This window comes from Devosia sp. (assembly GCF_014860165.1).
Lineage (GTDB): Bacteria > Pseudomonadota > Alphaproteobacteria > Rhizobiales > Devosiaceae > Devosia.
Genome location: NZ_JACZKG010000015.1, coordinates 112,775 through 170,445, shown reverse-complemented (window position 1 = coordinate 170,445; position 57,671 = coordinate 112,775). Strand labels below are relative to the sequence as shown.

Annotated in this window: 49 protein-coding genes (2 of these 49 running past the window's edge); 13 read left to right on the top strand and 36 right to left on the bottom strand. The window is 63.7% G+C overall.

Annotated features, from left to right (window positions below):
- From IH615_RS04280 to IH615_RS04270, 3 genes are all read left to right on the top strand, one after another.
- Positions 1–326, top strand: partial view of a carbohydrate ABC transporter permease gene (locus tag IH615_RS04280; protein WP_291360086.1) — the 3' end only. The gene continues 496 nt to the left of window position 1, outside the view; 326 of the gene's 822 nt are visible here — the last part of the coding sequence; its start codon lies beyond the left edge, outside the window; the stop codon is at positions 324–326.
- Positions 327–475: 149 nt separating this feature from the next.
- The gene (locus IH615_RS04275) at positions 476–1,516 is read left to right on the top strand and encodes an ABC transporter ATP-binding protein (RefSeq protein ID WP_291360085.1); all 1,041 of its coding nucleotides are present in this window, start codon (positions 476–478) and stop codon (positions 1,514–1,516) included.
- Between the two features lie 105 nt (positions 1,517–1,621).
- Positions 1,622–2,455, top strand: coding sequence for a glycerophosphodiester phosphodiesterase family protein (locus IH615_RS04270; protein ID WP_291360084.1), 834 nt, complete (start codon positions 1,622–1,624; stop codon positions 2,453–2,455).
- A gap of 100 nt (positions 2,456–2,555) precedes the next feature.
- On the opposite strand, the gene IH615_RS04265 is transcribed toward IH615_RS04270, so the two are convergent.
- From IH615_RS04265 to IH615_RS04240, 6 genes are all read right to left on the bottom strand, one after another.
- On the bottom strand, positions 2,556–3,392 hold the full coding sequence (locus IH615_RS04265) for an inositol monophosphatase (RefSeq protein ID WP_291360083.1): 837 nt from the start codon (positions 3,390–3,392) through the stop codon (positions 2,556–2,558).
- A gap of 14 nt (positions 3,393–3,406) precedes the next feature.
- A complete protein-coding gene (locus tag IH615_RS04260; protein ID WP_291360082.1) occupies positions 3,407–5,080 on the bottom strand; it encodes a Na/Pi cotransporter family protein in 1,674 nt (557 codons plus the stop codon).
- A 64-nt stretch (positions 5,081–5,144) separates the two neighbouring features.
- Positions 5,145–7,232, bottom strand: a complete 2,088-nt coding sequence (locus IH615_RS04255; protein ID WP_291360081.1) for an ABC transporter ATP-binding protein — start codon at positions 7,230–7,232, stop codon at positions 5,145–5,147.
- Between the two features lie 11 nt (positions 7,233–7,243).
- Complete coding sequence (locus tag IH615_RS04250) at positions 7,244–8,392, bottom strand: ABC transporter permease (protein WP_291360080.1); 1,149 nt, start codon at positions 8,390–8,392, stop codon at positions 7,244–7,246.
- A 171-nt stretch (positions 8,393–8,563) separates the two neighbouring features.
- On the bottom strand, positions 8,564–9,556 hold the full coding sequence (locus IH615_RS04245) for an ABC transporter permease (RefSeq protein ID WP_291360079.1): 993 nt from the start codon (positions 9,554–9,556) through the stop codon (positions 8,564–8,566).
- A 237-nt stretch (positions 9,557–9,793) separates the two neighbouring features.
- Complete coding sequence (locus tag IH615_RS04240; RefSeq protein ID WP_291360078.1) at positions 9,794–11,788, bottom strand: ABC transporter substrate-binding protein; 1,995 nt, start codon at positions 11,786–11,788, stop codon at positions 9,794–9,796.
- A gap of 266 nt (positions 11,789–12,054) precedes the next feature.
- Here IH615_RS04240 and IH615_RS04235 point away from each other — a divergent pair, with 266 nt between their 5' ends.
- From IH615_RS04235 to IH615_RS04220, 4 genes are all read left to right on the top strand, one after another.
- A complete protein-coding gene (locus IH615_RS04235) occupies positions 12,055–13,083 on the top strand; it encodes a LacI family DNA-binding transcriptional regulator (protein ID WP_291360076.1) in 1,029 nt (342 codons plus the stop codon).
- Between the two features lie 223 nt (positions 13,084–13,306).
- Positions 13,307–14,551, top strand: a complete 1,245-nt coding sequence (locus tag IH615_RS04230; RefSeq protein ID WP_291360074.1) for an HAD family hydrolase — start codon at positions 13,307–13,309, stop codon at positions 14,549–14,551.
- An 87-nt stretch (positions 14,552–14,638) separates the two neighbouring features.
- Positions 14,639–15,883, top strand: a complete 1,245-nt coding sequence (dinB, locus tag IH615_RS04225; RefSeq protein ID WP_291360072.1) for a DNA polymerase IV — start codon at positions 14,639–14,641, stop codon at positions 15,881–15,883.
- A 256-nt stretch (positions 15,884–16,139) separates the two neighbouring features.
- Complete coding sequence (locus tag IH615_RS04220) at positions 16,140–16,409, top strand: hypothetical protein (RefSeq protein WP_291360071.1); 270 nt, start codon at positions 16,140–16,142, stop codon at positions 16,407–16,409.
- Here the strand turns inward: IH615_RS04220 and IH615_RS04215 are convergent, their stop codons facing one another.
- On the bottom strand, positions 16,410–18,272 hold the full coding sequence (locus IH615_RS04215) for a heavy metal translocating P-type ATPase (protein WP_291360070.1): 1,863 nt from the start codon (positions 18,270–18,272) through the stop codon (positions 16,410–16,412).
- A gap of 194 nt (positions 18,273–18,466) precedes the next feature.
- Here IH615_RS04215 and IH615_RS04210 point away from each other — a divergent pair, with 194 nt between their 5' ends.
- Positions 18,467–19,000, top strand: a complete 534-nt coding sequence (locus tag IH615_RS04210; RefSeq protein WP_291360069.1) for a hypothetical protein — start codon at positions 18,467–18,469, stop codon at positions 18,998–19,000.
- Positions 19,001–19,030: 30 nt separating this feature from the next.
- Here the strand turns inward: IH615_RS04210 and IH615_RS04205 are convergent, their stop codons facing one another.
- From IH615_RS04205 to IH615_RS04120, 18 genes are all read right to left on the bottom strand, one after another.
- On the bottom strand, positions 19,031–19,282 hold the full coding sequence (locus IH615_RS04205; protein ID WP_291360068.1) for a PilZ domain-containing protein: 252 nt from the start codon (positions 19,280–19,282) through the stop codon (positions 19,031–19,033).
- Positions 19,283–19,393: 111 nt separating this feature from the next.
- The gene (locus IH615_RS04200) at positions 19,394–20,983 is read right to left on the bottom strand and encodes a GMC family oxidoreductase N-terminal domain-containing protein (protein ID WP_291360066.1); all 1,590 of its coding nucleotides are present in this window, start codon (positions 20,981–20,983) and stop codon (positions 19,394–19,396) included.
- Positions 20,984–21,026: 43 nt separating this feature from the next.
- A complete protein-coding gene (locus IH615_RS04195) occupies positions 21,027–23,096 on the bottom strand; it encodes an FAD-binding protein (protein WP_291360064.1) in 2,070 nt (689 codons plus the stop codon).
- A gap of 75 nt (positions 23,097–23,171) precedes the next feature.
- Positions 23,172–24,347: a Gfo/Idh/MocA family oxidoreductase gene (locus IH615_RS04190; RefSeq protein WP_291360062.1), complete on the bottom strand. Its 1,176-nt coding sequence runs from the start codon at positions 24,345–24,347 to the stop codon at positions 23,172–23,174.
- 66 nt (positions 24,348–24,413) lie between these two features.
- A complete protein-coding gene (locus tag IH615_RS04185) occupies positions 24,414–25,433 on the bottom strand; it encodes a LacI family DNA-binding transcriptional regulator (RefSeq protein ID WP_291360060.1) in 1,020 nt (339 codons plus the stop codon).
- Positions 25,434–25,572: 139 nt separating this feature from the next.
- Positions 25,573–27,069: a GMC family oxidoreductase gene (locus IH615_RS04180; protein WP_291360059.1), complete on the bottom strand. Its 1,497-nt coding sequence runs from the start codon at positions 27,067–27,069 to the stop codon at positions 25,573–25,575.
- Positions 27,066–28,178: a sn-glycerol-3-phosphate ABC transporter ATP-binding protein UgpC gene (ugpC, locus tag IH615_RS04175; RefSeq protein WP_291360058.1), complete on the bottom strand. Its 1,113-nt coding sequence runs from the start codon at positions 28,176–28,178 to the stop codon at positions 27,066–27,068. The genes IH615_RS04180 and ugpC overlap by 4 nt, the downstream gene beginning before the upstream one ends.
- 4 nt (positions 28,179–28,182) lie before the next feature.
- Positions 28,183–29,064, bottom strand: coding sequence for a carbohydrate ABC transporter permease (locus tag IH615_RS04170; RefSeq protein ID WP_291360056.1), 882 nt, complete (start codon positions 29,062–29,064; stop codon positions 28,183–28,185).
- Positions 29,061–29,960: a sugar ABC transporter permease gene (locus tag IH615_RS04165; RefSeq protein WP_291360055.1), complete on the bottom strand. Its 900-nt coding sequence runs from the start codon at positions 29,958–29,960 to the stop codon at positions 29,061–29,063. The genes IH615_RS04170 and IH615_RS04165 overlap by 4 nt, the downstream gene beginning before the upstream one ends.
- Positions 29,961–30,074: 114 nt before the next feature.
- Positions 30,075–31,325, bottom strand: a complete 1,251-nt coding sequence (locus tag IH615_RS04160; protein WP_291360054.1) for an ABC transporter substrate-binding protein — start codon at positions 31,323–31,325, stop codon at positions 30,075–30,077.
- 46 nt (positions 31,326–31,371) lie between these two features.
- Positions 31,372–32,898, bottom strand: a complete 1,527-nt coding sequence (locus tag IH615_RS04155; RefSeq protein WP_291360052.1) for an aldehyde dehydrogenase family protein — start codon at positions 32,896–32,898, stop codon at positions 31,372–31,374.
- Between the two features lie 2 nt (positions 32,899–32,900).
- Positions 32,901–33,668: an enoyl-CoA hydratase/isomerase family protein gene (locus IH615_RS04150; RefSeq protein WP_291360051.1), complete on the bottom strand. Its 768-nt coding sequence runs from the start codon at positions 33,666–33,668 to the stop codon at positions 32,901–32,903.
- Positions 33,665–35,236, bottom strand: a complete 1,572-nt coding sequence (locus tag IH615_RS04145; RefSeq protein ID WP_291360049.1) for a CoA-transferase — start codon at positions 35,234–35,236, stop codon at positions 33,665–33,667. Before IH615_RS04145 ends, IH615_RS04150 begins: the two co-directional genes overlap by 4 nt.
- A gap of 437 nt (positions 35,237–35,673) precedes the next feature.
- Positions 35,674–36,117 carry a type II 3-dehydroquinate dehydratase gene (locus tag IH615_RS04140; RefSeq protein WP_291360047.1) on the bottom strand — a complete coding sequence of 148 codons (444 nt, stop codon included), beginning with the start codon at positions 36,115–36,117 and terminating at the stop codon, positions 35,674–35,676.
- Entirely contained in the window at positions 36,114–37,421 is a 1,308-nt protein-coding gene (locus tag IH615_RS04135; protein WP_291360045.1) for a TRAP transporter large permease, read from the bottom strand. Before IH615_RS04135 ends, IH615_RS04140 begins: the two co-directional genes overlap by 4 nt.
- Positions 37,418–37,936, bottom strand: coding sequence for a TRAP transporter small permease subunit (locus IH615_RS04130; RefSeq protein ID WP_291360043.1), 519 nt, complete (start codon positions 37,934–37,936; stop codon positions 37,418–37,420). The genes IH615_RS04135 and IH615_RS04130 overlap by 4 nt, the downstream gene beginning before the upstream one ends.
- 72 nt (positions 37,937–38,008) lie before the next feature.
- Entirely contained in the window at positions 38,009–38,989 is a 981-nt protein-coding gene (gene dctP / locus IH615_RS04125; RefSeq protein WP_291360041.1) for a TRAP transporter substrate-binding protein DctP, read from the bottom strand.
- Between the two features lie 136 nt (positions 38,990–39,125).
- Positions 39,126–40,040, bottom strand: a complete 915-nt coding sequence (locus tag IH615_RS04120; protein ID WP_366484747.1) for a shikimate dehydrogenase — start codon at positions 40,038–40,040, stop codon at positions 39,126–39,128.
- Positions 40,041–40,188: 148 nt separating this feature from the next.
- Here IH615_RS04120 and IH615_RS04115 point away from each other — a divergent pair, with 148 nt between their 5' ends.
- A complete protein-coding gene (locus IH615_RS04115; RefSeq protein WP_291360039.1) occupies positions 40,189–40,863 on the top strand; it encodes a TetR/AcrR family transcriptional regulator in 675 nt (224 codons plus the stop codon).
- 122 nt (positions 40,864–40,985) lie between these two features.
- A complete protein-coding gene (locus IH615_RS04110) occupies positions 40,986–42,878 on the top strand; it encodes a sugar phosphate isomerase/epimerase and 4-hydroxyphenylpyruvate domain-containing protein (protein ID WP_291360038.1) in 1,893 nt (630 codons plus the stop codon).
- Between the two features lie 910 nt (positions 42,879–43,788).
- Here IH615_RS04110 and IH615_RS04105 read toward each other — a convergent pair.
- From IH615_RS04105 to IH615_RS04055, 11 genes are all read right to left on the bottom strand, one after another.
- The gene (locus IH615_RS04105; RefSeq protein WP_291360037.1) at positions 43,789–45,021 is read right to left on the bottom strand and encodes a DUF2254 domain-containing protein; all 1,233 of its coding nucleotides are present in this window, start codon (positions 45,019–45,021) and stop codon (positions 43,789–43,791) included.
- Between the two features lie 481 nt (positions 45,022–45,502).
- Positions 45,503–46,573: a saccharopine dehydrogenase NADP-binding domain-containing protein gene (locus tag IH615_RS04100; RefSeq protein WP_291360035.1), complete on the bottom strand. Its 1,071-nt coding sequence runs from the start codon at positions 46,571–46,573 to the stop codon at positions 45,503–45,505.
- A 12-nt stretch (positions 46,574–46,585) separates the two neighbouring features.
- On the bottom strand, positions 46,586–47,353 hold the full coding sequence (locus IH615_RS04095) for an amino acid ABC transporter ATP-binding protein (RefSeq protein ID WP_291360034.1): 768 nt from the start codon (positions 47,351–47,353) through the stop codon (positions 46,586–46,588).
- Positions 47,354–47,385: 32 nt separating this feature from the next.
- Positions 47,386–48,051, bottom strand: coding sequence for an amino acid ABC transporter permease (locus IH615_RS04090; protein ID WP_291360032.1), 666 nt, complete (start codon positions 48,049–48,051; stop codon positions 47,386–47,388).
- A 54-nt stretch (positions 48,052–48,105) separates the two neighbouring features.
- Positions 48,106–48,936, bottom strand: coding sequence for a transporter substrate-binding domain-containing protein (locus IH615_RS04085; protein ID WP_291360031.1), 831 nt, complete (start codon positions 48,934–48,936; stop codon positions 48,106–48,108).
- A gap of 148 nt (positions 48,937–49,084) precedes the next feature.
- Complete coding sequence (gene dapA / locus IH615_RS04080) at positions 49,085–49,984, bottom strand: 4-hydroxy-tetrahydrodipicolinate synthase (RefSeq protein ID WP_291360029.1); 900 nt, start codon at positions 49,982–49,984, stop codon at positions 49,085–49,087.
- 22 nt (positions 49,985–50,006) lie between these two features.
- Positions 50,007–50,741, bottom strand: coding sequence for a dihydrodipicolinate reductase C-terminal domain-containing protein (locus IH615_RS04075; RefSeq protein ID WP_291360027.1), 735 nt, complete (start codon positions 50,739–50,741; stop codon positions 50,007–50,009).
- 14 nt (positions 50,742–50,755) lie between these two features.
- The gene (locus IH615_RS04070; RefSeq protein ID WP_291360026.1) at positions 50,756–52,153 is read right to left on the bottom strand and encodes an aldehyde dehydrogenase family protein; all 1,398 of its coding nucleotides are present in this window, start codon (positions 52,151–52,153) and stop codon (positions 50,756–50,758) included.
- Between the two features lie 5 nt (positions 52,154–52,158).
- Entirely contained in the window at positions 52,159–53,478 is a 1,320-nt protein-coding gene (locus IH615_RS04065; RefSeq protein ID WP_291360024.1) for an FAD-dependent oxidoreductase, read from the bottom strand.
- Complete coding sequence (locus IH615_RS04060; protein WP_291360022.1) at positions 53,475–53,732, bottom strand: 2Fe-2S iron-sulfur cluster-binding protein; 258 nt, start codon at positions 53,730–53,732, stop codon at positions 53,475–53,477. Before IH615_RS04060 ends, IH615_RS04065 begins: the two co-directional genes overlap by 4 nt.
- Entirely contained in the window at positions 53,729–54,877 is a 1,149-nt protein-coding gene (locus IH615_RS04055) for an FAD-binding oxidoreductase (protein ID WP_291360020.1), read from the bottom strand. The genes IH615_RS04060 and IH615_RS04055 overlap by 4 nt, the downstream gene beginning before the upstream one ends.
- 212 nt (positions 54,878–55,089) lie before the next feature.
- Between IH615_RS04055 and IH615_RS04050 the strand changes: the two genes are divergently transcribed.
- The 3 genes from IH615_RS04050 to IH615_RS04040 form a co-directional block, all read left to right on the top strand.
- Positions 55,090–55,989: a LysR family transcriptional regulator gene (locus tag IH615_RS04050; protein WP_291360018.1), complete on the top strand. Its 900-nt coding sequence runs from the start codon at positions 55,090–55,092 to the stop codon at positions 55,987–55,989.
- A 474-nt stretch (positions 55,990–56,463) separates the two neighbouring features.
- The gene (locus IH615_RS04045) at positions 56,464–57,519 is read left to right on the top strand and encodes a substrate-binding domain-containing protein (RefSeq protein ID WP_291360017.1); all 1,056 of its coding nucleotides are present in this window, start codon (positions 56,464–56,466) and stop codon (positions 57,517–57,519) included.
- A gap of 18 nt (positions 57,520–57,537) precedes the next feature.
- Positions 57,538–57,671, top strand: the start of a protein-coding gene (locus IH615_RS04040) for an ABC transporter substrate-binding protein (RefSeq protein WP_291360016.1). 1,132 nt of this gene lie beyond the right edge of the window; 134 of the gene's 1,266 nt are visible here — the first part of the coding sequence; the start codon lies at positions 57,538–57,540; its stop codon lies off the right edge, out of view.

Here is a 57,671-nt window from a genome sequence, read left to right as displayed (position 1 = left end):
GCATGGAAGAGGCCGCGCGGGACGTGGGCGCCAGCCCGATGCGTGTATTCTGGTCGATCACCCTGCCCCAGGCCGGGCCGACCATTGCCGCGGCGATCCTGCTCAGCTTCGTGGGCACATTCTACGAGACCGAAGGCGCCTGGCTGATCGGCGCGCCGCAGGTGCGCACGCTGCCGGTGCTGATGATCTCGTTCATCAACAACCAGCCGGTCATCCAATATGGCGCGGTGCTGTCGGTGCTGCTCTGGGTGCCCAGCTTCATCGCCCTGCTGTTTGCACGGCGGGTGGTCAATTCGGGATCGTTTGCGCGGGGGTTTGGCGGGTGATGGTCAACTCCGATCTGCCCTATTCGTCGTCACCACCCGGCGTGTCCGGGTGGTCCAAACCGGCTACGGGTTGGATTGCCCGGACAAGCCGGGCAATGACGGTGCCAATTGGATTGCGCGCCCCTCGCTGGCGCAGCAAGGAAGTTTGAATGTCCGTTCTCAAGATCAAAGACGTTTCCAAGATATTCCCCAACGGCAATGTCCGTGCGGTGGACAGTTTCTCGCTCGAAGTGGCCGATGGGGAGCTGGTGTGCCTGCTCGGGCCATCGGGCTCGGGCAAGTCGACGCTGCTGCGGATGGTGGGCGGCTTCGAGCGCCCGACATCGGGCGAGATGACCATTGATGGCGAGGACATCACGCATGTGCCGCCAGAGAAGCGTCCGACGGGCATGGTGTTCCAGAGCCATGCGCTGTGGACGCATATGAATGTGTTCAAGAACCTGGCTTTCGGGCTCAAGCTACGCAAGGTGGCGCCCGACGAGATCAAGCGGCGGGTAGAGGCCGTGCTGGATCTGGTGGGCCTTGCCGGCTATGGCACGCGCCATGTCGCCCAGCTTTCGGGCGGGCAGCAGCAGCGCGTGGCGCTGGCGCGCTCGCTGGTGCTGGAGCCCAAAATCCTGCTGCTCGACGAGCCTTTTGCGAGTCTGGACCAGCACTTGCGCGAAAGACTTCGCGAGGAGGTTCGCGACATCCAGCAGCGGCTCAAGATCACCACGCTGTTCGTGACGCATGGGCAGGACGAGGCGCTGTCGATGGCTGACCGGATCGTGGTGATGCGCGACGGCAAGACCGAACAGATCGACCGGCCGGACGTGGTCTATCGCGAGCCGCAGACGCCCTTCGTCGCCGGCTTCATCGGCACGATGAACCTGATCGAGGGCAATGTGGCCAACGGCATCTTCAGCAAGGCCGGGTATTCGACGCCCCTGCCCGTGAGCGATGGCCCGGCCATCCTGGCGGTGCGGCCGGAGGCGCTGGACCTGGCGGTGGCCAGCGAGGGCAGCCAGGGCAAGGTGCATCGGGTCACCGACTATGGCACCCATGGCCTGGTGGACCTCGAACTCAACGACGCCACCCGCGTCAAGGCGATGGTGAGCCATCCTGACCTGTTCAGGGCGGGCCAGGGCGTGACGCTGGCGCCCCGGGCCATCGCGGCCTATCGGGACGGCGTGGTGATCCACCGGGCCTAGCACTTCAGCAGACCTCGTCCTGAGCCTGTCGAAGGACGAGGTCGTGGCACGATCGGCGAGCACGCCCTCGTGGTTCGACAGGCTCACCATGAGGGCTATTCAGGCATGACCGATCCCATATTCATTGAGCGCAACGGCCATCGCACCTGGCTCAAGTGGCATCGCGGACGGCGCCGGCTGAGCGATCCGGTGTTTACCGGCGCGCGCATCCTGGAAGCAATGCGGCTGGGTGCCAGTGTCGAGGTCGACCTGGTGGTCACCGGCGACAAGGGCATGGCAGTGCTACATGACCTGACGCTTGACCGAGAGACGACGGGCCAGGGGCCGGTTGCGGCGGCCAGCGACGCGATGATCCGGGAGCTGCAGCTGCGTGGCAATGACGGCGCGCCTATTGCCGACAAGGTGATGCTGCTCGACGACCTTTGCGCGCTGATGGCGGCGGGGAACGTGCATCCCGATGCGCTGCTACAGCTCGATTACAAGGAAGACGAGACGGTGCTCGACGCGGCGGCGATCGCGAAGTTCGCGCGGGCGACCGGGCCGGTGGCGCGCAACATGATCGTGTCGTCGGGATCGGCTGCGGCCGTGAAGCTGCTGACCGGCGCAGTGCCCGGAATGCGCAGCGGGTTCGATCCCAGCGACGAGGCGCGGTTCAGGGCCGCGATAGCCGGGGGCACCCTGCAGGGCTTTGTCGACGATGCCGTGGCCGCGCTTGATGGGACGGACCTGATCTACCTCTATTGGGAGATCGTGACCAAATCCGCCGATGCCGGCTTCGACATGGTCGCGGCGTTTCACCAGCATGGCAAGCGCATCGACGCCTGGACCATCCGGGAGGCGAGTGCGGCCACGAAGCCGGTGGTGGAGCGGTTGCTGGCGTTGAAGGTGGATCAGATCACCACGGATGACCCCGAGGGATTGCTGGCGCTGGTGGGGTGATTTCTTCACCTCTCCCTTTGGGGGAGAGGTCGACCGTCTTCGGTCGGGTGAGGGGGCCTTGCACCCACACGTCACCCAGTAAAGGCCCCCTCACCCGGCGCTACGCGCCGACCTCTCCCCCAGAGGGAGAGGTGAGGAGCGGATCCTTCTTCGGCACGTCTTTCAGCTTGTCGATCAGATAAGCATGCGTCGCCTTGTTGGCGACGATGAGCGTGCCGGTGCGTTCGTAGAATTCCGGGCCACGGCCCCACCAGTCGGTGACGACGCCGCCGGCTTCCTCAACGAGCAGGATGCCCGCGGCCGTGTCGACGAAGCCGGTCTCCTCGTAATAGCCGGTCAGCCGGCCCATCGCGACATAGGCGCAGCTATTGGCGGCACTGCCGACAATGCGGACGGCGCCGACCGGGGCGCGGATAGCGTCGAGGCGTTCGTATGAACCGGGATAGAGCTGCAGGCCGGGCGTGGGCAGACCGGTGCCGATGTTGAACAGACCCACATCAGCCTGTTCACTGACCTTCAGGCGCTCGCCGTTGAGGAAGGCGCCCTGCCCCGCTATCGCGGTGAACATCTCGTCGGCCGGTGGATTATAGAGCACGCCGCAGACCGTCTCGTTGCCGCGGCGCAGCGCGAGGGAGATGGTGTAATGCATGCCGTTGATGAAGTTGGTGGTGCCGTCGATGGGGTCGACCAGCCAGCGATGCTCGCTGTCGGTATTGACGGGGTCGAACTCCTCGCCGGTAAAGCTCCATCCGGGGTAGCGCGCGAACAGGAATTTGCGAATGAGCAGCTCGCTTTCCTTGTCGGCGTCGGAGACGAAGTCGGCGGGGCCCTTGATGCCGATTTCAATGTCGCGGAAGCGCTTGAAATAGGCCTGCGTCAGGGCTCCGGCTTCGCGGGCGACGGCAACCATGTCCGCGAGGACGGCATCGTAGTTCATCAGAGGCTCCGGAATTACTTGGAGGCCGTCTTCGGCTCGAGGACGGCATTGGGGCGCAGGCGGCTCTCGTCGAGCTCGCCCTTGGTTTCGAGGATGGGATAGGCGACCGAGGCCAGGTGGGCATTGATGCGCTTGAGATCGCGCAGCGTATCGAGGTGCAGCGAGCTGGTCTCGACCGAGGCCGGGACACGCTCACGAACGCGCTGGATATGGGCCTTGGCCGAGCTGGCTTCGAGCTGGCGCACCTCGACCTTGGCCGCCACCAATTGGCGGGCCAGTTGCGGATCACCAGTCATGAACACGGTCTGGCTCAGCTGCATGTTGTGAATGGTCTTTTCGTAGAGCGCGACGATTTCGGCCAGGCCATCGGCGGAGAATTTGAGCTGGCGCTTGGCGATCTTGCCGGCGACCTCGCACAGGCCGCCTTCGACGATATCGCCGACATGTTCCAGATTTATGGCAAAGCTCATGATCTCGCCGGAACGCCTGGCATCGTCGGCATCGAGCTCGGTCTGATCGAGCCGCGTCAGGTAGAGCTTGATGGCCTGGTTCAGGGCGTCGACATCGTCATCGAGCAGCGACACGGTGCTGCGCGTGCCGGGGCCGGGCTTGCGCATGGCTTCGAGGCTGCCCTGCAGCATGCGCAAGACGATGTCGCTGACGCGCAGGGTTTCGCGCGCGGCGGCGGCCAGGGCGATGGTCGGCGTATCGAGCACGCCGTCGTCGAGATAGTTGGTGCCCTTTTCCGGCGTGTCCGGCTTGGGAACGGCCAGCGCCGCCAGCTTGCCGATGGGGCCGAGCACCGGCAGGAACAGCACCAGCAGCACCAGGCTGAAGCCGATATGGGCGGCGATGGTCAGACTGCTGGCATTGGGAAGCACAGCCTGCAGCAGGTTGGCGGCCGGCACGGCGAAAATTGTGAGGGCAATGGCGCCGATGCCGCGGACCACGAGATTGGCCAGGGTGAGCCGCCGGGCCTCGACGCCTTCATGCAGCACCGCCAGGAAGGGTGGAATGGCGCCACCCAGATTGGCGCCGGCCACCAGTGTCACCGCCAATGGGGGCGTGACAATGCCTGCAGAGGCCAGCAGGGCCACGAACAGCACGACCGCCAGGCTCGATGAGGCGACGAGGGCCAGGACAGCGGCCAGGATCAGCGCGAATGCCGGGGCATCGCTGAGGCCAGACAGCACCGCGATCATCACCTCCGATTCGCGCAGGGGTCCGGTGACACCGCCGACCAGTTGCAGGGCGAGCAGCATGAGGCCAAGGCCCAGCAGGGCGCGGCCGATGCCCTTGCCACGGGCATATTTGCTGAGCTGGAACACGGTGACGCCGACCAGGATCATGGCCGAGGCGAACCAGTGCACATCCAGCGACAGAATCACCGCGGCAATGGCGGTGCCGACATTGGCGCCCAGCATCACCGCCTGCGCCATGCGCGGGTTGATGGCGCCATTGCTGGCGAAGGAGGCCGTGATGACGGCCGTGGCGGTGCTCGATTGCAGCGCCAGCGTCGCCATGATGCCCGACAGCACCGCGGCAAAGCGGTTGCCGGTGCCCTTGGCGATCCATAGCCGCAGCGACGCGCCGAAAGCCCGCATGACGCCGGTCTTGATCATCCGCAAGCCCCAGAGCAGCAGGGCCCCGGCTCCCAGCAGGTTGATCAGCTGTATCGTGGAATGCATGTTCCCTTTCCGCGCGTCGGTGGAACAGACACTGTACGCCAGTTGACCGATCTGTCGACCGAATTCACGCAGTGACCAGGTCCGGCGGACCGGCCACCGTTCGCAACTGCAACTCATCGGCCCGGATGCAGGCGAAACGATGGTTGGGGGTGCCATCGAGCGGCGGCAGGACGGCGCGGCAGGCCGGCAGGGCATAGGGGCAGCGATCGGCAAAGGGGCAGCCGGTCAGCTGCTGGCCAGGGTCGGGCACATGGCCCGGGAGCCGCACACGATGCTTGCTGATGCCCCGGCCGGGAATGGCCGCCAGCAGCGCCTCGGTATAGGGGTGGCGCGGATTGCGGAAGATTGCCTCGGTGCTGCCGATCTCGACGATGCGGCCCGCATACATCACCGCCACGCGGTCGCTGATATTGGCGATGACACCAAGGTCGTGGCTGACGAAGAGATAGGTCAGGCCCATTTCGGCCTGCAACGCCTTCATCATGTTGATGATCTGGGTCTGCACCGAGACATCGAGCGCCGAAACCGCTTCGTCGGCGATGACCAGCTTGGGATCGGATGCCAGGGCGCGGGCAATGGCGATGCGCTGGCGCTGGCCGCCGGAAAAGGCATGCGGGTAGCGCTCGGCATAATCAGGGCTGAGCCCGACCCTCGACAGCAGGGACTGCACCCTGCCCTCGATCTCGGCCGGGCTATGGCCGCCATTGACCTGCAGCACCTCGCCGATGATGTCGCGCACCCGCATGCGCGGATTGAGCGAACCGGTCGGGTCCTGGAAGATCATGCGGATATCGGTGCGCAGGCGCCGTGCTTCGGCGCCACGTGCGGTCAGCAGATCTGCCGGCGGGTTGGCGCCATCGGCAAAGCGGATCGAGCCGCCATCGGCGCGGTGCAGCCCGACAATGGTCTGGCCCAAGGTGGACTTGCCGCAGCCGCTCTCGCCCACCAGCCCCAGTGTTTCGCCGGGATAGATATCGAGGGAGATATCGTTGACAGCTCGCACCGCGCCCACCTGACGCTGAAAGAAGCCGGAGCGGATGGGGAAATGCTTGTGCAGATCGCGCACGCTCAGCAGCGGCTCGGTACCGGCTGGCTTGCGGGCGGCGACGGCGACAGCCTCGGCCGGCGGGCGCAATGGGGTCCTGGTGATCTGCGCCGCCTGCGGGCCATAGGCGTGGCAGGCCACCATGTGGTCATTGCCCAGGTCGCTGTCGCGCACGGGCATCACGTTGCAGAGGCCAGCGACGGCCCATTCGCAGCGGGGGTGGAATGGACATCCGGCCGGCCGCAAGGCCGGCGGGGGCACCATGCCAGGAATGGCCTTGAGCGGCGCCTTGAAGTCCCCGTCGAGACGCGGCATCGAGGCGAGCAGGCCGCGCGTATAAGGGTGCTTGGGGTTTTCCAGCACCTCGCGCACCGGGCCGCGTTCGACGATCCGGCCGAGATACATCACCGCGACCTCATCGGCGATTTCCGCGACGACGCCCAGGTCATGGGTGATGAACAGCACCGCCATGCCGCTGTCGCGCTGGAGCTGGGCCAGGAGGTCGAGGATATTGGCCTGGGTGGTCACGTCGAGGGCGGTGGTGGGCTCGTCGGCGATGAGCAGGCGCGGCTGGTTGATCAGCGCCATGGCAATCATGGCGCGCTGGCGCTGGCCGCCCGAGAGCTGGAAGGTATAGCTGTCATAACGCCGCTCTGGATCGGGCATGCCGACCTGTTCGAGCATCCTGATGCCTTCGGCCCGGGCCTCTTTCTTGCTGACCTTGCGATGCAGGGTCAGCGCCTCGCTGATCTGGTTGCCGATGGTGTAGAGCGGCGAGAGAAAGCTCATCGGCTCCTGGTGGATCATGGCGATATCGGCGCCACGCACGTGGCGCATGACCGGACTTGTGGACCTGGTGGCGGCGATGTCGAGCAGGCTGCCATCGGTCTGCCGCAGGTTGATCGATCCGCCCGAGACGCGACCGGGATGGTCGATGACCTGGAGGATGGCTTTGGCCGTCACCGACTTGCCGCAGCCGGACTCCCCCACTAGGCACAGGGTCTTGCCGGCAGGAATGTCGAGGTCGAGCCCGTTCACCACATCGACCGAGCCGGCAAAGGTGATGGCGAGGTCGCGGATTTCGACGAGATTGTCGGTGGTCTGCATGAGCGCTTGCCTCAGTCCGAATAGGGGTCGGCGGCGTCGCGCAGACCATCGCCAAGGAAGTTGAGCGCCAGCACAGCGATCACCACTGCGCCGCCGGGTAGCAGCAGCCAGGGGGCAGAGGCGATGGTGCGCACATTCTGCGCCTCCTGCAGCAGCACGCCCCAGGAGACGATGGGCGTGCGCAGGCCGATGCCGAGATAGCTGAGCGCCGTTTCGGCCAGGATCATGCCGGGGATGGCCAGCGACACGGTGGCGATGATGTGGCTGAGGAAGCTGGGCAGCATGTGTCGGAAGATGATGCGGACCGGCCCGCAGCCATCGAGCCGTGCCGCCTTGACGAAATCCTCGTTGCGCATGGCGAGGAACCGGCCGCGGACGACGCGGGCGAGGCTGGTCCAGCCCAGCACCGACAGGATGATGGTGATGAGGAAATAGACCTGCAATGGCGGGACAGATTGCGGGATGGCGGCGGCAAGCCCGATCCAGAGGGGAATTGATGGTACCGACTGGATGAACTCGATGAAGCGCTGGATGAGGTTGTCGACCACGCCACCAAACAGGCCCGATATACCGCCGATGAGAATGCCGAAGACCAGGCTCAGCGTGACGCCGACCAGGCCAATGGTCATGGAGATGCGCGTGCCATAGATGGTGCGGCTGAGGATATCGCGGCCGAGGCGATCGGCACCGGCGATGAAGAAGGGCTGGCCGGCCGTGACGGGACCGAAGAGGTGGCGGTCGGTGGGGATGAGGCCGAGCAGGCGATAGGGCTCGCCCGCGACGAAAAGGCCAATATCGATGGGCTGGGAGGGGTCCTCGACGAAGGTGCGGCGGCCGGAATTGTAGTCGATCTCCGACTTGTAGGCGTTGACATGCGGGGCGAAGCGCCAGCCCTCGCCAGTATCGCGGCCCCAGTGAATGGCCTGGGGCGGCGCATAGCTATAGGCGGGGTTGTAGGCTTCGAGGGTGACGGGGGCGAGGAATTCGGGAATGAGCGCCACGATATAGGCGAGGACGACCACGATGGCGCCGGCGACACCGAGCCGGTGGCGCAGGAACTTCTGCCAGACCAGGGCCCAATGGCCGTCATAACCGCGGCCGCGCTGATGGGCGGTGGCGATGGGGGCCACCTGGCCGGTGGTTTGGTCGAAGGTGCTCATGGGTGGGCCTCCTCGGCTGTGTCAACCAACCGCCGGGTCATTCCGGCGGAGGCCGGAATCCATGTCCGTGGAAAGCCGCGACATCCAGACGGCGGCGGGGCCACAGCATGGATCCCGGCCTTCGCCGGGATGACATCGCGATTGAGGCGAACACTGTGCATCCTCATCTCCCTACCCCTGCTGGTACCGGATACGCGGATCGAGCCAGGCCAGCAGCACGTCGCTCAGCAGCGTACCGATCACCACCAGCACGCTCAGCATCAGGATGAAGCTGGCGGCCATGTACATGTCCTGGGTGCGCAGCGCGTCGAGCAGCAGGGGGCCGGTGGTCTGCAGGCCCATGACGATGGCGACGATGGTGCCCCCCGAGACGATGTCGACGAAGATATCGTTCTGGCCGGACACGAACGGATTGAGCGCGTGGCGCACGGGATATTTCATCAGCAGGGCAAACTCGCCCTTGCCCTTGGCGCGGGCGGCGGTGACGTAGGGCTTGTGCAGCTCGTCCATCAGGTTGGCGCGGATCACGCGGATCACGCTGGCCGTGCCCGCGGTGCCCAGAACGATCATGGGGAGCCAGAGATGATTGAGCAGGTCCAGCACCCTGCCCCAGCTCCATGGCGCCTCGAGATATTCGGGCGAGAACAGGCCGCCGACATTCATGCCGAACCAGGCAAAGGCGATGTACATGACTGCAAGGGCGAGCAGGAAATTGGGAATGGCCAGGCCCAGAAAGCCGAGGAAGGTGGCGAGATAGTCGCCGGCCGAATAGCGGCGCACGGCCGAATAGATGCCGATGGGGATGGCGATGACCCAGATGAACAGCAGGCTGGCCACCGACAGAAGGATGGTGAGGCCCAGGCGCGGCCAGATGACGTCCTTAACCGGCAGATTGAAGGAAAACGAGTAGCCGAAGTCACCACGGGTGACGACGCCCGAGATCCAGTTCCAGTATTGCACCATGATGGGCAGATCGAGCCCATAGGCCCGGCGCATCGCCTCCTGCTCGGCCAGTGGCATGATATCGCCCTGGGCGGCGCGTAGCTCGGCAGTGCGGGTGATGAAATCGCCCGGCGGAATGGCGATCACGAGGAAGGAGATCAGCGAGACCGCGATCAGAGCCGGGATCACGTAGATGATCCGGCGCAGCATGAATGATCCCATGGTGGTCTCCTTTGCTCTGTGCCACGCCCTCGCGGTTCGAGGGTCGCTTCGCTCCCACCTCACGAAGACTGTTGGAGCACCGAGTTTTCAGTCGCCCTCATGGTGAGGTGCGAGCCCTTCTCGAGCCTCGAACCTCGAGGGCGTGGCACGGAATAAAATGACCGGCTCCGCAAAGGGAATGAACGGAGCCGGCCAGGTGCGGATGGCCCTTGGCGAGGCCACCCGGCTCCGGGGAGTCTAGGGTTTGAGGAAGAAGGTCGCGAAATTGGCTGGCGCCGGGCCGGGATAGAGCCAGCCCTCGATCAGTTCGGCCGGCACATTGTGCAGGTCGTTCTTGACCGAGCGGTAATAGCCCGCCGGGTTGGCGATGCCGATGGTGAGGAATTCCTCGGCCAGGAGGCCGGTGAATTCGGCCATCAGCGCGGCCTGCTCCTCGCCGACCGTGGTCGGGATGGTCGAGCGCAGTTCATAGAGGCGCTGGACATTGGCCGGCGGTTCGATCGGCGACCAGCCTTCGGGCAGTTCCGCACCGGGGTTGAGACGCTTGATGTCCCAGGCGGCCCAGCCGGACCAGTTACCTAGCGACCAGTAGCCGTAGTCGTTCATGAAGCGGCCGAGATTGAGCAGCGGCAGCTGTCCGCAGCCGTTTTCGCCCACCCACACGGCGGCATCGGCGTCGGGCTTGGCGCGGGCGTTACCGAACAGTTCGTCGGAGTGATAGTTGATGGTGACGTCCAGGCCCGCCTGCTTCCAGGTGCGTTCGATGAGCTGGAAGGCATCGACCGTATCCGGCTTGAAATCGGCGTTGATCTCGACCGAGAACTTGAACGGCTTGCCGTCCGGCCCGACGCGAACGCCGTCGGCGCCCAGCGGGATGATCTTGTCGAGGTGTTCGGCCGCCTTGGCGAGGTCGAATTCGGTGAATTCCTTGGCCAGCGTCTCGTTGTAGAACGGGGAATTCGGCAATGGCGCCGGCTGGAAGGGCTCGCCCTGCCCTAGATAGATGGTATCGATGATTTCCTGGCGATTGATGGCGTGGGATACGCCGATGCGGAAATCCTTGGAGCCGAAGACCTGCGCCTTGATCGGATCGGGATGGTTGACCGAGAAGCCGAGCACGGCTGTGTTGTAGTCGCAGCTGGTGGCCGGAACCAGGTGGTAGTCACCAGCTTGCTGGCTGTCGAAGAACACCGCGCGGTTCTGCGGCGTCGAGATATTGCGCGGCGACATGGTGATCTGGCCCTGGATGGCCTGGAGCAGCGTCACTTCCGGATCGGCCGCCACGGTCCAGACGCGCTCGTCGATATAGGGGAGCTGCTGGCACGAGGGATCGACGGCGAAGTAATAGGGATTGCGGACAAAGGTCACGCGTTCCTTGCCGAGCAGGCTATCGGTGCCGATCCAGGCATGGACTGACGGGCGTTCGGGATTGTTGAACTGGGCGGCGTCGCCATAGGAGCCGACATTGCCCTTCCACCACGCCGCGTAATCGGTCGCCCCTGCCGCAGCCATCATTTCGGCCACGCCATCGGGGTTCAGGTCGATATCGAACTGTTCCATATAGTGCTTGGGGAACTGCACGACGCGCTGGCCATAGGGGCCCGCCATGTTCTGCAGGAACAGGCCATTGGGCTGCTCATAGGCGAAGGTGACGGTGTAGTCGTCCACCTTGGTGACTGTGGGCACAGCGCCATTGTTCTTGAGTTCGGCCCGCGGGCCGCCGGTCATGACCTTCGGGTTGTTCTCGACGCGGTCCCACCAGAAGATGATGTCATCGGCCGTGAAGGGGTGGCCGTCGGACCATTTCATGCCTTCGCGCAGGTGGAAGGTGTAGCTCCTGGCGTCCTCACTGATATCCCAGCTCTTGGCGATGCCGGGCACGACTTCGGAGCCATCGACACTCCAGCGTACCAGCGGCTCGTAGCCGAACTGGCGCATGTCGGCGACATTGCCGCCGCCCCAGCTGTCGATGAACTGGCCGCCATAGACGCCGATTTCCTCGGCCGGCTGGATAACCAGGGGCTCGAGCGGCAGGCGCTCGGCGACAGCAGGCAGGCTGCCGGCGTCAACCATGGCCTCGAGTTGCGGCGCCTCGGTGTAGCCGCTGGCGCAGGCATTTGCTGCATCCTGGGCCTGGACCGGCAGCGCGATGGCGCCAGGCAAGGCTGTTGCGCTGAGCAGGACCGACGTTGCCGCCAGCCACCGCGTTACGCCGAGACGATCCTTCTGCATAATGCTTCCCTCCCACGAAATGAAAACTTCGCATCCTCCGAGGTCCGGCTGGTGGGTTGGAGCCGGAAGCCTCACTTCCAAGGGTGCTTTTGCACCTCGTAACTAGTCCCCACGCTTGTCGATTGAGTGACGCTAGCTTGTAAACGTTTTCAAGACAAGCTATCAAAACCGACGCAAGTCCGGGCTCTGCCGAAGCAAGAATTTCGGCGAGGATTCTGCGGGAAATCTGGCGGCATGCTTGCGGCGCGACACAGGACTGACCCGAGATGGTGACGATCAAGGATGTGGCGAAGCTGGCCAATGTGTCGATCGCGACGGTGTCGCGGGTGGTCAATGGCTATGCGCATGTGCGGCCGGCGGTGCGGGAGGCGGTGGGCAAAGCGATTGCCGAGCTGGGCTATCGGCCCAACGGGCTGGCCAGTTCGTTCCGTACGCAGCAGTCCAACATCGTCGGGGTGCTGCTCAGGCAGCAGCGGACGCCGTTCAGCAGTGCGCTGGCCTATGCCATCGAGAACACCATGTTCGACCAGGGCTACCGGGTGCTGCTGTGCTCGACCAACGGCGATGCCGATCGCGAGGAAGCCTATCTCAACACCATGCTGGAGATGCGGGTGCAGGGCGTGATCATCCGCCCGTCGAGCGCCACGCCGCGCACCATCAAGCAGGTCAACATGCTGCGGGAGCGGGATATTGCGGTGGCCTTTGTCGACATGAAGCCCAAGATCGCGGCGATCAGTTCGGTGGTCTGCGACAACTTTTCGGGCGGCTACCAGGGCATGCGCCACCTGATCGAGCTGGGCCATCGCCGCATTGGCGTGGTGGCCGGTGCCGTGGCGCAACGGGGCGGCGGCCAGGATGTGGGCAGCGAGCGGGTGCGCGGCATCAGGCAGGCGGCCGAGGATCTCGCGACCGGCGTCGAGATCGTCTATTCGATACCCTTCGATATCGCCAGCTTCGAGGTCGGGCGCGAGGCGGGAGCGGCGATGATCACCGGAAACCCTGGGCTCACCGCGATTTTTGCCACCACGGACATGCTGGCCTTGGGCGTGATGCATTCGGCCCATGCGCTCAACCTGGAGCTGCCGCGCGACCTGTCGATCCTGGGCTATGACGGCATCATGGAATCGGCCGTGACCTTCCCTACCCTCTCCACCATTGCCCAACCGATCCACGAAATGGGCCAGATCGCCGCCTCGATGCTGATCGACTATATGCGCGGCACCAGCAAATCGCCGCGCCAGGTGGTGCTGGAAAACACGCTGATCCAGCGCAATTCGACCATCCCGCTGGAATGACCGGCACGGACCGAGAAACCCACAGGCATGCCGCAAGATTGCCCGGAGGTTTCTTGCAGAAAGCCGCCATGGCGCTGCAATGGCGCCGACCAGCGGGTCAACTTGATTCCGGTTCAGCGCTCCGGCGACGCCATGAAGAAATTTGTAGCCGGCCTGCTTGCGGTGATGATCTGAAAACGATTACAAGGATGAACGTCCAATACAGCGTTCGAGGAAGCCTTCCATGTCATCACTGAGCCGGCCGGTCACGAGCGTGGATATCGCATTGGCGCGGCGCCTGGCGCCGGTGATCCGGTTTGGCGACAACGAGCCATTCCTGCCCAGCCATGTCGGCATATCGGTGCTGGAAGCCCCTGGCCGCTCGCCGTCGAGCCGGCTCGATATCGGCTTAGAGGCCGGGGTGGCCAAGGTCATCGAATATGCCATCTGGTGGGACTGGGACATCCAGCACCTCTACGAACTGGAGCATATCTGGCTCAAGCTCGACGCTGCTGACGGTGTGGTGGGCGTGGAAGCCAGCTCGCATGGCGGCAAGTTCGCCATGAAAGGCGCCGATGGCGGCCTGCCGCTGCAGGACGGGCGGGTGACGCTGGTATCGACGCCGGGCAAGCATGCGTTCACGGCGACAGCGGAAGAACAGGGAAAGACCCAGGAACTGACCACCGTCTGCTGCCAGGAACTGGCGGGACGCGACGGCGTGCTGATCAACGACATGTTCCGCGCGGAACTCGACGAAGTGACCGCCGAGGACCACCGGGCCGTCAAGCGCTACCTGCAGGCCCGCGCCTTTCTGCCGACCTTCAGCTTTGGCCGGCATTTCGACCTGGCGGAGGCGGAACTGCTGAGCTGGGAGGGGCTGGCGGCGTGGATCCCTGGGCGGGTCAAGGCGGTGCTGGCGCAGGTGCGGCAGGAGCAGCCCCTGCTCAAGGCCGTGTTCCTCGACAGCGGCGACACGCTGGTCAACGAAGCAACCGAGGTTTTCGACGCCGACGGCTATGTGATCGAAGCGGGCCTGATCCCCGGCGCACTCGAAATGGTGCGCGCGCTGGCCAGCGACGGGTATCGCATCGCCCTGGTGGCCGACGGCCGGGTGCGCAGCTTCGACACCATCCTGGGCGGCCACGGCATTGCGCCGCATTTTCACGCCCAGGTCATCTCCGAATCCGCGGGCTGTGAAAAGCCCGACCGGCGCATGTTCGAGCAGGCCATGACGGCATTGGGGCTAGGCGATGAGGATGCCGAGGCCATCGTCATGGTAGGCAACCATCTTGAGCGCGATATCGGTGGCGCCAACCGACTAGGCATTATCAGCATCTGGCAGAACTGGTCCAAGAAACGCAGCCACATTCCGGCCGAAGCGCATGAAGTGCCCCGCTACACCATCCGGTCTCCGGGCGAATTGCCGGGCCTGCTGGCCGATATCGAGCGGCAGATGGCGCGGGCCCGGTTCAACCCGTCGCTGGGCTAGATTTCGTCGCCGACGGTTAGTGCAGGCTTGACGTCTGGCTGATTTTGTTCCCTTTATGTTCTGCAACAGCGCAGAACAGGTGCGGGCTTGGCCGAGGCGACGATCCTTCACGCCGATCTGGACGCGTTCTATGCGTCGGTGGAGCAATTGCTCGACCCCGCGCTGCGCGGCCGACCCATTGCCGTGGGCGGCGGTGTAGTGCTGGCGGCATCCTATGAGGCCAAGGCCTTTGGCGTGCGCGGCGGCATGCCGGGGCGGCAGGCGCGGGAGCTGTGTCCGCAACTGTTGTTCGTCGGCGGCCATTTCAGCGAATATCAGCGGCTGGGCGACGCGGCCATTGCCGTGCTGGGCGACTACACGCCGCTGGTGGAGCGCATTTCCATCGACGAGGCCTTTGCCGATGTTGCCGGCACGGCGCATCTGTTCGGCCCGCCTGCCGCTATCGCCCAGACCATAAGGCGGCGGGTGCGCGAGGAGCTGGGCCTGCCCATTTCGGTGGGGGTGGCACGGACCAAGCACCTGGCCAAGATCGGCTCGCAGGTGGCCAAGCCGGATGGACTGGTGGTGATCGACCCGGCGCGGGAGACCGAATTCCTGCACGAGTTGCCTGTCGACCTGATGTGGGGCGTGGGGCCGGTGACCAGCGCCAAGCTGGCCGATGCCGGCATTCGCACCATCGGGCAGCTGGCCGAGATGCCGGGGCAATCGCTGGAAAGGCTGATAGGCCAGGCGGCCGGGCAGAAGCTGGCGGCGCTGGCCTGGAACCGCGACCCGCGCGTCATCGAAACCCACCGCCGCGCCCGCTCGGCCGGGGCCCAATCAGCGCTTGGCCGGAAGCCATTCGAGGAGCGGGTGTTCCGACCGACATTGCGAATGCTGGCCGACCGCATCGGCTCGCGCCTGCGCAACAAGTCGCTATCGGGGCGAACGGTAACCGTACGGGTACGCTTTGCCGATCTGCGGGCGGTGACGCGAGCGATGACCCTGCCGGCTGCGGTGGCGGCGACAGCGATCCTGGCGGAAGTGGCGGAAGACCTGGTGCGGAGCGTGCGACAGGATTTTCCGGGAGAGCGCTTCATATCGCTGCTGGCCATTTCGGTGTCGCATCTGGCGCCTGCAGAGGGCCTGCAGCTCGAATTCGGTCTTGGTCTCGCCGACGAGAAGCGGCGCCCTGGTGCGCAAGGCGGTGCAGCCCGCTGGCAGGCTGACCGGGCCATGGATGCGGTGCGCGGCCGGTTCGGCTGGGAGGCCATCGGCTATGGATCGGTGGTGCTGGAGGCGCCGCGCGCCGTGCCGGATGCATTCAGGGAACTGGCGGAGAAGGAGCTTTGAGCCGGGCGGTCGGCCAGTGCACAAAAAAAGCCCCGGCCGTGTGCATCAGCCGGGGTCAAATACGGGAAGTCTGGAGGTCGCAGGGGCAAACCTGCACCAGATCAACGCCCGACCCGGCAGTTCAGTTCGCCGCTGACGAGGATGTGATCGGGAGGGTCGAGGTGCCCGTGGAACGCGTTGGGCCGGTGTGGTTCCCACGACCTCCTGGAACGACCCCGGCCCGTTGGCCATTGCTCTCTTGATCGAGGAGATGGCCATGACCCAAGCCCCAACCACAGACCAGATCAGGAATGCTACCGATAGCGGGGCCACCGGAGAAAAGGTGGGACACCCCGACCCCGCAGCTGCGCCCTTGGGCACCGATGCCGAGGCGGGCGGGAATAGTCCGACGCCCACCGAGCGCAAGCTCGAGGCCGGTTCGCAGATCAATCATCCCGAGGCCGTGCCGCCGGATGGGCGAGTGGTCTATTTCGTGCTCATCGCGCTGGTTGCCGGGGCGATAGCGGTGATCGGGACGATGGCCTGATCACTGCGACTGCTCGCGCGACGCCGGACCCCGCGGCATGATGCGCAGGGCGCGGAGCGCGTTGAGGATGACGGCGACGTCGATGACTTCCTGCAGCAGGGCGCCCTGTACCGGTGTGAGATAGCCGAAGGCGGCGGCGATCATCCCGGCGACGGAGAGGCCTATGCCGGCGGCAACGCTCTGGAGGGCGATGGCCCGGGCGCGTTGCGCCACCTCGATCCCGGGCAGCAGGCGATCGAGGTGATCGACCAGCAGCACCACGTCGGCGGCTTCGGCGGAGGCGGCGGCACCGCGCGCGCCCATGGCGACGCCGACATCGGCGGCGGCCAAAGCTGGTGCATCGTTGACGCCATCGCCGACCATCATGACCGGGCCGTGCTTGTGCTCGGTCAGCACCAGCAGGACTTTCTGGTCGGGCGTGAGATCGGCCCGCACCGCGTCGAAGTCGAGGCCTGCAGTGACCGCCTCGGCCACGGCGCGGCGATCTCCGGTGGCCAGCAGGATGCGGGCGATGCCCAGGCGGCGCAGGCCGGCCAGGAGTTCTGATGTGCCCGAGCGCAGGGTATCGGCCAGCACGAGCTGGCCTGCCAGAACGCCGTCGACCGCCAGGGCAACCAGGGCAGAACCGGTATCGGTTCCCTCGGCATGGGGCGCGGGAGCACCGATGCGCGACAGGACGAAAGCAGGGCCGCCGACGATGACATGCCTGCCGTCGACTGTGCCGGAAAGGCCCTCGCCCGGCGTCTCGACCACGCTTGCGGGTACGGGCAAAGCCATGCCACGCGCCCGGGCTGCAGCGACAATGGCCTGGGCCATGGGGTGCTTGGACGCCTGCTCCAGCGCGGCGGCGAAATAGAGCACCTGGTCCTCCGGCTGCGCGACGGTCTCGATCGATACGATCTGCGGCCGGCCATCGGTGAGCGTACCGGTCTTGTCGAGGATCAGGGTGTTGATCCGGGCCAGGGCCTCGAGTGGCTTGGCGCCCTTGATCAGCACGCCATAATGGGCAGCGCGCGACAGGCCAGCGACCAGTGCAACCGGAACGGCCAGGATCAGCGGGCAAGGGGTGGCCACGACCAGCACCGCCACGGCCCGGATCGGATCGCCGGTGAACCACCAGGCGGCAGTGGCGAGCACGACGGTGACGGCGAGAAACAGCAGCGAATAGCGGTCGGCCAGCCGGGCCATGGGAGCCTTTGAAGCCTGCGCCGCTTCCACCAGCCGGACTATGCCCGCATAGGTGCTGTCGGCGGCGCGACGGGTGGCGCGGAGATCGAAGGCGTCGGCGGCATTGGTCGAGCCGCTCATCACGTCCTGGCCGCGATTAAGCCGCTGGGGCATGGATTCGCCTGTGAGCGCCGACTGGTCGAGCAGAGCCCGGTCGCTCTCGACCGTGCCATCCACCGGCGCCACGTCGCCCTGGCGGATCAGCAGGAGATCGCCCGGCGCGATCTCGTCCAGCGGGACTTCATCGAGCGCGCCATTGCGGTGCCGGGTGGCGGTGCGCGGCACGCGGGAGAGGAGATCGCTCATCTCGCGGCGCGCGCGGCCTTCGGCAAAGCTCTCAAGAAAGGAGCCGCCCGCATACATCAGCGCCACGACGGCCGCCGCCAAGGTTTCGCCGAACAGCAGGGCCGCGGACATGGACAGGGCGGCTACGATATCGAGCCCGACCTCGCCCTTGGCGAGGCTGGCGACGATCTCGAAAACGAGGGCCGCCAGCACGGGGATGACGCCCAAGGTCCAGGCCACGGTCGCCATATCCGCCCGGTCCACCAGCAAGAGGCCGAGGCCGGACAGCAGGCCCAGCAAGGCGATGGTCAACAGCGCGATGTTGAGGCTATCATGGAGCAACGGCTTCATCGGCTTGGGTCCCCGGCGCATTGCGCGGCCAGCGAGAGGGCCGCAGGCAGAGTCCTACCCGCCAATGGCGTCGCTTCCAAGCGCGCGCAATGGCGCAGGTTCTCTGGCGCCCCGCAAAGTATCATAAAATGCCAGGTGTCCCCCTATCCGGCGCTTAGAGCATTGCGGGCCAGGATGCAGGGGAGGAGAATTCCATGCGCATTGTGATTGCACTGTTTATCGCCGCCTTTCTGCAGGCCCCGGCGCTGGCGGGGGGAGCCGGATGGTCGTTTTCGCTGCGGGACACGCCGGCTGGCCCGTTATGCGTGGCCGCGACCGAGCAGAACGGAGTGACGGTCGGCTTTTATGGGGCGCCGCTGGGGCCGACCTACGCCTTTGTCAAAGGGGTGAACCTGCCCCGCAATGCCCGATCCACCTGGCAGGTCGGCGGCTATGAATGGCGTCAATTCGTCGGGGCCGCGGACAGCTATGACGGGGTCCATATCTATCCGGGCATAAGGGCGCATTTCCTTGCGGAAGTGGCCGCCGGATCGCGGCTGGACCTCTATCTCCACGATGCGAGCCTGGCCGGCAACGCGCCGCTCACGGGCACGCTCGGCCTGTCGCTGCGGGGCTCGTCGCGGGCGATTGCATCGCTGCTCAGGTGCCAGGCGGAGCATTATCAGCCGGCCTATCACGCGCTGATCGTGATTGAGGCCTATGCCCTGCCGCTGCCGCCGCGCTATTAGCCGGCCCGGGGGCAGCAGGCCGGGGCCGACCTAGCTCTCGAACCGGATGCCGACGCGCTTGCCCTCGCGCCAGACCAGCCGGCAGGGCTGCATGCGATGGTTGGGCATCAGCATGTAGAAGCTCTCAGGGAGCTCGTAATCGGGCGGGATGTCAACGCGCGCCCCCGTATCGGTCATGTTGAGGACTGCGCCATCGAAGCGGACAACACCATCGACGGTAACGATGGTGGCCTCCAGATGGACCATTTCACGGGGCAATGCTCGGCGTTCACGCATGGCCATGAGCATAGAGGCTCAAGGCTGCCGAGGTGTTGGCACAATGGCTAAAGCTTTATCGAAGCGCTGCGGTCCTATGCGCCACTGACGCGGAGGCATAACTTCAAGCTTCCATCCCTAGAACCCGTGTGACGCCTTGACCAGGTCGGCCCCCTTTTCGCCGATCATGATCGCCGTGGCGTTTGTGTTGGCGGAGACAACGGTCGGCATGATCGACGCATCGATCACTCTCAGGCCGGAGATGCCGTTGAACCGGAGTTCATTGTCTACGACCGCATTGTCGTCGGGCCCCATTCGACATGTGCCGGCGGGGTGATGATCCGTCTTGGCGTGGCGGCATGCATATTCGAAGTAGTCCTGATCGGACTTCACGTTGGGGCCAGGCAGCCTCTCGGCTTTGACATAGGGCTTCAGCGCATTCTGGCTCATTATTTCCTGGGCCAGCTTCAGGCCGCGGATGGACATCTCCCGGTCGTAAGGGTCGGCCCAGTAGTTCGGGTCGATGAGCGGGGCGGCCCCGGGGTCGGAACTGGCCAGACGCACCGATCCTCGCGACCGGGGGCGCAAGTAGGCCGAGTTCAGCGTGACGCCGCCTTGCTTCATGGTCTCGACACCCGCTTCGATGCCGGACCCCAGACCAAGATGGAACTGAATGTCGGGCGAGCGGGCATTCTTGTCGGCGTACCAGAAGCCGCCGGTCTCGAAGAGGCTTGAGGCCACCGGACCGGTCCTGGTCAGCAGATATTGCAGGCCGGCCACGGCCGACCAGTGCGGCTTGGCGTATTTGTCATAGGTGTGCGGCCCCGTGCACTCCGCAATGACGAACAAGTCCAGGTGGTCCTGCAGGTTCGAGCCGACTTCGGGCTGGTCGAACACGACGTCGATGCCGAGCCCGGAAAGGTGGCCTGCCGGTCCGATGCCCGATAGTTGAAGCAGGCGAGGCGAACCGATGGCTCCGGACGAGAGCAGCACTTCCTTGCCCGCGCGGACCACACCCTCGCCCGCGAGTTCGACGCCGACCGCCCTGCCCCGCTCGACGACGATGCGCAGAACCTGCGCGTCGGTACGGACCGTAAGGTTGGGGCGCTTGCCCCTGATAGGGCCGAGATAGGCGATCGAGGTTGACGAGCGGCGCACGTGGCGCTGCGTCAGCTGATAGTAGCCCACGCCGTCCTGGCTTTCGCCGGTCATGTCATGGTTGCGCGGGATGCCGAGTTCACCGGCGGCCTTGAAATAGGCTTCGCAGATCGGCAACGGCGCGGCCGGCTTGCTGACGCCCAGTGGTCCCCCCTGCCCGTGATAGCGATCGTTGAAGGTGTCGTTATCCTCGGCCTTGCGGAAGTACGGCAGTACATCTTCATACCCCCAGCCGATGCAGCCCATCTGCCGCCATTCGTCGTAGTCGAGGGCGTTGCCGCGTGTGTAGATCTGGGCGTTGATGGAGGAGCCGCCGCCGATCACCTTGGCCTGGGTGTAGCGGATGACCATGTCGTTCATGTGCTTCTGCGGGACGGTGTGCCAGCCCCAGCTGCCGATGCCCTTGGTCATCTTCGCGAAGCCGGCGGGGAGATGGTAAAACGGATGCCAGTCGCGGCCGCCTGCCTCGAGGAGCAGGACCTTGACGTCGGGATTCTCGCTCAGACGAGCGGCGAGAACGCAGCCGGCAGAGCCGCCGCCGACGATAATGAAGTCATACGCTTGCGACATCGTGTCTCCTTAAAACAGCTTGGCTCCGGGCGGCATCGCCACGCTAAGCCGCATAAATCCGGCCGGTCAGCCAATCTGGCCAATCGCGCTCGAAGAACGACTTCTGGGTTTCATCGAGAAACCGATTTGGTCGCGTTGTGACCTGAATCGCACTGCCGTCGAACCTGACGACGATCTGTTCCGCCTTGTGCTCTGCCCGCTCCCTGCGAAAGCGAAATTCCTCGAGCACACCCGACTTCGTGGTCGGCGCGTCGTCGCCGGCTGGGTCACAGATTGTCCGCGCCCCGCGGCTGCCGCCGCCGTCCCGGATGTAGTGGTCGAGAGCGGCGAGAACGGCCTCGGAGGCCAGGGCCATCTGCTGCCATTGCGCGGCCCTTACGGCTTCGGCCGCATGGCCATAGGCGATGCCGTTCGCACAAATATTGGCATTGAGCGCTCCCGCCTCCCGCAGCGCGGAGCTGACACCCGTGGGATCGCAGATGATCCCTGCGCGATCACTCATCCGGGCCTGCACTTCAGCTCGTACGCTCTTCATGGCGATCGGGCTGTCGGCACGAATGACGTGCTGCAATTGCCCAAGCTCGACGATGCCAAGGTTGTCGGGATCGACAGAGGGCGCCGACCGGGCATTGCCGGACGCAGCGATATGCTCGGCAGCGCGGGTTCCGAACACCTGCCCGGCATTGAGCGCGGCACCGCCGGGGCGGGTCACGCCATGCGTGCCGGCGGCCTCGCCTATGGCGTAACATCCCGACAGGTTGCTTTGGCCCCAGACGTCGACCATCACGCCGCCGTTCATGTGCTGGTTGTTCACTGCGAATTCCAGCGGCTCGATGGCGATGTCTATCTTGTAGCGACGGTAAAGTTCGATCGCCAACGGGTTCATGTGCGCCAACCGATCGATCGGCAGCTCCTGGGTCGCACCCGCATTGCCGAGGTAACGGCTCACATCATCATCGAGGCGTTCGAGAGAGAATGCCTGGTCCCCCTCCACGGTCAGGGGATTGCGGTTGAAATCCATGAACACGCGCCGACCGGCCGCCGACTCCCGGTAGATCGCAAGGTCGACGAGGCTGGAGCCGAACCCCAGCATGCGCGTGGAGTGGAAGGGCCATTGGTAGCCTTTGCGGAACACGTTGGACGCGAGTTCCTGCGTGGTTCGGTAATAGTCCGCCAGGAAGTGGTGCTCCCTGCCCTCATCGTCCACCGAATAGATGTGCGGCATCGCCTGCACATAAGTGCCCGAGAGGTTCCAGGGAAATCCTTCGCGCCGGGTACCGATGCCGAACTGGCTCTCTGTCAGGTTGACCAGTTCGATGCCTGCCTCAAGGGCGAGACCCAAAGAGCCGAAGCAGCCGTTAGGGTAGACGCTGTCGCGGTAAAGTTCGCCGGGGCCGCCGGCGGCCAGCACCAGGACGTTGCAGCGGAAGATGGCAAGGCCCAGCGGATTTGCGTCGGACCGATCTGCCGAGCGCGATACCAGGATGCCGACGACCCTGCGGCTACCTTCGTCTGCCGTCAGGATCCTGACTGCGGTCGTCTGATTGTAGATCGGGACCTGCAGCCTGATGGCTTCTTCGGCCAGCACCTTGACCATCAGACGGGACGTCCGCGGACCGCAACTGGTTGCACGCCCGACCTCGTCATGGTCGGTCTGGTATCGCAGAGTACCGCCCAGGCGCTCCTGAGGCAGCGGGAGGCCCATGAACTGTAGCGAGGCCATCATCCGCGCCGAGCCAACTGCCTCGACATAGGCGGTGTCCTCATCCATGGAGCCGCCTGCACGGATCGCGCGAGCCATGGCGCGGAAATCATCGCCATGGTCGGCAGTGTTGGCTGTATGCAGGGTCTGCTTATCCGAGCCGGAGCATGCGGACGTCCCACCCCAGGCGCTCTGGCTGACCACGGCGACATCGTCGCCTCGGCGCTTCAGCTCGACGGCGGCCCGCAGGCCCGCGGCGCCCGAACCAACGATTACGCACCCATAGCGATAGATCGGGAGACCCAGGCCGTCGATTGTTACGGATTCGTCCGAGGCCGGCTCGTTGGCAAGCCTGGGCATATCGACGTCGGTGAGGTCGTCCAGGATGGATTGCGGGACGTCAATGGTCATAGTGGCCTCCACAAAGGGCGTGGCAGGTCGGAGACGCACTCGTGGAGTGCGTGCCGGAGTGGGGTGTTTTCGGCATCAGGAGGCCACTGCCGGGATGTCGACCCAGGCGCGGGTCCGTGAGGACTCCATGCATGCATCGATGATCTGGCAGATGTGGTGACCGGTCTCGAAGGTCGGCCAAGCCAAGGTATTCGTCGTGATCGAACGGATGACCTCGAATGCCTCTATGATCTTGCTCTCGTTGTAGCCGAGCGCGAAATTCGGCAGCGGAAGGAACGCCCTGAACGTTTCGTTCTCGGTACCGACGTCGATCTCGCGGAAGCCGCGGCGCCCCTCGCGATCATCGTTGGAATAGAAGCGGAGGCGGTTCACTTCGTCGTAGTCGTAGGCGATGCTTCCCTTGGTGCCGTAGACTTCATAGGTCTGCTTAAACTTGCGGCCCGTTGCGACGCGGCTGAAATCGACGATGCCGCTGGCCCCGTTCTCGAATTTCACCAGAAGGTTCGTCGCGTCCGGGTTGGTGACCTCGGCCATTTCCTCGGCACCGGTCAGTTTGCCGCCCTGCCCCATATTGCTGCCGCTGACGACGGGACGTTTCCTGGTGACGATGATATTGTCGGCAACCAAGGAGCTGACCCGGCCGACCAAGAAATCCATGAAGCTGAATACGTGGGATCCGGTGTCGCCCACGATGCCGGTCGGCGCCAGCCTGCCGTCCGCCCGCCACATGAAGGGCGACGTCGGATCGGCATACATGTCGACGTGCTGGCAGCCCTTGAACAGGGTGATTTCGCCGATTTCGCCGGACTGGATGATGTCCCTGGCCAGATCATGAACCGGGTTGCGCGGAAAGGCGTGCCCTACGCGGGTGATGACGCCTTTGGCCTTGGCGATATCGGCCAGTTCACGGGCCTGTTCTGCCGTGTCGGCCAGGGGCTTCTCGCAATAGACATGCTTGCCGGCCAGCAGCGCCGCCCTGGCAACTTCGTAATGGAGGTTGTCGGGCAGGCAGATGTCGATCAGGTCGATTTCGGGGTCATTGATGACCGACTGCCAGTCCTTCTCGATCCGGGCGCCCGGCGCGCGGATATCGGTATCCTTGAGCAGGGCCGGATTGTGTTCGACGAGCGCAACGACGCGCGCGGTGCCCCCGGACGTTCCGAGAAAGTGCGGGAAGGTATTGTAGGCCATGGTGTGGACCTTGCCCATCCAACCGGACGCTCCCAAGACGGCAACGCGAACTTCTCTCATCTCTTCCTCCGGCCTTGCGGCACCGTTGACTCTATCTGCGACGGCGCCCGCCCCTGACGGGAGCCGTCAATGCTTTCCGCTGCTCGACTGCCGGACCACCAGCGACACATCCGCCCGGTGTTCTCGCGGCGGGACTGTTCCAACCTCGAGCCAGGCAACGACCGTCTCGGCGATCGACCTGCCGAAGCCGGCGATGTCGCAGTGCACCGAGCTCAGGGCCGGCCAGCTGTGCGCCACTTCCTCGATATCGTCGAAGCCCACGATCTTGAGGTCGGAGCCGACCGTTCGTCCTATTTCGGCGCAACCGGACAGCAGGCCCAAGGCCACCTGGTCGTTGAAGCAAACCACCGCGTCGACATCCGGATGTTCGTTGGCCAGGATGCCCGCCATCTGCCGCCCAAAGGTTCTCGAAGCGGACCCGGTCAGCACCAGCGGCTCAATGCCCCTGCCCTTGAGGATGTCCAGGTATCCGGACAAACGCTCCCTGGTGACGCCGCGACCGTCCAGGCCGCCCACGAACGCGATCCGTTTCGCACCACCAGCGAGCAGGTGTTCGGTAGCCGCGCGGCTCCCGCTGACATAATCCGGCGCTGCAAATGGGAAGAGGTCGGTTCTTGGATCGACGTTGCGCAGCACCTGCATGGCCGGAATACCCGCCCGCTCGATTGCATCGAAGGTGGCCGCGTCATCGCCATAGGCAGGCGAGATGATGAGCGCGGCAACACCATGCTCGATCATTGCTCCGACCATGTCGGTCTGCAGTTTGGAGTTTTCGTCGGTGTTGGCGATGACGGCTGCGTAACCGCGGCTGGACAGTGCCATCTGGAGCGAGGTGGCGAACTCGCTGAAGAATGGGTTCCTCAGATCGTTGATGACCAAGCCAATCAAATCCGGATTGGCGTTCCGCAGCTTTGCGGCCGCGCGGTTGTAGACGTAGCCCATGTCGTTCATGGCGGCACGAACCTGCTCTCGCGTGGCCTCTTTCACGAGTGGGCTGTTTTGCAGCACGAGACTGACCGTGGACTTGGAGACGCCTGCCTTGCGGGCCACGTCAACGATGGTCGGTCTGCGTTCATTGTTCGCCATGGTCAGGTTCCTTCTCGACTCGGCGACACAAAGGGTCTGCCGGCTGAGAGAAAACCATAGCATTGGCCCGGGAGACGAAAGGTCTCATTCCCCTCAAACACCATCCGGATGTTGCCGCCTGTCCCCGCCATGATTCACCTCAAGCCGTGAACTCGTGCTGCGTGACATGTCGCGCAGCGCGGAGAGCCAATGCGGCAATCGTCAGTGCGGGGTTCACCGCTGCGGACGTCGGCAGTACCGATGCGTCGACGATGAAAAGGTTCTTGTGATCGAAGCTGCGGCAGGTCGTATCCACCACTGCCCTTTTGCGGTCACTCCCCATGCGGGCGGTGCCACATTGATGGCTGGGGGTCCGACGATCGAAAGCACTCGACAGGACGACGGGGAACCCAGCCTTGCGCAGGACGGACTTGAGTTTTGACACCAAGGCCAGATGCGCATCCCAGTTGGAGCGCTTCCAATCCAGCCTGATCTGGCCGTTTTCGACTGTCACCCGGCTCTCGGGGTTCGGCAGGTCCTCCGACATGGCGTAAAAGTCGACGGAGCGCTTGGCGATCCAGCTCGCCATGGGAGCCGGCAGAGGCGATGAGGAGGCCAGGATCTGCCCCGAAATTTTGCCCAGCAGCTGGACATTGCCCAGCGGTGTGTCGTCGTCCCCGCCGCGCAGATAGAAATCGTTGATCATCAACGTCTTCTGATAGACAGAGTCGTTCCTTCGAAAGGGATGCACGGCCAGGACAGCCGAGCAGTTGTGGTTCATGAAGTTGCGTCCGACCTGATCGGAGCTGTTGGCCAGACCATTCGGTCGATCCTTGTCGGCCGAGCCCAACAGAAGCGCCGCGGATTGAACGGCGCCGGCGCTGAGCACCACAATCGGTGCGGACAGCACCTCGCGGCGACCGCCACGCTCGACTTCGACGCCTGTGATTTTCCCATGCGCGTCCGCGATCAAACGCACGGCTCGGCATCCCGTCGCCAGGGTTACGTTGTCGTGGGCGAGCGCGGCAGCAAGGCCAACACTCTCTGCGTCGCTCTTCGCGCCCACGGTGTCGGGGTACGCGTCCCAAGGCGTCTGGGCCCGGGCCAACCAGCGGTCGATGTCAACGCCCAAGGGGAGACTGGACGGATGAAGTCCGACCGACTTCAGGCGACGACGGAGGTCAGCGATGGCCGGCTCGTCCGGTATGGGCGGGAATGGATATGCGCCTGAATGCGGCGGTTCGGTGGGGTCTTCCGTGGCAACGCCACGAACTCGATACAGTGTCTCGGCCGCCTGGTAGTCTGCTTCGAGGTCATCATAGGAAATCGGCCATCCTGGGGTCGTGCCACCGAGATGGCGAAGCGGGGCGAAATCCTCGCGTCGGTACCGTATGAGCACCGCTCCAAAGAACTTCGAGTTGCCGCCAGCGAGGTAGTAGTTGCCTGGGTTGAAGCCGCGACCATTGCCATCAAGCCATGTCTCCTTCGGTCGGAAATGGCCGCGACCGAAGATGGCGCCGGCATCGCGGGCTTCGGGGCTATCGAGCAGCCGCTCTCCCCTCTCGAGGATCATAATGCGCCGCCCCGAGGGCGCCAGGGCAGCAGCCATGGTGCTGCCGCCTATGCCGGAGCCGATGATGATGACATCGGGGTTCATCCGGGAATGCGGGCCTCTGTCTTGGGATCGAATACGACCGCCTTGTCCATGTTGACGGCGAACTCGAAGCGGTCGCGGGCCGCAACCGAAGCGTCAGCGCGCATGCGAGCCACCACGTCCCGACCAGAGACCGTCATGGTGACAAACGTGTCCGAGCCCGCTGGTTCAATGACAGTGACGACGTTGGAGAACCGCTGGATGTTCTGGGATTTGCGGTCCGCGCCATCGATGTCGGTGATCGCTTCGGGACGGATTCCGAGCAGGATTTCCTTGCCGTCCCAGCTCGCCAGGTTCTTCTGGCTGAACTGGAGTGACTGCAGCCTGCCCTGCGCATCGGCGATTTCGGCAAAGGCGACGCCGTCGCGCACCTTGATGGTGGCCGGCAGGATGTTCATTGCCGGTGAACCCATAAAGGTCGCGACGAACAGGTTGGCGGGCGTGTCGTAGATCTCCTTGGGCGTCCCGAGTTGCTGGATATAGCCCTTGTTCATCACCGCAATGCGGGTGGACAGGGTCAGGGCCTCGATCTGGTCATGGGTCACATAGACGATCGTCGTGCCGAGCTTCTGGTGCAGCTTTTTGATCTCGGTGCGCATGTCGACGCGAAGCTTGGCATCCAGGTTCGACAGCGGCTCGTCGAACAGGAACACGTCGGGATTGCGCACAAGCGCCCGGCCCATCGCTACGCGCTGGCGCTGACCGCCCGAAAGATGCCCTGGCTTGCGCTCAAGGAGATGGTCGATCTGAAGGAGCCTGGCGACATCGGCCAGCAGTCTGTCGCGCTCGGCCTTGGGCACGCCATGCATTTCGAGGCCGAACGTCATGTTCTGGGCCACGGTCATGTTCGGGTAGAGCGCATAGCTCTGGAAGACCATGGCGATGTTGCGCTTGGACGGATGCACGCCGTTCATGAGGCGGCCGCGGATGCTGATGTCACCCGTGGTGATCGGCTCCAGGCCTGCGATCATGTTCATCAAGGTCGACTTGCCGCAGCCGGAGGGCCCGACGAGCACGATGAACTCGCCCTCCTCCACCGAGATATCGACTTCGTGCAGCACCTGCACGGAGCCGTATGCCTTGGAGACGTGTGAGATATCGAGGAAACCCATGGGTTTAACCTTTCACGGAACCGGCCATGAGGCCGCGAACGAAGAAACGACCGGCGACGATGTAGACAAGCAGCGTTGGCAACGCGGCCATGATGGCGCCGGCGAAATGGACATTGTATTCGCGCACGCCGGTCGAGGAATTGACCAGGTTGTTGAGCGCGACCGTCATGGGCATGGCGCTGAGACCGGCGAAGGACGCCCCGAACAGGAAGTCGTTCCAGATGTTGGTGAACTGCCAGATGATCGTCACGACCGCGATCGGACCGGACACCGGCAGCATGATGCGCCAGAAGATACGGAAGAAGCCTGCCCCATCGATCATCGCCGCCCGCACCAGCTCGGTGGGAAACGAAGCGTAGTAGTTGCGGAAATAGAGCGTCGAGAAACCGATGCCGTAGACGACATGCACGAGAACGAGGCCCTGCGTGGAGCCTGCTATGCCCAGGATGCCCAGGATGCGCGCCATGGGAATGAGCACGATCTGGAACGGGATGAAGCAGGCAAAGAGCATCAGGCCGAAAAGCAGCGTGTCACCGCGGAAGCGCCACTTGGTGAGAATGTACCCGTTAAGGGCACCCAGCACGGTGGAGATGGCCACGGCCGGGACGACCATGAGGATCGAGTTGATGAAGTATGGGCGAAGGCCGGTCGGCGACACGCCGACCTGAGCGGTCGACCATGCGCTCAGCCAGGCCTCGATGGTCCAGGCCTTGGGCAGGCTCATCATGTCGCCGCCGGTGATCTCGCTCAGGGGTTTCAGCGAGTTGGTCAGCATGACGTAGAGCGGCAAGAGGTAGAACAGGGCGAACAGCACAAGGATCAGGTAGATGAACACCTTGGCGATCGAACCGGTTTTGACGGCGGTATCCTGGCTGGCGACACTCATTCCTTTTTCGCCCCCAGTTCGGAGTAGAGATAGGGGATCATGATGGCGGCCACTGTCATGAGCATGATCACGGCGCTCGCCGCACCAATGCCCATGGAGTTGCGGGTGAAGGTGTAGGAATACATGAAGGTCGCGGGTAGCTCGGTGGCGCGGCCTGGACCGCCACCTGTCAAGGCGATCACCAGGTCGTAGGACTTGATGGCCATGTGGAAGAGGATCACGAAGGCGGACAGGAATGCCGGGCGTAGCAGCGGGATGACGATCCGCCGATAGAGGGCGAAATTGGATGCGCCGTCGATCTGGGCGGCCTTGAGGATTTCGTTGTCGATGCCGCGCAGGCCCGCCAGGAACATCGCCATGACGAAGCCCGAGGTTTGCCAGACCGCCGCAATGACCAAGGTGTAGATCGCCATATGGCGGTCCTTGATCCAGTTGAACTGGAAGTCGGTCCAGCCCCAGAGGTGCATGGTGTTCTCAAGGCCCAAACCGGGGTCGAGGAACCACTTCCAGGCTGTTCCGGTCACGATGAACGAGAGGGCCATGGGGTAGAGATAGATGGGGCGCAGAACGCCCTCCCCCCGGATCTTCTGGTCGAGCAGGATCGCCAGGCCCAGGCCGATGACCGTGCAGATCGCGATGTACAACGCGGCAAAGATCACCAGGTTGATCAGGGCGGTGTTCCAAGCCGGCAGGCTGAACAGCCGGACATAGTTGTCGAGACCGACGAAATCGAAGCTCGGCAGCATCTTGGAATCCGTCATCGACAGATAGCCAGTGAACACGATGAAGCCGTAGACGAAGATCAGGATGGCGGCCAAGGACGGCGCCAACACGATCTTGGGTATGAAGTCCTGCAAGCGGGTTCGAAGGTCCGCTCTGGTAGTTCGGATAGGCATCGCGCCCTCCCAATTCCATCCCGGCAGAACGGCCGGAAGGCGTCGAAAGTAGGAATGAAAGCCGCGTCACGGCGATCGTGTGGGGCCGGGCCGGAGCCCGACCCCTGGGGGGAGTTACTGGGCGGAAGCCACGGCGTTGGCCAGCTCTTCGGCGGCCGCCGTCGCATCGTACTCGCCGTTGAAATGGGCGGTCACGACGTCGTAGATCGCATTCTTGACCGCGGCGGGGTTTGCATGGCCATGAGCCATGGAACCGAGCAGCGTGCCGCCTTCTGCTGCCGCTGCGAGTTCGGCAATACCCTGCTGGCCACAAGCATCGAACTGATCGCCGGGGACGTCGGTACGGGCCGGGACCGAACCCTTGACCGTGTTGAACGCGATCTGGAAATCAGGCGACATGATCGCCGATGCCATGGCCTCCTGGGAGGCAACGGCGCCCTCGCTCACCTTGAACATGGCGAACTGGTCGGCGTTGAATGTCACCGAGCCTTCAGAGCCCGGAACGCGGAAGCACAGGAAGTCCGTGCCCGGCACCTTTTCGGCACGCAGGAACTCGCCCTTGGCCCAGTCGCCCATGATCTGGAAGGCGGCTTCCTTGTTGATGACCATGGCGGAGGCCAGGTTCCAGTCACGACCAGAGAAGTTGTCGTCGACGAAGCCGCGCAGCGTTTCCATGCGGGTGAATGCTTCCACCATTTCGGGGGAATTGAGGGCGGCCGGGTCGAGGTCGATGAAGGCGCGCTTGTAGAATTCCGGCCCGCCGGCGCCGATCACGATGGAGTCGAACACCGTGGCGTCCTGCCAAGGCTGACCGCCATGCGCAAGGGCAGTGTACCCGGCATCCTTGGCTGCCTGGAGAGCTGCCACGAACTCTTCCCAGGTCTTCGGCTGGGCAAGGCCCAACTCGTCGAGGATTGCCTTGTTGGCCCACACCCAGTTGGTCGAGTGCACGTTCACAGGCGCAGAAACCCAATGGCCGTCATACTTCGCGAAGTTCTGCAGCGCCGCAGGAACGACCGCATCCCAGCCCTCGGCAGCAGCGACGCTGTCCAGGTTGCCAAGCGCGCCTTCGGCAGCCCAGTCCAGAATATCGAAACCGAGCATCTGCACGGCGGTCGGGGCATCACCAGCGGTTACGCGAGCGCGCAGCACCGTCATGGCACCTTCGCCGCCACCACCTGCAACTGGCATATCGAGCCAGCCGATGCCCTGCGTCTGTAGGTCTTCCTTGAGCACGTTGAGTGCGGCTGCTTCGCCGCCCGACGTCCACCAATGCAGCACTTCCACGTCATCGGCCAATGCGGCCCCCGACATCGTCATCATCGCAGCGGTTGCGATCGCCGTCGTCGTATAAAGTCCACGCATGAGGTACCTCCCTGTAGATGCGTTCGAATATCCTCTGACCATCCAGTCAGAGGGCCTTCACCCAAGGTGCTCGGGTGCGCCCGATGCGCATGACGAGTGATTTCACCTCGAGAAATTCTTCCAGGCCGTATGACCCGATCTCGCGGCCCTGGCCGCTTTCCTTCATCCCGCCGAACGTGAGCTCGGGGAAACCATCCATCCACGTGTTGCTCCACACCGTGCCCGCCTGGGCACGCCGCGAGAATTCGAGGACGGTGTGGACATTCTCGCTCCACACCCCGGCGGAGAGGCCGTAACTGGCGTTGTTGGCAATGCTGATCGCTTCGTCCATCGTCCGGAATGTCAGAACGGACAGGACCGGGCCAAACACTTCCTCGCGGGCGATCGCCATGTCCGGCGTAACGCCTGTGACAACGGTGGGCTGATAGAAGTCGCCCTTGAGACCAGGAACCTTGAGCCGGTCACCGCCCAGCCCGACCTTGGCGCCAGCGGCAACTGCTGCCTTGACGTAGCCGTCGACCTTTTCCTGGTGCTGCGGGGTGACCATGGCGCCCACTTGCGTGCGGGGGTCGAGCGGATCGCCGAAGGCGACGAGCCTCGACAGCTCGATCACCCGAGCCGTGAACGCCTCGGCAATGTCCTCGTGGACAATGATGCGGCTGCCCGAATTGCAGCATTCACCGGCATTGAAGTAGACGCCGAACGTCACCGCGTCGGCGGCGCTTTCGAGATCGGCATCCGCAAAGATGACCTGCGGGTTCTTGCCGCCGAGCTCGAGCGCCACCTTCTTGAGGGTGCCCGAGGCCGCGGCCGAAATGGTCTTGCCGACGGCGGTCGACCCCGTGAAGGTGATCATGTCAACCTCGCGGTGGGATGACATCAGCGAGCCGACCGGCTGTCCGTAGCCCAGAACGATGTTGACGACGCCTGGAGGCATCCCCGCCTCGTCGATCAATTCGCCCAGCATGGCAGTCGTGGACGGAGTCATCTCAGACGGCTTGACGACGCAGGTGCAGCCTGCAGCCAAGGCAAACGGGAGTTTCTGGCTCAGGATCCAGAATGGGAAGTTCCACGGCGTGATGACCGAGACGACGCCGATCGGCTCCTTGACCACGACGCCGAGAATATCCTCGCCCAACGTATTGTGGCTGTCGCCCTTGGTGGTGCGCGCCAGCGATGCTGCATAGCGCCACAGGTCGGCCGCGCCAGAGATTTCGCCGGTGGCCTGGGTGATCGGCTTGCCTGTCTCCAGGGTTTCGATCAAAGCAAACCGCTCGACATTGGCCTCGATCAGGTCAGCTACCTTGAGCAGAACCGCCGCCCTGGCCTTAGCCGAGATACGGCTCCAGATTCCGCTGTCGAACGCCGCGCGAGCGGCATGAATCGCTGCCTCCGTTTCCACCTCGGAGCCCTTGGCATTGCGGCTTACGACCACGCCGTGGGAGGGAGCGACGCGTTCAAAAGTCTCTCCGTCAGCACTGTCCTGCCATTTCCCGTTGATGAAATGGCGGCCGACATAGGGTTCGGTCGGCAGGCCGGTCTGAGTCGATGGGATGACGGTCATCGCGGTCATGGTCAGTTTCCTGAGAATTTGGGTTTGCGCTTTTCGCGGAAAGAGCCGACGCCCTCCGCCCGGTCGTCGCTGGCTGCAATGGCAGCGCTGCCAAGAGCTTCGACCATGGCTCCCGCATCTTCGCCGCGGGCAGCGTGGATCATGGATTTCGCGATCTCGACCGCGCGTGGCGACAATTCGCAAACCCGGGCGGCCATGGCGTCCGCAGCGGCCCGTGGATCATCTGCAACCTCAGCCACGAACCCGACCTGCAGGGCCCGTTCGGCGCCAATGCGACGACCGAAGATGGCCATTTCCTTGAGCATCGGCTCGGGCAAGAGCCGCGCCAGGCGCTGCGTGCCCGACCAGCCCGGCACGATGCCGATACCTGCTTCAGGCAACGCAATCGTGGCGCGCGGGGCCATGACACGGGCGTCACAGGCGGCCGCCAGTTCCAGACCACCGCCGAACGCATGGGCGCCGAGGACCGCGATGGTCGGCTTGGACAGCCGAGCCAGCCGGTCAAACATGCGGTGTCCACCGCGCACCCAGTTGCGGGAGAATTGCGCCGGTGTGAGGTCGCCCCAGCCGTTGATGTCGGCGCCAGAGCAGAATGCCTTGGACTCGACGGCGGTGACCAGAACGCAGGCAATATCGCCGTTGTCCTCGATCTTTTCCAGGTGAGCGGCGAACTGGGTCAGCATGTCGACGGTGAAGGCGTTCAGCTTGGCCGGATTATCGAGGCGTATTTCGGCGACGCGTCCGCTGATCTCGAAGTGAACCTGGCTCATGGCTGCCACCCCATCTTTCCGGTACCGAGCAGGCTCAGCGGCATCGTCACGGCGTCGGGAGCAAGCCGCACCCGGCCCTGGCTGGCGTCCACAATGCTCACCTGCGGGTCGATGCCGGGCATGATCTCGGTCGCCAGCAGGCCTTGATCGGTCAGGCGCATGACGCAGCGTTCGGTGACGTAGAGGACGTCCTGCCCGATCTCGCGCGCCCGACGCCCCGAGAAGGTCACGTGCTCAACGCGCTCAACCATTTTCGTGAACTTGCCGGGCCGCTCGATACTGATGCCCTTGTCGGTCAGCGCAACCTGCGCACCGGCTTCGAACCAGCCGGAGAACACGATCTTGCGGGCATTGGAGGTGATATCGACGAAGCCGCCGCAGCCCGCCGTCAGGTAGGGCTTCTTGCCAAGCTTGGAGACGTTGACGTTACCCTCGACGTCCACTTCCATGAATGACAGGAACGACATGTCGAAGCCTGAGCCCTGGAAATAGATGAACTGCTGTGGGGACGGCATGTAGGCGTCGGCATTGGCGGCGCAGCCAAAGGCAAAATCGGTGAGCGGCATGCCACCGACGGCCCCCTGCTCGATGACCCAGGTGACAGCCCTTGGATGGCCTTCCTCCAGCAGGATACGCGGCACCTGCGCGCTGATGCCAAAGCCCAGATTGGCGGTCATGCCGCCTTTCAGCTCCATCGCGGCACGCCGGGCGATGACCTTCTCGACGCCGTGCTCGGCCAGGCGAAAGCTATTCCACGGCCGCATGACCTGGCCCGAGATCGCAGGGTCATACGGTGTTTCGCAGGTCTGCATCTGGTCGGGATCGATGACCACCAGGTCAACAAGGTGTCCCGGCACCCGAACGTCATGCGGGCGCAGCGAACCGGATGCCGTCACCCGCTTGACCTGGGCGATGACGAGACCCCGGTTGTTCCGGGTTGCGATGGCCTGTTCCAGCCCGCCCAGATAGGCACCTTCGTGCTCGTAGGTCAGGTTGCCCCATTCGTCGGCCGTGGTGGCGCGGAGGATGCAGACGTCGGGATATATGTTCGGAAAATGGAGCCACGTCTGGCCGCCGAATTCGACACGTGAGACGATAGGAGCTTCTGCGCCCTTGTCATTCATCGCGCAGCCTTGACGGATCGGATCGGCGAAGGTGTCCATGCCGACTGATGTCAACACACCAGGGCGGCGCGCCGCTGCTTCCCGATGCATGTCGAACATGACGCCGGACGGTACATTGTAGGCGGCAACGCGGTTCTCGACGATCATGCGCCAGATTTCCGGCATCGGCAGGCTCGACGGGCCCGATGGGTAGGAGCCGGCGAGAACGCGGCTCAACAGACCATCCTTGGCGATGTGGTCGATCCCCTTGACGCCGTACATGTCGCCGGCAGCGATCGGATGAAGGGTCGTCAGGTTGCGAGGATGTCCCTCAGAAACGAACCGTTCGCCAATGGCTTTCAGGACCAAATCCGGGCAGCCCAGCGACGAGGATGACGATACGGTCACCACGCAGTTGTCCGGAATTCGAGCAGCCGCTACCGCGGCGCTGACAATCTTTGTCATCGCTGTCTCTGTCAGTTTCGAACACGGTGGATCGCCTGGACAATGTCCAACGCGAAGAGTCTTGCCCTCCCAGGACCGCCGCCCCATTCGGGATCTGGCTGCCTATCGTCCTCCCGCTCCGATCAATTTGGAACGTTCCTATTGGCTAATGGATCGTTCCAAAGTCGTCAAGTGCATTTTGGAACGATCCATATCAAATCTGATTGGACAGCCGGGAATCTTCCGATACTCACGGGTGTGCCCTGCTAAGCCCCCATGGGACGGGTACATTCGATCGGCAGGATGATCTCACTCGCCATCGGTGATGCGCGACAGGCCAGCAATGTCAGGGAGCACGGCTTCAGGCCCGGAACCCGCGATACCGGCACGGCCCACGATCTCGCCGGGGCCGCACTTCGGAACTTGTGAAAGTTGCCGACGGCCGAACTGGTCCCTTGCTATCCGTCGGCACGCAGTCCGATCATATCCAGCATCGCCCGGATCGCCGTCGCATAGCCCGCCGCTCCCAGCCCGGCCATTACGGCATCCGCCCGCATCGACACATAGGAGCGGTGATAGATCGGCTCGCGCTTGTGGATGTTGGAGATGTGGAACTCGATGACGGGGCCTTCGAACATCTTGAGCGCGTCCAGCAGCGCCAGCGAGGTGAAGGTGAAGGCGGCGGGATTGATGACGATCCCTGCCCCCTCGTCGATCGCCTCGTGCACCCAGTTGATCAGAGCTTCTTCGCTGTTGGTCTGGTGGAACACGATTGGCCGCTCGCCTGCCGCATTGCGGCAGATCTGCTCGACCTCGGCCAGCGTCGTCGTGCCGTAGATATCGGGCTCGCGCTTGCCCAGCCGGTTGAGGTTGGGGCCGTTGAGAACATAGATCGGTTTCATAGAGCGGCTCCATAGCCGAACATTCTGGGCAGCCACAGCACCGTCTCGGGCACGAAGGTGAAGATGATAAGCGCCAGGATCAGGCCGAGCAGGAACGGCATGACGTCGGCCACCAACGCCTTCATCGGCGCGCCCGATATGCGCGTCATGATGAAGAGCAGCAAGCCATAGGGCGGGGTGACCAGACCGAGCATGATATTGATCACAACGACCACGCCGAAATGCACCAGGTCGATTCCCAGCGCCGAGGCGGTGGGGATCAGCACCGGTACGATGACCAGCAGGATGGTGGTGCCCTCCAACAGGCAGCCCAGCACGAGCAGGATGATGTTGACAGCAATCAGGAAGGTGATCGGGTTGAGGTCCCACGACAGCAGCAGAGCGCTGAGGCTGTTGGGAATGTTCTCGATGGTGACGACATAGTTGAATACCAGCGCCCCGGCGATCAGCATGCCGATCGAGGCGGTGGTCTTGGCTGATGTCAGCAGGGCCGCATAAAGGTCGGGCCAGCGCACACTGCGATAGATGACAATCGAGACGACAAGGGCATAGAACGCCGCTACAGCGGCGGCCTCAGTCGGCGTGGTGATGCCGCCATAAATGCCATACATCAGCACGACGGGCATGAAGAGCACCGGCAGCGCGTGCCAGGTCATTTTGGGCAATTCGCGCAGCGGCACCGGCTTCTCGACCGGGAAATTCTTGACCCGGGCCGTGACGGCGACCTGGATCATCATGAAGCCGGCCATCATGAGCCCCGGAACAACGCCGGCCAGGAACAGATAGCCGATCGAGGTATCGGCAATCAGCGCGTAGAGCACCATGGGGATCGAGGGCGGAATGATCGGCCCGATCACGGCCGTCGCGGCGGTCAGCGCAGCGGCGAAGCTGGGCGTGTATTTGCCGTCCTGGGTCATCATGTGCTGCATCATCTTGCCCGAGCCGGCGGCGTCGGCGACGGCCGAGCCGCTCATGCCGGCAAAGACGATGGATTGCAGCACATTGACCTGCGCCAGGCCGCCGCGGAAGCGGCCGACCACGGCATCGCACCACTTCAGCAGGCGCTCGGAAAGGGTGCCCGAATTCATGATCTCCGCGGCGAGGATGAAGAGCGGCACGGCCAGCATGATGTAGTTGGAATACATGCCGTTGAGGAACTGCTCGGCGACGATACCCATGTCCTGCCCGCGCATCAGCAGGTAGAGCACCGAGGCGCAGATCATGGACAGGCCCATAGGCAAGCCGAACACCGACAGGACGATGATCAGGCCAAGCGCCATTGTGAAAGCGGTGGAGAGCATCATACGCCAGAACCTGCCCTGGTCGGATCGAAGGCCTCGGGACCCTTGCCCCAAATGGCCTGGGAGCCCAGCCAGAACTGGCGGACGATCGTGGCCACCGCGAAGATGGCGTAGATCGAATAGAGCCAGTCGAAGCGGATATCGAGATAGGCGGTCTTCTCGACCTTCATGAAGGCGATGTAGTCAATGACAGCCGGCAGCGAGATCGAGAAGAAGAAGATCAGCGCGATGGCGGTGATGACCACCAGACCCCGCCTCACCCGGTCGCTGACTGCCGCGTAGAGGATATCAAAGCGGATTTCCTCGCTGTCGCGCACCACGAAGGCGGTGCCGAACAGCACCATCCACAGCCACATGATGACGCTGATCTCATGCGTCCAGCCGATCGGTAAATTGAGCAGGTAGCGGAAGACGATCTGCAGGATGAAGACCGTGAACATCACGGCGAGCATGGCTGCGAGCAGGTTCTCGGCGCGGGCGTGCAACCACGCCCCGATGCCGGCAAGACGAGAATTCATCACCGCTCTCCAGTCGGCAAGAGACTTGTGGATGGTGGTGCCGGCGAACCGGAACCACCATCTGGGAGGAGCCTAGAGTGCGTTGATGCGATCGACCACACCTTCCGGCCAGTCCTTGGCCAGGTCGGAATCGAGATACATCTGCTGGGCGTGGCTGCGGAAGGCATCCACGTCGGGCTCATAGACATTGAGGCCAACGCTGCGGAAACGATCGGCCAGCTCGGCTTCGCGCGACAGATGCTCGGCCTGGCTGAAGTCGATCGCGGCCGTGGCGGCGGCCTGTACGGCGGTCTGCTGCTCTGGAGTCATGGCGTTCCAGGCATCGCCCGAGATCACCAGCAGGTCATAGCCCACCAGATGCGACGTCAGCACAATCTGCTTCATGACTTCGTAGAACTTCATGTTCTCGACATTGGGAAGCGGGTTGTCCTGGCCGTCGATGGCGCCGGTCTGGAGGCCCGTATAGACTTCGGCATAGGCCATTGGCGTGGGATTGGCGCCCAGGGCCGTGCCCAGGAACTGCCAGGCGTCGCCACCGGGCATGCGCAGCTTGATCCCGGCCATATCGGCGGGAGTCTTGATTTCCTTGTCGACGCGAAGGCCGACCTGGCGGGCGCCGAAATAGGTCGGGCCCAGAATGTGAATGCCGAGCTGTTCTTCGGCCATGGCCTTGAACTCGGCGCCAACTTCGCTGTCGAAGAATGTGCGCAGATGGGCGGCGTCACGGAACAGGTAGGCCGAGGTCAGCACGGACCAGGCCGGGATCTGGTTGGAGATGTCCTGCGGGGCGATATTACCCATTTCGAGGTTGCCGCGCTGCAGAGCCACCAGTTCAGTGCCCTGCTTGAACAGCGTGCCGCCGTAATAGGGCTCGAAAGTGTGACTGTCGGCGATCTGCGCGGAGAACAGGTTCATCATCTCGGCCCGGATATCCTGGTCCGAGAATACAGCCGAGAAGCGCAGCACCGGCTTGTCCTGCGCCAAGGTGGGCATGGCGGCTGCCAGCAGCAGGCCTCCCACCAGCAGGGCGCGGCGCGTCATTGCAAAAGTCATCGTCATCCTCCCAAAATTGCCTGACCTGCAGGCCCATCCTCACCGGACGACGCGGCTATATGCCGTCATTTTTCGTCCTTGTCTCACAATGTACGAAATAGTTAGTTTAAGTCAATGCCAGTTGTCGTCGTGCCGTTTAGTCGGCCAGGGCTGCCTGAAACGTCTGCGTCATCGCCCCGGCGTCCGGCTTGATGCCGCAGAACAGTTCGAAGGCCCGCACCGCCTGGTAGACCGCCATGCCACCACCCGGCAGCACGCGGCAACCGAGGCGGCGGGCCTCAGCAACCAGGGCGGTTTCGAGCGGAAAATAGACCACATCGGCAACCCAGTGCCGCGGCGCGATCAGCCGGGCCGACAGCGGCAGGCCGGGATGCTTGGCCATGCCCACTGGCGTCGTATTGACGATGCCGTCGGCGAGGCTCGCCGGCACCGCGAGGTCGTCCACCACTGCGATATCGGCACCGAACAGCCTCCCGAGGCGGTCCGCCAGGGCGTGCGCGCGCGCCGGATCGGTATCGAAGATATCGAGGCGTCGGACGCCCTCCTGCAGCAAGGCCTGCGACACCGCCGCGCCGGCACCACCCGAGCCAAGTTGCAGCACCCGCTCCATCGCCACGCCAGCCAGGCCCTCGCGGAAGCTTTGGGCAAAGCCCCAGCAATCGGTATTGTGGCCAATCGTGCGATCCTGACCGAAGACGATGGTATTGACCGCCCCGATCGCCGCCGCATCGGGCGCCAGGCCATCGAGCAGCGGCATTACCGCCTGCTTGAACGGATAGGTGACGTTGAGCCCGGCAAAGCCGAGTGCCCGCGCTTCCGCCAGCACTGCCGGCAAACTGGCATCGTCGAAGCCGAGACGATCGAAGTCGATGAGATGGTAGCGATAGTTCAGAGCAAGACGCTGGCCTTCGCGCTCATGCATGATCGGGGAGAGCGACGCACCGATGCCGCGTCCCAGCAAACCTATGGTCACGGCACCCCTATCGGGTAGCTGGCCATTCAGCACGCTCGCGCGGAGGGTCTGCCCCGGCTGGTCGGTGGCGGTCTGCAAAGGCAAGTCTCCCTACCGGCCTCTTGCCGCCCCCAAGCGACTTGGCCTTGTCTTTCACGCGCCGCAGCCGATAAATGCTGCAAGGCGATTTGCGGCAAAATGTACGAACTGGTTAGTTTAGTCAATTGCCGGTGGGGATAGCGACGGCATGGGCACTCCGGTTTCAACGGCGAAGACGAAGTCAACGCGGACGCAGGACCCCGAAGGGACGCGGCAGAACATCATCGAGGTGGCGGCACAGGAATTCGCGCTCAATGGCCTGGCCGGCGCCCGCATCGATGAGATCGCCGCCAAGACACGCTCGTCCAAGCGGATGATCTATTACTATTTTGGCGACAAGGAGGGCCTCTATATCAGCGCCCTCGAAAACGCCTACGCCCAGGTGCGCGACGGCGAGGCCAAGCTCGACGTGGAAGGGCTGCCGCCGATCGAGGCGCTGCGAAAGCTGGTGGAATTCACCTTCGATCACCATCGCCAGCATGAGGAATTCATCCGCATGGTGATGATCGAGAATATCCACGGCGCCGCCTATCTCGAACGCTCCGGGGTGATCCGCGATCTCAACGTCACTGCCATCGGCCATATCGAGGCAATCTATGCCAAGGGCCTGGCCGACGGGCTGTTCCGTCCCGGCCTCGATCCGCTCGAAGTGCATTGGCAAATCAGCGCCCTGTGCTTCTTCAACGTCTCCAACCGCGCCACGTTTTCGAAGATTTTCGGCAAGGATGTGGGTGCACCGGCAGTGCAGGAGTCGCTGCGCCGGCACACCGTGGAGATGGTTCTGCGGTTCGTGGTGCGGGATGAGAAGCTGGGCGGGATCTAGGCCGATCGGCACGCGGTTCAGTACGGACTTCCCAGCCGAAGCTCCAACCTCTTCCAGCGCTTCTTGCAAATGTACTAACTAGTTCGTACTCTTTGCCGATGACGTCGGGGAGGACGGATCGCATGCTCACTTCCATAGCCACCGTCTCAATCAGCGGCGACCTCCGGGAGAAGCTGGAGGCCATTGCGGCGGCCGGATTCGACGGCGTGGAAATCTTCGAGAATGACCTTCTCGCCTTTGATCGCTCGCCCCGCGAGGTCGGGCAGATGGTGCGCGACCTCGGCCTCACCATCACCCTGTTCCAGCCCTTCCGCGACTTCGAGGGCCTGCCCGAGCCGCAGCGCAGCCAGGCCTTTGAGCGGGCCGAACGCAAGTTCGAACTGATGAGGGAACTGGGGACAGACCTCATGCTGGTCTGTTCCAGCGTCTCGCCGCTGGCCTTGGGTGGGATCGACCGGGCGGCGGGTGATCTGCGGGAACTGGGCGCGCGCGCCGCCCGGCACGGCGTCCGCATTGGCTATGAAGCCCTCGCCTGGGGACGACATGTCAACGACCATCGTGACGCCTGGGAAATCGTGCGCCGAGCCGATCACCCCAATATCGGGTTGATTCTCGATAGCTTCCACACGCTAGCGCGCGGCATTGACCCGGACTCGATCCGGGCCATTCCGGGCGACAAGATCTTCATCGTGCAATTGGCCGACGCTCCACGCATCGACATGGACCTGCTCTATTGGAGCCGCCATTTCCGCAACATGCCCGGCGAGGGCGACCTTGCCGTGACCGACTTCATGCGCGCTGTTGCCGCCACCGGCTACAACGGCCCCATCTCACTCGAAATCTTCAACGACCAGTTCCGATCCGGCTCGCCCCGTACCATTGCGGCAGATGGCCATCGCTCGCTGGTCTACCTGATGGATCAGGTGCGTAATGCCGAACCTGACATCGCCATTGACGTGCCGGTGCTGCCGCCGCGGGTCGATGTGCATGGGGTGGCGTTTGTAGAATTCGCCGCCGACGAGGCTGAAGCCATGGCGCTTGCCACGCATCTGCGACAGCTGGGCTTCCGGCTCACCGGGCGGCACCGGGGCAAGGCGGTGGAGCGTTTCACCCAGGGCGAGATCAATGTCGTCATCAATACCGAGCGGGAGGGACTGGCCCATTCGGCCTATCTCACCCACGGCACATCAGCCTATGCGTTGGGCATGATGGTCGATGATGCCACCGCCACGGTGGAGCGGGCCAAGGCCCTGGGCGCGCAACTGTTCAGCCAGCGCGTCGGACCGGACCAACTCAGCATTCCGGCCATTCGCGGCGTCGGTGGCGGGGTGATCTATTTTCTCGACGAGAAGAGTCCGCTGGGGCGTGTCTGGGACATCGAATTTGATGCTGTGGAGGACCCGACGCCCAGCCTCGATGCGGGGCTGCGGCGCATCGATCATGTCGCCCAGACCATGAACTACGAGGAGATGCTGACCTGGATCCTGTTCTATCGCTCGATCTTCGTGGCCGAGAAGAGCCCGATGGTGGATGTCGTTGACCCGTCGGGCCTGGTGCGTAGCCAGGTCATCGAGAACGTGTCCGGTTCGCTGCGATTGACACTCAATGGCGCGGAGAGCCATCGGACGCTGGCGGGCCGGTTCATTGCCGAAACCTTCGGCTCCAGCGTTCAGCATGTGGCCTTCGCCACAGACGATATCTTTGCCACCGCCGCCGCGCTGCAGGCCAATGGCATGAAATCACTGGAGATATCGCGCAACTACTATGCCGACCTCGAAGCGCGGCTGGGGCTGGCACCCGCGTTGATCGCGCAATTGCAGGCCGCGAACATCCTCTATGACCGCGACGCCAATGGCGAGTTCTTCCAGCTCTACTCCACCAATGTGGGCGAGGGTTTCTTCTTCGAGATCGTGCAGCGCAGCGGCGCCTATGGCGGTTACGGCGCGGTCAATGCCCCCTTCCGCATCGCCGCGCAGAAACGGCAATTGCCCCCAGTCACGATTCCAAAGGAATAGCGGAAACGGGCAAGGACGGCCGGCCGGTCGCGACGTGACTGAGATTGAAAACCTGGTTCTCGAAAGCGATGGCTCGATCAGCGCATCACTGCGTGCCAAGCCTGCAATCGTATCCGCATAAGCAGCTGTCCTGCTTTGAACCGCGTGCGGCCTTGTCAGGGAACGAACAGGGGAATTCTGACGGGCGTATAGTCGTCAGCCAGCTTCCAGACCAGTGCTCTCAACCTAGTCACAGGGCCTTGGGTTGCCAGGGTTTCGCCCAGCGCAATCTCCGCCGCATGTATCGGACTGCGCGCCTCCACGTGAACACAGATCGCTTTGTCCGGTACACCGCTCGCGTCCACAGGCTGTACAGAGAAATTGTCGAGAGACTTCATGAAGGCAGTGTTCGTTGAAGAGGTTAATGACGTGACAACGCAGAGTTAATCCGGCAGTTTCACCATCGCCCACCTCCGATAATGACGATTTCGTGTCCAAAGGTTGACCAAATTCGGCATCGGGGGATAGTTTTTCCGGATGGAGGGCGCTGCCCTTAAGCTCCTTTTCACCGTATGGCGGCGTCCTCCACCGCGTCGAACGACGTCTCTTTCTGACAACTTTGGCGTGGGACGGTCACCCGGAATTTTGGCGGATGAGACCAGCGGTGCACCCCTGCTGATCCTTTGAGACTAATGGTCGGCCTATCGCGCAGTTGATGCGGATCGCTCCTAGTGCGCTCAGCGTTGTGGTCCCACCGAACGACTTGCGATCAAAGAGCTGACGTCCGACTGGTCCTGTTGGGGAGGTCGCGATGACCCAGCACGAAGACGACCCATAGGGAGAATTCCCCTTCGTCGTGCCAGTAAAAGCTGCCTGTGTCGGCTTAACAATCCGTTAAGGTTAGGGCCTGGGCACAACGTGTTGGACGGGATTAGGCGCCCTCTGCAAAACGGGCCGCAGGATGAAGCGCCTGCAGATCTCCTGGAGCCTTTAGCGCTCGTCGTGCCCGCTGGGCCGCATCTTCAGCGGCACCTATTGCTGCCTGCCGGAGGTGTGGATTGAGCTGCGCAATGATTTCCAGGCTGTGAAGAAGGCGCAGCACAACCTCAATCAGACCGGCACCATCTCGTGCAATAGGTCGAAAAGCATCCTCCAGCAGGTCCTGGGGATCGAGAGCCGGAACGAAGATCCGGTCGTTCCCCACTCTTGCTGGTGGGCTCGGCTGCCAGTCCGAAAGCAGCCTAGTCAAAGTACCAATGACATAGATGGCAGTGCCGGGGTCATTCACACCCGGCGAAAGCGCGCGATCAGCAATTTCGGCGAGGACCACCAATCCGAACCGAGGATCACTGTCGAAGCTACGTTGATCGCCTACGACGAAAGATGCCACCAGCTTGGACCGAAGTTCGTCGCTGACCTCGCCATTCACTATCATCAGCGGGCGTGCTGGAGAAACATAAGTTCCAGGGCGGGAGCTGATGGCTATCTGAAGGTCATGTTCGGTAGCAAGCCTTTGCAGTCGTTTGGCGTCGAAGTGCTGAATATAGCCCAGTTCCTTGGTGCCTACCGCAACCCCTTCAAACGCCCCTTCCAGCAAGCGGCAATCGAAAAGCGGGTGTTCCATTAGGGTATTGCGCGCAGTAGCAGTGGCCGCTTCGACGCGGTCGACTGTATGGCCAACGCGTCCAATGTCTGAAATCTGTGCAATCCACCGGATGAGGGCAACAACCACAAGGGCGACCACACCAAGCGTCACCGAAAACAGCAACATCCTTCCTGCCGGGCTGTAGATACCGGCAGAAAGGCCAAGAATCGCGAGAATGGAAAAAAGGAAAGCTCCAATGAAGACCGATATCGAGGTCTGAGCAGATAGATCACCTATGATGAGCTGCGCGGCACGCGGCGTGGTGGAGGCCGACGCCGCTGACAATGCAGCGACCAAGGTGGACAGGGCAAACACCGACACAGTGAGCAGACTGGTCGCCAGGATCGCCAGGACAGATTGGACGGCCTCCTGGGAGATAGTGAAGGGAAGCTCCTCAGGTGCCCAGCGTGCAAGGTAGAAGGCCACGAAAATGGTCAGTAGGGCCACCGCCGAAAAAACTGCGGGCAAGAACCACATCCGGCTCAGCAATTGCCGAAGGTAAAACGATATCTGACTCATTCGGGACGCTTCGCTGTGGCGTTGCGCAATGAGACACTCATCGTGCCATCGCATTCGAGCACGAGGTAGCCAACATCTGCGACGTCCCTGCCACCTGAAGCTCGGCTTGCGTTGAGCACCTCGTCCTCCCAGGACATCTTTGTCCAGTTCATACAGGCCTCTGGTGGCCAGACGTCACACGAATGACGCAAGCCAGGTCCCGCGACGGTTCGGATAGCTGAACAGCGCCATCGGGATGAGGCCGATGGTAGACAACCAAGGGGAGCCCGACTGGTTCCGCGAGAGACCGTTCTCCGAACATGCTAGACGGTGTTCAATGCCATGCCCTCATTGGAGGCGGAGATGAGCGATGCTTCCCGGCGCCCTGCAAGCTGAAGACGCCCAGCTTAGGGTGGTAGGTGTCACCCAAACCCACTTGAGCAGTAGCACCCCATGCCCGCGGCCCACCTTTCGCGGCGGGTCACCTTACAGCGGCTTGCCCTTAATCTAGAAGAGGCGCCAAAAATCGGTTCTGGCCTATTGCAGCCAAGCTGACCGCCTCATGGCGAGCCACCCCCCCGGCCCCAATCTTGCCTGCCTCGATCAGGTCGATCATAGTGCAAAGATGTGCAGCCGAGGTGTGACTGAGGGCGGAGACCGGGAAAGGGCTGCGCATCGGCTCGTGGTAGATCTTTCGGACGAAGGAGCGTTCCGCCGGCACGCCCTGGTGAAAACCGCGGACGCTGATGAAGATCACCACGACATCCTGAACCACATCAGGCACCCCGAAACGCAGGACGGTGCGCAGCATGTCGCGTCGCCGTTTGAGGCCAAGATCCTCGAAGAGAAAGCGAGCCAACGTAAGGTGGCCGGGATAGCGGATGGTGCGGAAGCTGAGGTTGCGGACCTTGTGCTGCAGCGCCGCGCAGAGGCTCCCCATGCCGCCGGCCGTGCTGAAGGCCTCGTAGGGACGACCATTGAGCACAAAGCTCTCATAGTCCTGCAGCGGGGCGGTGCTGACCAGCTTGCCTTCGACAATGCCTTCGCAGAGGCCGGTATACTCGGCGATGAGGCCGTCGACATCCCAGGAGAGTCCATAGCCGAAGCCGTTGGAGGGATGCACCGGCAGTCCGCCGACGCGGACCACCATGTCGATGGGGCCTTCGAGCGCATCGACCAGTTCGACCGCCAGATTGGCGACGAGGCCCGGCGACAGGCCGCAGCCGGGCAGGATGACCTTGCCGTGGCCAGCCGTGGCGGCGATTTCGCTGACCGGGGCGGTGTCTTCGGCGGTATCGACGTAATGGACGCCAGCTTCGATTGCCGCGCTGACAATGGCAGCGGCGAGGCGGGTGGGCGCGGCATTGACCACAATATCGAAGCCGGCCAGCGCCTCAACGCAATCCTTGCGGCGCGACGCGTCGAGGTGGCGTGTGCGGAAGCCACGCCTGGCGGCCTGGTCCAGGGCCTCCTGCGTCACATCGGCGACTTCGGCCTCGTGGCCATCGGCACCGGTCAGCAGGCTCGCCACCGCCAGGCCGATGCGGCCGCCACCAATGATCAGGACCTTCATGACACACTCCGATCAGGCATTGAAGCGACTGAGGAAGGCCTGTAGCCGTTCGCTGGCCGGGTTGCGGATGACGGTATCGGCCGTACCCAACTCGGCGATGACGCCACCATCAATGAAGGCGACGCGATCGGCCACATCGGCCGCGAAAGCCATTTCATGGGTGACGATGGCCATGGTCATGCCATCATGTGCCAGAAGACGGATGACCTGCAGCACCTCGCCCACCAGTTCCGGATCAAGGGCGCTGGTGACTTCGTCCAGCAACAGCACGTCAGGGCGCATGGCAAGCGCCCGCGCGATGGCAACGCGCTGCTTCTGGCCGCCGGACAGGTGGTTTGGATAGGCATCGCGCTTATCCAAAAGGCCGACCTTGCCAAGCAATTCCATGGCGCGTGCCTCAACTTCGGAGCGCGGCTCCTTGAGCACGGCGATGGGTCCCTCGCAGATATTCTGCATCACCGTCTTGTGGGGGAACAGGTTGAAGTGCTGGAACACCATGCCGACATGGCGCCGCAGCTCGCCACAGCCGATATTGCCGCCACGCGACTGGAAACGGTTCTCCACGCGGCGGCCGTTATAGGCAATCTCGCCAGCAGTGGGGACTTCGAGCAGGTTGAGGCAACGGATCAGCGTGGACTTGCCCGAGCCGGACGGGCCAATGATAGCCAATACCTCGCCGCGATGCAGGTCGAGATCGACGCCCTTGATCACCTGGAGCTTGTTGTAGCTTTTCTTAAGGCCCCTGACGGTCAGGATGGGCTTGGCATCGGTGGAGTGCATGGTCGCTTCCCCTGAAATTGCTGACACGTCCATCAGTCACTCACCCGCATGCGATGTTCGACATAGTCGGCGGCCTGGGTCATCGGGAACAGCACGACGAAATACAGCAGGGCGACGATGGTAAAGGCCTCCAACGGTCGGTAGGTCTGCCCGTTGACGACGGCTGCCATATAGGCCAGCTCGCCCACAGAGATCACCGAGATCAGCGAGGTGTTCTTGAACTGGATAACCGACTGGTTGATGAAGGATGGCAGCACGCGCTTGAAGGCCTGCGGGATGATGATCCGCCACATGACCTGACGGTCGGACATGGCGATGGCCTTGGCCGCCTCGGTCTGCCCCTTATCGATGGACAGGATGCCGCCGCGGAAAATCTCGGAATAGAACGAGCCCGCATAGAGCGACAGGGTCAGCATGGCGGCCACATAGTTCTCAATGGTGACGCCGATCAGCAGCGGCAGCGCGTAGTAGAACCACATCAGTTGCACCAGCAGCGGCGTGCAGCGGAACACTTCCTGGTAGGCACGCGACAGCCCGCTGATGAACCGGAACCGCGACAGGCGGCCAAAGCAGATGACCATGCCGATCACCACGCCCACCACGATCGAGCCGAGCGTGTAGGCAAAGGTCAGCCACAGGCCCCAGGCGAAGAGGTCCCAGAACTGCAGGACGGTGTTGAAGTCCCATTTATACGGCATGGCGCATCCCCTGAAGAAGTCGGCCGGGGCGGGTGCCGCCCCGGCATGGACGGTCTAGCCGCCGAGGTCGAAATTCTCGGGCAGGTCGTCGAGCCCGATCTCGAAGGGCGCGAGGCCATTGATGATCCAGGTCTGGTTGTTGCCGACGCGGCGATTGTAGTCCGCCCAGGCCGAGATGAAGGATTTGAACTGCTCGTCGGCATTGTAGTTGATGCCAATGACCGAGGGCGAGGACAGCACCGGCTCGGGCACATAGACTTGTCCCAGCGCGGCGTTGCGCTTGACCATCACCACCGAGTTCAGGACCGTGTTGACGATGGCATCGGCCTTGCCGCTGGCGACGGCCAGAATGGCCTCGTCACGGGTCTTGAAGCGCAGCACATTGGCCTTGGGCAGGTATTGCTGGGTGATCAGGTCCTGCGCCGACCCCAGGTCCACCGCCAGGGTAATCGAAGGATCGTTCAGCGACGCCCAGGTGGCCGAAGCAAGTTCGGGCTTGGGCGAGACAATGACGAAGCTGTTGTAGTAGGTGGGCGACGAGAAGGCGATCGACAGCGCACGCGCGGGCAGAGCCGTCAGCGCCAGCGCGATATCGGCCTTGCCCGATTGCACATCGAGGATGGAATTGGCCCAGGTGCTTTCGACCACTTCGAGCTCCACGCCCAGCGTGGTGGCGATGTCGCTGGCCATGTCGATGACGAAGCCGCGCCATTCGCCAGTGCGCGGATCCTTGTTGAAGTAGGGATCCTCATTGAGGATTGCGGGAACGCGGAGCACACCGCGCTCCTTGATCTGGTCGATGGTGCTCTGCTGGGCGACGGCCGGTGCGGCCGCGAGCCCCATGGCCACGCTGGCCGCTGCAAGTATCGTAGTCAGTAGTCTCATCATAGTCTCCCTCTGAAAAACTGAACGACGGTGTCTGGGAACGGTCAATCCTGACCAACCTTCCGGTATTCAGAGTGCAGGCGCGCCCGAGCGGCATCAATGCAAACGGACAGCCCGCACTTGTGGCATTTCTTGGAAGAGTCGGCGGTCACTTCTTTGCCCCGGCGAACCGATCCAGCGCGGCAACGAGTGTCGTGCGGCTGGATGGGGTGAGCGGGGCAAGTGGCGCGCGCACGCTGCCGGACATCTGCCCGCGCAGCGCCAGCGCCTCCTTGACGGGCACCGGATTGCCCTCGATGAACAGGGCCTTGGAAAGCGCGAATATCCGATCATGCAGCACCAGGGCCGTCGCATGGTCGCCCCGATGCCAGGCATCCACCAGCGCCACCATGTCCTCGGGCGCATAATTGGAGACCACGCTGGTCACACCCAATGCGCCAACCGACATGAAGGGCAAGGCCAGCGCATCATCGCCCGAATGGAGGATGAAATCGGGACCGCACGCGGCGCGCAATTCGCTGATGCGCTCGGCGCGACCGCCGGCCTCCTTGATGCCGAAGATATGGCTGTGCCGCCGGGCCAGGCTGGCCGCCGTTTCCGGAGCAATCTCGACGCCGCAGCGCCCCGGCACACTATAGAGCATGATGGGGAGGCGCGTGGCCTCGGCTATGGCATCATAGTGGCGCTCCAGGCCGGCCTGGCTGGGGCGATTATAGTATGGCGTGACCACCAGGCACCCATCGGCCCCGGCGGCTTCGCAGGCGCGGGCCGCTGCAATGGCGTGGGATGTGTCGTTTGAGCCGGCGCCGGCAAGCACGAATGCCCTGCCCCGCGCCAGTTTCACGGTCCGCGCGATCAGCCCGGCAGCCTCGTCAGGCGACAGGGTCGCGGCTTCCCCGGTCGTGCCCACCGGCACAAGCCCCTTGATCCCGGCGGCGATCTGCAACTCCACCAAGTGGTCGAAGGCGGCATAGTCGATCCCCTTCTCGTCGAAGGGGGTCACCAGGGCGGTGAAGACGCCGGTGAATGCCGTGCTCAATGTGCTCATGTCTTGGCCTTTGTCGTGAAAATCAGATGTCGAGGGCGTCATAGCGACCGGGGCCGACGCCCGACTCGACCAGTTGGATGGCGGCGGCCAGAGCGCCGCGGGCATAGGCGGCAATCGTCTGCACCGAGAAGGTGAAGCGGACTTCGGAATCCCCCAGGTCGAAGCGCACCTCGTTGATGCCGACGGTATCGCCCGACCGGTGGACGTGGATTTCCGGTTCCGGTGCACTGGCCCCCGCCGCAGCGGCCTGCGCTTCGTGCAGAGCCCGCGCCAGCAGCAGCGAGGTGCCCGAAGGAGCACGCTTCTTGCGGCGGTGATAGGTTTCCTCAATGGCAATCACGGCCCCTGGATGGGCGCCGGCGAACTGCCTGGCCGCACGGGCAAGCGCGGCGAAGCCCAGCGCAAAATTGGCGCCCATCAGGATGGGACGGTAGCGCGAGGCGGTATCGATCTGCGCCAGTTCGTCGCCGGAAAAGCCGGTTGTGCCGATGACGATTGGCACCGAACGCTGCCCGATCATGCGCTGCAGATACAGGCTCCCCGCGGGCGAAGAGAAATCGATGATGGCATCGCAATGCGCATTGATGTCAGCTTCCGCCGGACGGTATTCCACGACGGTGCTGCCGACCTGACGGCCGATCCAGGGCGATCCCGGCGAGACGTGAGCCGCCGCGAGCTCAAGGCCGGGATCGGTCAAGATGGCTTCGACGAGGCGGGTACCGACCCGGCCGGATGCTCCAAATACCGCGATGCGCATCTCAAGTCCTCCCCCTAGTCGATGACAACCTTGGTCTCGCTCATCTCGCGCAGGGCGATGCGGACCCCCTCGCGACCCAGGCCGCTGCCCTTGATGCCGCCGAAGGGGACATGCTCGGCGCGGAAATCGGGCCCCTCATTGATCATCACGCCGCCCACGCGCAGCTCGCGCGAGAAGCGCTTGAGAACGGCGTGGTCATTGCTGAAGACACCCGCCTGCAGGCCAAAGGCGCCGGCGTTGAATTCGGCGATTGCTGCCCCGGCATCATCGAACCGCCGGACCGAAATGACCGGGCCGAAAGTCTCCTGTGCGAAGAGATCGCAATCGGGTGGTACGTCGGCCAGCACTGTCGGGGCCAGCAGGGATCCAGTCCCTGTGCCGCCGACCAATAGGCGCGCGCCCTGCTCCAAGGCCGAACCGACGCGGGCCCGAACCTGGGCGGCAGATTGCGCATCAATCACCGGACCCATCTGGATGGCGGGATCGAGAGGATCGCCGTGGCGCACGGCGCGGGCGGCCTCAACCAGCGCCTCGAGTACCTCATCGTGGATATCGGCATGGAGGTAGAGTTTCTTGACGGCGGCGCAGCTCTGGCCGGCGATTTCGTAGCGCTGGGCAATAGCCGTGCGCACGGCCGCCTGCAGGTCGGCGTCGGGCATGACGAAGAGCGGGTCATTGCCGCCCAGTTCCATGAGGCAGCGGACCAGGCCGGCGGCGTTCTTGAGGGCGAGGCCAGCCGCGGTTCCGCCTGTGAAGCTCAACAGATCGATGGGAGCGCGGGCCAGGGCCAGCGCTTCGGCGGCGCCGCCATGCACCACCTGGAACAGGCCGGCGGGAAAACCCGCCTCCTCGGCCAGCTCGGCCAGGCGCTGGGCAGTGAGAGGGGCTTTGGGCGACGGTTTGGCCACCAAGCCATTGCCGGCGGCAATGGCCGGCCCGAGCTTGTGACACAGCAGATTGAGCGGATAGTTGAAAGGCGTGATGGCGCCGACGACGCCGGCCGGCTCATAGGTAATGACGGCCTGGCGATTGGCGCCGCCGGCCACGATGCCGCAATGCAGCACTTCACCATCGAGGAACGTGGCTGCGTCCCCCGAGAGGCGCAATGTGTTCTGCGCGCGCCTCACCTCGTTGCGCGCTTCAGCGATGGTCTTGCCCACTTCGGCGCAGATGAGCTGAGCCAGCGGTTCTGCCTCGCGGGCAATCGCGGAGGCGAGGGCGTTGAGCAGGTCGCGGCGCTCGGCCGGTGTCGAAAAGGCGAATTCAGCCTGCGCAGTACGGGCCAGGAAAACGGCGTCGACGATGACGGCGGACGAGGTCGCTGAAACCAGCCCCACCAAGCGGCCATCATAGGGCGAGGTGACTTCGATGCGGTCGGAACCGGATTTGACGAGCTGGGACAATGTGGACACGGCGCTCACTCTGACGGATGTGAAGGGGGAAGCGTGACGAAGGCGGCAATGGGAACCGGCTTGACCGGCCAGCGGCTGCCGACGATCTCGGAGGCCTGAGGGGGGCTGCCATCGGCGCGCTGACTGGCCACAAACGAAGCCACCCACTCTGCGCAGAAACGCCCCTGGCAGGCACCCATGCCGAAGCGGCCATTGAGCTTTATTTCGCGCGCCGAGACTGGATCGTCGCCACTGAGCATGGACCGGAGCTGGCCAAGCGTGCGGCCCTCGCAGCGGCAGATAATGGTTTCGTCGGGGAGCTGGGCGGGATCGCGACCCGAATAGTCGAACAGGGTGTTGAGGGCTGCCTGCGCCTGGCGCTCACGCGCCAAAATGGCGGCAGGCACTTTGGTGGCGCGCACGGCCTTGCCAATTTGAGCAAGGACAGCGTGTGCGGCAAGGCGGCCATCGGCAAGGGCGGCAGTACCGCCCAGCACTTCCCGGCAATCGCCGGCGCGGACGATGAAGGGGCCGTGTTGGCCAGCCATCGTGCCATTGCTATTTGGCAGCAGGCCATCATGCAGGGCAACGCGATCGACGAGCATCTGCCGTTCCCGGCCATGCCGATCAAGCGTTGTAACCGAGAGGCGCCCGTCCCTGGGCGCGATGGCGGTGACAAAGGCCCCGCGCCGGGGAAGAATGCCCGACCGCGCCAGGGTCAACAGGTAGCCGGCAGCCTCCCAAAGATAGGCAGGCGCCCGCAGCAGGCTGGCGATGACGGAAACCGACATCAGCCTGGTGCTGCGCTCGAGCACCGCGACTGGTGCATTGCCAAGAGAGGCCATCTGCGCGGCAAGAGCCACCAGCAACGGGCCAGACCCGGCGATCAGCACGTCGCCATCTGGGGCCCTGCCGGTCGACTTCATCATCACCTGCAGACCGCCGACGGTGACCACGCCGGGCAAGTGCCAGCCGGGCACTGGCGCCACCCGTTCAATCGCGCCCATAGCCAAGACCAGCGCCGCGGGGCGCCGGGTGACAAGGCGGCCATGTATGCGATCCTCAAGCAGCACGGCCCCGGTGGCCTCGATGCCGGCAAACATGTGTCGGCAGAGCACCTTCACTGTGCTGGCTGCCAGCTCATCGGACATGGCCTGCCAGCGCTGCTTGTGCGACCGCGGCACGCGGACCGATTGCGTCGGATCGTCCGGCTGCCGGTGGATGGCGCCGCCCAGGCGAGGGCCTTGCTCGCAGAGCGTCACATCGATGCCGGCCCGGGCCAGCTCCAGTGCGGCCGAAACACCGGCAGGGCCGCCACCAATGACGAGCACTTCGGGACTGCTCATGGCGACACCGGTAAAATGCGCTTGACCTGCAGGCCGCCGCGAGCGGGCGTGAGGCAGGCCTCCATGCGCGCACCATCGACTGCGACAAGACAGGCCTGACAGGCGCCGATGCCGCAGAAATAGCGCCCGGTGCAATCACCCTGCCCCGTGCCGATAACGCGTATGCCAGCGCGTTCGAGCGCTGCGGCAATGGTCTCGCGACCGGTGCAGGGGATGCTGACCCCGTCGAAGAGAAAGCTCTGGACGTCGCTCATGCCGCAGCCGCCAAGGTTAGCCCGAACCGGGCAGCGTCGAGGGCGGAAATGTCCTGTTCCGGTGACTCGCCGCAGATCATCTGCTGACACAGGCGTCCGATCATGGGGCCGAGGCAGATGCCATCCCCCTCAAAGCCCGTTGCAATCCAGAGATTTTCAGCGCCACCCACATGACCGACGATGGGCATGCCGTCGCGGGTGGCGGCGCGCAGGCCGGAGAAAACGCGGATGATGCGCAATTGCGCCAGCGAGGGCGACAGCGCCACGGCATCGCGCAGCAGGGTCGCAACGACATCGGCATCGGCCGTTTCCCGGTCGTCACGATCTTCGCGCGAGCCGCCGATCAGAAATTGCCCGGTGCGGAGCGGGTCGATGACCAGCCCCAGTGAGCGCGATGCGACGGCGCTGTCCGCCGGCTGGCTGCCCTTGCTGACGAGATAACGGCAGGACATCAGCGGGCCGGGAAAATGTGGACTGTCCGCGCCGGCGCGGTCGGTAACGATCAGCTGTCCCTTGCGCGGACGGATGAGACCGGACTCAGCGAGGAAGTGCATAGAACCAATACCCGTGGCCAGCAGCACGGCGTCGGCTGGCTCGGTACCCTGCTCCGTCATCACGCCGGTGATGCAGCCATTGCTGGACTCGAAGCCCGAGACGCGGCAGTTGCGCCGGATGGCAAAGCCGCCCAGCTGGCGCAGCCGTTCGACCACCCGGTAGCCGACGGCATGGCCCTCGCGCTGGACTTCTGCCGCGGCGATGGCCGTGGGGGCGGCGGCCCCAATGACTGCCATGAGCGCCGCACCCTTGAGCATGCGGATCGGCACGCCGGCCGCTTCCAGCTCGCCGGCATGGCGTTCGAGCACAGCCAGTTCCTCATGGTCGGACGCCACGACAAAGGTCGAGCGGGGTAGGTATTCATCGACGAGTATGCCGGTGGCGACGAGCTGCTCGTAGAATTTGACTGCCGCTACCGCCAGGGTCATCAGCGGGCCAGGCTTCTTGCTGGCCACCGAGACAGCCCCATCCGCCGAACCTGTGGCCCCCGAGGCAACGACACCAGCATCATAGACGGTCACCTGCCAGCCGGCCCGTGACAGGAAATGGGCTGCCGACATCCCGACAATGCCGGCGCCGACAACGGCCACGGACCTGGGCGATCTGGAAGAAATGCTTGATGGACGGGACATGTCACGAACACGGGATGAAACGGGTCCGGACACAATGGGACGCCCCTGCCGAAAGCGTCGATACAAATGAAGCGGGGGTGAAGCGCAGCATATTTGTAGACCTTTTCGGTCTGCCGTCGCTTGCCCGCCTGTCCGCGGCCTCTATGATCAAGCGCAGGAGCCTTGAGCCCATGGCAGAAATCAACCTTACGCTGATCCAGACCTTCTACCTCGTGGCGAGGCATGGATCCTATTCGGCGGCGTCACGGGAACTGAACCTGAGCTACCAGTCCGCCGCCAACCATGTGCGTCGGCTGGAACAGGTCATGAATGAGCGGCTCGTCGAGTCCGATCAGGGCGCCAAGAAGATCCGGCTGACCCCGCGCGGTGTCGCCCTCTACAACCTGTTGCACCCTGAGCTGGAAATCATGCTGGAGCGGCTGGCACTGGTGGTGACCAGTCAACGCCCGGTGCTGCGCATCGGCCTGCCGCAGGCCATTTTCTACTACCTGATGCCCTCTGTGCTGGCCGCCTTCCATGCCAGGTTTCCCAGCGTCGAGCTGATCGCCTATGAGCGCGACACGTCGCTGGCCGAACTGGTCAAGAACGGGAGCTTGGACGTCTGCATCAATGAGCGGTTCTTCGGCGACCCCGTTGTGCCGCAAAGCCTGCTCGGCACCTATCACCTGAACCTGGTCTATCCCCGTATCTGGGGGCCACCGCCGCGGCCGGTAGACATTCCGGAATGGTCGCGCGGCAGGCCTATGGTGACTTATGAGCCGGGGCAGACGCTGCGCAACATGGCCATGGATTTCCTGGCAAAGGGCGGCGGGCAGACCGAGGCATCGACATCGGCCTCAGGCAGTTCGAGCGTCAAAAAATGCGTGGAAAGCGGCCTGGGCTTTGCCATCATCCCCGCTTGGTGCGTGGAGCCGGAAGACGCCGACCTGGCACAGGTTAAGATCGATGTACTACCGCCGGTAAAGGTCTATTTCGGACAGGCCCTGTTCATGGCCAAGAACGTCTATGTACAGGCACTGCACGAACAGTGCCGCCTCAGCCTGGTGGGTTCAGCGCTCGAGGCGTCCTAGGGGACGGACACGAGACCAGTCATAAGCGCTGAATGACGGGCTAAGGATACTCGCGCTGCCTTGGCTGACGGCATTCAGTGCTGACGTCCTAGTCTGCCCAGGGCGTCTGGCGTCGACGTCGCGCGGTGCATTCCTCCTAGCCCAGAACGCTGCTTGGGTTGTTAACTTAAGGGGCCGCTTGCCAATACCACTGCCTAGTAGCCGTTAGGCCGCTTCCGGCCCCAATCCGGTCATGCCTTGTCCCTCAGGCCCGAGCCTGAAGCCCACATTAGCATTGTTCGTTGCCGACTAACTGCGTCGGCAGCACTTGCGGGATTGGTATGCCAAGACGGAGTCTTTGTACCGTCCTTCATAGCTGGTCTCATGGTGCGAACGCCGGATGCTTGACAGCTCATTTTGAGCATGCGACCAATTTAAAGCGTTTGCAATTTCATAAAAACCGGAATGCAAGCGCTTTAGGGAGGGTTGCAGGCATTGGGCGACAATCGGGCCAAAACTCTGCGAGAGCTGGCCGCAAGGCTTGACCTGTCGATTACGACGGTGTCGCGCGCCTTGGCCGGCCATGAGCAGATCGCCCTTAAAACGCGGCAGCGTGTTTCGCACGCGGCGCGTGAACTCGGTTACGTCCCCAACCGCGCGGCACGCCAGCTGGTCTCGGGACGGAGTGGCTTTGTTGGCCTGCTCATGCCCATTCGGGGGCCGAACTTTGTAGACTCCTATCTTGGCGAATTTATCACTGGCCTTGGTGAGGGGCTGGTGTCCCACGGCTTGGACCTCTTCCTTGCCACCGTGCAGCAGGGACAGAACGAACTCGAGGTCCTGCGCCACGTGGTGGAATCCGGCCGCGCCGACGGCATGGTGGTGCCGCGCATCGCCGAGCAGGACCCTCGACTGGCCTATCTTGCGATGCAGCGGTTTCCATCCGTCTCGCATGGCCGGCTGCGCGAGCCGGCCAATCCGCACAACTGGCTGGATTCGGACGGCGAGGCAGCCTTCGGCGAAGCCTTCGATCTGCTCTACGACCATGGCCATCGTCATATTGGCCTCGTCACGATCTCCGATCGCATGACCTTCCGCCACTACCGAGAGGCCGGGCTCGAAAGCGCGATTGTCCGCAAAGGTGACCCGTCTGTGCGCCTGTCGGTCGAGTCGTTCCCGCGCTTTGACCGACTGGAAAGCGTCGCTGCGATCAACCGTCTGCTGCATCGCCCGGACCGTCCGACGGCCATCATCGGTCTGTTCGACGAAATCGCCATCGCCATCCTCGAGCAGGCGGCCAAGGCCGGTATCAACGTGCCACAGGACCTGTCCGTCATCGGTTTCGACAACATCACGGCGGGTGCTTACGCGCCGCCTGGTCTTACCACTTTCGACGCAAAGATCCGGGCCAGCGCTCGCGACCTTGCGCACATGTTGGTGAAGGTTATCGAAAATCCGGCCGATCAGCCGGCGACGCGCCTGGTGCGGCCGGATCTTGTGCTGCGCGCCAGCCACGGGCCCGCGCCCCGCAGGCCCAAAGTCAACGAATAACCAAAGGGAGGACTAGACGTGAAAAACACGACCAAATGGCTCACCGGAGCAGCATTGTCGCTGACACTCGCAGTGCCCGCCAACGCACAGGTTTTGTTCTGGTCGACGCAGGCCGCGCCGATCGAAGAAACCCAGAGGATGCGCGACAACGT

What these genes read in the sequence shown, in the direction of transcription:
- IH615_RS04275 (WP_291360085.1), top strand. Translation starts at nt 476, where the DNA reads ATGTCCGTTCTCAAGATCAAAGACGTTTCCAAGATATTCCCCAACGGC.
- IH615_RS04270 (WP_291360084.1), top strand. Translation starts at nt 1,622, where the DNA reads ATGACCGATCCCATATTCATTGAGCGCAACGGCCATCGCACCTGGCTC.
- IH615_RS04265 (WP_291360083.1), bottom strand. Translation starts at nt 3,392, where the DNA reads ATGAACTACGATGCCGTCCTCGCGGACATGGTTGCCGTCGCCCGCGAA.
- IH615_RS04260 (WP_291360082.1), bottom strand. Translation starts at nt 5,080, where the DNA reads ATGCATTCCACGATACAGCTGATCAACCTGCTGGGAGCCGGGGCCCTG.
- IH615_RS04255 (WP_291360081.1), bottom strand. Translation starts at nt 7,232, where the DNA reads ATGCAGACCACCGACAATCTCGTCGAAATCCGCGACCTCGCCATCACC.
- IH615_RS04250 (WP_291360080.1), bottom strand. Translation starts at nt 8,392, where the DNA reads ATGAGCACCTTCGACCAAACCACCGGCCAGGTGGCCCCCATCGCCACC.
- IH615_RS04245 (WP_291360079.1), bottom strand. Translation starts at nt 9,556, where the DNA reads ATGGGATCATTCATGCTGCGCCGGATCATCTACGTGATCCCGGCTCTG.
- IH615_RS04240 (WP_291360078.1), bottom strand. Translation starts at nt 11,788, where the DNA reads ATGCAGAAGGATCGTCTCGGCGTAACGCGGTGGCTGGCGGCAACGTCG.
- IH615_RS04235 (WP_291360076.1), top strand. Translation starts at nt 12,055, where the DNA reads ATGGTGACGATCAAGGATGTGGCGAAGCTGGCCAATGTGTCGATCGCG.
- IH615_RS04230 (WP_291360074.1), top strand. Translation starts at nt 13,307, where the DNA reads ATGTCATCACTGAGCCGGCCGGTCACGAGCGTGGATATCGCATTGGCG.
- IH615_RS04220 (WP_291360071.1), top strand. Translation starts at nt 16,140, where the DNA reads ATGACCCAAGCCCCAACCACAGACCAGATCAGGAATGCTACCGATAGC.
- IH615_RS04215 (WP_291360070.1), bottom strand. Translation starts at nt 18,272, where the DNA reads ATGAAGCCGTTGCTCCATGATAGCCTCAACATCGCGCTGTTGACCATC.
- IH615_RS04210 (WP_291360069.1), top strand. Translation starts at nt 18,467, where the DNA reads ATGCGCATTGTGATTGCACTGTTTATCGCCGCCTTTCTGCAGGCCCCG.
- IH615_RS04205 (WP_291360068.1), bottom strand. Translation starts at nt 19,282, where the DNA reads ATGGCCATGCGTGAACGCCGAGCATTGCCCCGTGAAATGGTCCATCTG.
- IH615_RS04200 (WP_291360066.1), bottom strand. Translation starts at nt 20,983, where the DNA reads ATGTCGCAAGCGTATGACTTCATTATCGTCGGCGGCGGCTCTGCCGGC.
- IH615_RS04195 (WP_291360064.1), bottom strand. Translation starts at nt 23,096, where the DNA reads ATGACCATTGACGTCCCGCAATCCATCCTGGACGACCTCACCGACGTC.
- IH615_RS04190 (WP_291360062.1), bottom strand. Translation starts at nt 24,347, where the DNA reads ATGAGAGAAGTTCGCGTTGCCGTCTTGGGAGCGTCCGGTTGGATGGGC.
- IH615_RS04185 (WP_291360060.1), bottom strand. Translation starts at nt 25,433, where the DNA reads ATGGCGAACAATGAACGCAGACCGACCATCGTTGACGTGGCCCGCAAG.
- IH615_RS04180 (WP_291360059.1), bottom strand. Translation starts at nt 27,069, where the DNA reads ATGAACCCCGATGTCATCATCATCGGCTCCGGCATAGGCGGCAGCACC.
- ugpC (WP_291360058.1), bottom strand. Translation starts at nt 28,178, where the DNA reads ATGGGTTTCCTCGATATCTCACACGTCTCCAAGGCATACGGCTCCGTG.
- IH615_RS04170 (WP_291360056.1), bottom strand. Translation starts at nt 29,064, where the DNA reads ATGAGTGTCGCCAGCCAGGATACCGCCGTCAAAACCGGTTCGATCGCC.
- IH615_RS04165 (WP_291360055.1), bottom strand. Translation starts at nt 29,960, where the DNA reads ATGCCTATCCGAACTACCAGAGCGGACCTTCGAACCCGCTTGCAGGAC.
- IH615_RS04160 (WP_291360054.1), bottom strand. Translation starts at nt 31,325, where the DNA reads ATGCGTGGACTTTATACGACGACGGCGATCGCAACCGCTGCGATGATG.
- IH615_RS04155 (WP_291360052.1), bottom strand. Translation starts at nt 32,898, where the DNA reads ATGACCGCGATGACCGTCATCCCATCGACTCAGACCGGCCTGCCGACC.
- IH615_RS04150 (WP_291360051.1), bottom strand. Translation starts at nt 33,668, where the DNA reads ATGAGCCAGGTTCACTTCGAGATCAGCGGACGCGTCGCCGAAATACGC.
- IH615_RS04145 (WP_291360049.1), bottom strand. Translation starts at nt 35,236, where the DNA reads ATGACAAAGATTGTCAGCGCCGCGGTAGCGGCTGCTCGAATTCCGGAC.
- IH615_RS04140 (WP_291360047.1), bottom strand. Translation starts at nt 36,117, where the DNA reads ATGAAACCGATCTATGTTCTCAACGGCCCCAACCTCAACCGGCTGGGC.
- IH615_RS04135 (WP_291360045.1), bottom strand. Translation starts at nt 37,421, where the DNA reads ATGATGCTCTCCACCGCTTTCACAATGGCGCTTGGCCTGATCATCGTC.
- IH615_RS04130 (WP_291360043.1), bottom strand. Translation starts at nt 37,936, where the DNA reads ATGAATTCTCGTCTTGCCGGCATCGGGGCGTGGTTGCACGCCCGCGCC.
- dctP (WP_291360041.1), bottom strand. Translation starts at nt 38,989, where the DNA reads ATGACTTTTGCAATGACGCGCCGCGCCCTGCTGGTGGGAGGCCTGCTG.
- IH615_RS04115 (WP_291360039.1), top strand. Translation starts at nt 40,189, where the DNA reads ATGGGCACTCCGGTTTCAACGGCGAAGACGAAGTCAACGCGGACGCAG.
- IH615_RS04110 (WP_291360038.1), top strand. Translation starts at nt 40,986, where the DNA reads ATGCTCACTTCCATAGCCACCGTCTCAATCAGCGGCGACCTCCGGGAG.
- IH615_RS04105 (WP_291360037.1), bottom strand. Translation starts at nt 45,021, where the DNA reads ATGAGTCAGATATCGTTTTACCTTCGGCAATTGCTGAGCCGGATGTGG.
- IH615_RS04100 (WP_291360035.1), bottom strand. Translation starts at nt 46,573, where the DNA reads ATGAAGGTCCTGATCATTGGTGGCGGCCGCATCGGCCTGGCGGTGGCG.
- IH615_RS04095 (WP_291360034.1), bottom strand. Translation starts at nt 47,353, where the DNA reads ATGCACTCCACCGATGCCAAGCCCATCCTGACCGTCAGGGGCCTTAAG.
- IH615_RS04090 (WP_291360032.1), bottom strand. Translation starts at nt 48,051, where the DNA reads ATGCCGTATAAATGGGACTTCAACACCGTCCTGCAGTTCTGGGACCTC.
- IH615_RS04085 (WP_291360031.1), bottom strand. Translation starts at nt 48,936, where the DNA reads ATGAGACTACTGACTACGATACTTGCAGCGGCCAGCGTGGCCATGGGG.
- dapA (WP_291360029.1), bottom strand. Translation starts at nt 49,984, where the DNA reads ATGAGCACATTGAGCACGGCATTCACCGGCGTCTTCACCGCCCTGGTG.
- IH615_RS04075 (WP_291360027.1), bottom strand. Translation starts at nt 50,741, where the DNA reads ATGCGCATCGCGGTATTTGGAGCATCCGGCCGGGTCGGTACCCGCCTC.
- IH615_RS04065 (WP_291360024.1), bottom strand. Translation starts at nt 53,478, where the DNA reads ATGAGCAGTCCCGAAGTGCTCGTCATTGGTGGCGGCCCTGCCGGTGTT.
- IH615_RS04060 (WP_291360022.1), bottom strand. Translation starts at nt 53,732, where the DNA reads ATGAGCGACGTCCAGAGCTTTCTCTTCGACGGGGTCAGCATCCCCTGC.
- IH615_RS04050 (WP_291360018.1), top strand. Translation starts at nt 55,090, where the DNA reads ATGGCAGAAATCAACCTTACGCTGATCCAGACCTTCTACCTCGTGGCG.